Origin of the sequence: Sphingomonas natans (assembly GCF_030546695.1) — a bacterium.
Classification (GTDB): domain Bacteria; phylum Pseudomonadota; class Alphaproteobacteria; order Sphingomonadales; family Sphingomonadaceae; genus Sphingomonas_I; species Sphingomonas_I natans.
Map to the genome: position 1 here is coordinate 57,410 of NZ_JAUOTP010000004.1, position 57,671 is coordinate 115,080.

Sequence of the window (57,671 nt, forward strand, 5' to 3'; positions counted from 1 at the left end):
TCTGCCTCGTGACGTGAACGAGGCGGAGGCGGACATCGTTCAGCCCGAGCCGGTCCGCGCGCCCGTGGCCGGCCAGGGCCAGGTCATCCTCGTCATCGAGGACGATACGATCGTCCGTGGTCTGGTCGTCGATGTGCTCACCGAATTCGGCTACCGCGTCATGCAGGCGCCGAACGGCCAGAGCGGACTGGCGCTGCTGCAATCCGATCCGGCGATCGATCTGCTTCTGACAGATATCGGCCTGCCGGATCTCAACGGCCAGCAGGTCGCCGAGACCGCCCGCGCGCAAAGGCCCGACCTGAAGGTGCTGTTCATGACCGGCTATGCCGAGACGGCCGCCAATGCCGCGGGCTTTCTGCAGCCGGGAATGGCGTTGATGACGAAGCCGTTCCGGGTCGAGGACCTGACGATCCGCGTCCGATCGATGATCGACGCATAAGCGGGGCTCACGGCAGCGACCAAAAGGCCTACAATGCGCGGGCGCGCTTCGCTGCCGGCAGGCGTGGCACGCCCCGGGAGATCGTCGTGAGTGAAGGTGCAAAGCCATGGGACGGTGCGCTGGTCCGCACCTGGCTCGAGAGCCGCTTCGTCGCCGCGCGCGCGGATCAGGTGGCCGCGGAGAAATATGGCCGTCAGCGGCAGGACGATTGCGACAAGGCCGCCGCCGAGGAGATGATCTGCGCCTCCCTCAAGGGCAAGGAGGCGACGAACGACCAGACCGCCTTTGCCGAAGAGCTGAAGACGCTGCTGGCGCGCGACGTCTATGTCTGCCGCGGCATCTACGACGACGATCGCTTCGATCGGCATGTCCGGACCTACATCCGCAAGCTCGCGAAGATGACCAAGACCAACGAAGGCTTCGCGAACCTCCGCCGCTATCAATAAGCGTTGGTGATACGATGGCCCTGCCCGGCCCCGTAAAGATCGCGCCGGGCGACCGCATTTTCCCTTTTGCAATGTAGGATTCGGTGTGACACGTGGTCTGTCCGCTTGCTCTCTCAGGAGTCGGACATCATGGCCTCTCGCCCCTTCGTCAGCACTCGCTTGCCCCACCGCCCGCTGAGTGGCGCGCCCCCGCGCGAGCGCGCACGCCCGCGCAGAGGTGCGACTTTCCAGTGACGTTCCGATCGCGGAGACCCCGTGCCGGGGGGTGACGTAGTGTCAACTTTGTCAACTTCCGCGCCGTCCGCCGCTTCAGCCCAGTCCCGCCTCGCGGATCGCGGCGATCGATCGCGCAAACCGTTCCTCCGCCGCTCCGGAGATTACCGCATAAGGCAGGCCGCGCCGCTCCAGCTGCTCGCGCGAACAATCGAAGAATGTCTGGCGCCGCACGGGATCGCCGAAGAAGCGCGTGCCGTCGTCCACCCACGGCAGATCGATATCGAGCAGCAGATACAGGTCCGCCGTCTCGTCGAAGGTCGCGAACCAGGGATCGCTCCGCTCGAACAGCATCTCCGCCCAGGCGGCGGTCATCAGCGGATCGGTATCGAGGATCAGGCGGCCGTTGCACTGGCGCAAGGTCGCGCGCGTCATCGCCGCATGCGTCTGCCCGATCGAGAGCAGGTCCGCCATCGTCAGCTCCAGCCCATAGGCCTCGCAATAGGTGCGGCCATATTCGGGCAGGTAGATCGTGTCGAAATGGCGCGCGAGGCGCGGCGCCAGCGTCGATTTGCCCGTGCTCTCGGGTCCGTGCAGGCAGATCGTCTTCGCATCGAACCGGTCCGTCATGTCGTCGCCCGCTCCGCGCGCAGCCAGGCGCGCCACCCCCACAGCGACATTAGCAGGAACAGGACGTACAGCAGCGTCGTGACCTTGAGGTCGCGGCTCCAGTACAGGGGAATGGCGACGAGATCGACCGCGACCCACAAGGGCCAGGTCTCGATCAGCCTTTTGGCCTGCAGCGCCTGCGCGGTGACGCTCATCGCCGCGACCGCGCCGTCCCAATAGGGGTTCACGGCATCGGTGAAATGCCGCATCCCGCTGCTCCACGCGAGCCAGGCGAGCGCGCCGACGAGAGTCCACAGCATGCGCCCACGCCAGTCCAGCCGCTCGACGAGGATATCGCCCATCCGCCCCGCCGAGCGCCGCCACGCCCACCAGCCATAAAGCTGGACGGCGACGAAGAAGAGCTGGAGCAGCGCATCGCTATACAGCCGCTGTTCGAAGAAGACCGGCGCATAGAGGATGACCATCGCCAGCCCGAACGCATAGTTCCAGATGCTGCGACGGATGAGCAGGACGATGTTGATCACGCCCAGCGCGGCGGCGACGGCTTCCAGCGGGCTCACGGCGGCAATGCCTAGATCATCGCTCGGAATCGCGCCAGAGGCCGCCGGACCGCCCCACGCGGTCGTCTGCATCATGCCCGCAATAGGGCCTTGCCGCCGCGGAAGCGCATCGCTAAAGCGCCGCGACTTGGCTCGCCGGACCCGCCTGACCCACAGGCGATCGAGGGTATCGGACTCCGTCGGGGAGTAGCTCAGCCTGGTAGAGCACTGCCTTCGGGAGGCAGGGGCCGGAGGTTCGAATCCTCTCTCCCCGACCATTGATTGTCGCGCCGAAAGGCCTGCGGGCATCGCTTGGGCGGTTCGGCGCTGGCCATTGCCCCCTTCGATTGACAGCGCGCCGCCGCCCGCTTCAGGTGAGCGATACCGAGCGACCGGAGGATCGGGTGAAGCAATCGTACGATGTCGTGATCGTGGGTGCCGGGCATGGCGGCGCGCAGGCCGCGATCTCGCTGCGCCAGAACAAGTTTGAAGGCACGATCGCGATGATCGGCGAGGAGCCGGAGCTCCCTTATGAACGCCCGCCGCTCTCCAAGGATTATCTCGCCGGCGAGAAGAGCTTCGAGCGGATCCTGATCCGCCCTCCGGCTTTCTGGGACGAGCGCCATATCGCGATGCTGCTCGATCGCCGCGTCACCGCCGTCGATCCAGCCGCGCACAGCCTGACGACCGAAGATGGCGCGACGATCGGTTATGGCACGCTGATCTGGGCGACGGGCGGCGCGCCCCGCCGCCTTTCCTGCACGGGCCACGATTTCGCGGGCGTCCACACGGTGCGCACCCGCGCCGATGCGGACCGGATGATGGCCGAGCTGGACGGAGTGACGCGCGCGGTCGTCATCGGCGGCGGCTATATCGGGCTGGAGGCGGCGGCCGTGCTCGCCAAGTTCGGCAAGCAGGTCGTACTGCTCGAAGCGCTGGACCGCGTGCTGGCGCGCGTCGCGGGCGAAGCGCTGTCGCGCTTCTACGAAGCCCAGCATCGCGCGCATGGCGTCGAGGTCCGGCTTGGCGCGAAAGTGGACTCGATCGAGGGCGCCGACGGCAAGGTCACCGGCGTGCGCCTCCACGATGGCGAAGTGCTGGCGTGCCAGATGGTCATCGTCGGCATCGGCATCATTCCCGCGGTCGAGCCGCTGATCGCAGCGGGCGCCGAGGGCGGCAACGGTGTCGCGGTCGACGGCCAATGCCGGACGAGCCTGCCCGACATCTTCGCGATCGGCGATTGCGCGCTCCACGGCAACGGCTTCGCCGATGGTGCCACGATCCGCGTCGAATCCGTCCAGAATGCCAATGATCAGGCGACGGTCGTCGCGAAGACGATCACCGGCGGCGATGTCACTTATGATGCCGTGCCGTGGTTCTGGTCGAACCAATATGATCTGCGCCTGCAGACGGTCGGGCTTTCGATCGGATATGACGCCGTCGTCGAGCGGGGCGACCCCGCGACGCGCAGTTTCAGCATCCTCTATCTGAAGCACGGCCGCGTCATCGCGCTCGACTGCGTCAACGCGACCAAGGATTATGTGCAGGGCCGCGCGCTGGTGTCGGGCGGCGCGAGGATCGATCCGGCGCGGCTGGCGGACGCTTCGGTGTCGCTGAAGGAGCTCGCGGCCTCGTCCTGATCGCCACCCGTCATTGCGATCAAATGACCCGGCAGTGGAACGATCGGGCGCGGCATCCTTTTCTACCGTGATGCAGCATGAGACGACGACCCTCGTCGAGGGCAAGCCGGCGCCCCCCGTGGATCTGATCCGCGGCGCCAGCCTGTTCCTCGATTTCGACGGCACCCTGGTGGAGATCGCCGATCGGCCCGACGCGGTGATCGTCGATGATCGCCTGCGCGCCGTGCTGACCGCGCTCGACACGGCGCTGGAGCGCCGGCTCGCCATCGTCACCGGGCGCCCCGCCGCCGAGGTGGAACGCCTGCTCGGCCTTGCCCGGCTGTCGGTCAGCGGCAGCCACGGTGCCGAGATCGTCTGGCCCGATGGTCGGCGGCGCGAGGCCGCGCCGCCCGCCTGGCTGGCGCCCACCGTCTCGCGTCTCGAGGCGTTCAGCCGCGATCGGCCGGGTGTTTTGGTCGAGGTCAAGCCGTTCGGCGTCGCGCTCCACTATCGCCAGGCGCCCGAGGCCGAACTCGCCTGCCAGCGCTTTGCCGAAAGCCTGACCGAGACGAGCGACATCCATCTCCAGCGCGGCAAGATGGTCGTCGAGTTCCGCGTGCCCGGCGCCGACAAGGGCGACGCGATCACGGCCTTCATGGCCGACCGCCCGATGATCGGCACCCGCCCGATCGTGTTCGGCGACGATCTGACCGACGAGGCCGCGTTCGCCGCCGCCAAGGCCCTCGGCGGGATTGGCGTGCTCGTCGGCGACGATCGGCCGAGCGAGGCGCAGTATCGGCTCGCGGGCGTGCCCGAGACGATCAACTGGCTGGAAGCGGCCGCCCGGGTGGCGGCGTGACCGCGACGCTCGATCTCTGGCCGATCGGCAATTGCCAGGTCAGCGCGCTGATCGATCGCGACGCGCGCATGATCTGGGCCTGCGTGCCGCGCGTGGATGGCGATCCGCTCTTCTCCGCGCTGATCGGCGGCGAGACGCCGGACACCGGTTATTGGGCGATCGAGCTGGAGGACTGCGTCTCCGTCGAGCAGAGCTATGTCCGCAACACGCCGATCCTGATCAGCCGCCAGACCGATGCACTCGGCAATGCGATCGAGGTCATCGATTTCTGCCCGCGCTTCGAGCGGCTGGGGCGCAGCTATCGCCCGACCGCCTTCGCGCGAATCGTGCGCCCGGTCGCGGGCAGCCCGCGCATATGCATCCGGCTGCGACCGACCTGCGGGTGGGGCGGCGGCTGCGCGATCCGCACCGGCGGATCGAACCATATCCGCTTTCCGGGCGAGACCCTGACGCTGCGGCTGACGACCACCGCCCCAGTCGGTATGATCCTGGAAGAGAAGATCTTCCGGGTCGAGCGCCCGCTTTATTTCTTCCTCGGCCCGGACGAGAGCTTCTCGGGCAATGTCGAGGCGACGCTGGAGGAGATGCTTCAGAACACCACCTCCGAATGGCAGCATTGGGTGCGCGGCCTCGCCATCCCGCTGGAATGGCAGGATGTCGTCATCCGCTCGGCGATCACGCTCAAATTGTGCCAGCACGAGGAGACCGGCGCGATCGTCGCGGCGCTTACCACCTCGATCCCCGAACATGCGGGGTCGCAGCGCAACTGGGACTATCGCTACTGCTGGATCCGCGACGCTTATTATACGGTCCAGGCCCTCAACCGGCTCGGCGCGCTCGACGTGCTGGAGGGTTATCTCGAATATCTGCGCAACATCGTCGACAGCGCCAAGGGCGGGCATATCCAGCCGCTCTACGGCGTGCTCGGCGAGGCGACGCTGGAGGAGAGGTTCGCGCCAGATCTCGCCGGCTATCGCGGCATGGGGCCGGTGCGCGTCGGCAATCAGGCCTATGAGCAGATCCAGCACGACGCTTATGGGCAGATCGTTCTGTGCAGCGTGCACGCCTTCTTCGATCATCGCCTGTTCCGCCCCGCCACGATCGAGGATTTCACCGCGCTGGAGCGCGTCGGCGAGCGCGCCTGGGAGTTTCACGACCAGCCCGATGCGGGTCTCTGGGAGCTGCGCACGCGCCAGAGCGTGCATACGTACTCCTCGGCGATGTGCTGGGCGGCCTGCGACCGGCTCGCCAATGCGGCGCATGCGCTGGGCTTGGCCGATCGGCGCGATTACTGGGCCGAACGCGCCACGACGATCCGCGACGGGATCATCGACGCGGCCTGGCGGCCCGACACCGAGCGCATGTCCGCGACCTTCGCCGGCGACGATCTCGACGCGAGCCTGATCCAGCTGCTCGACCTGCGCTTTCTCGCACCGGAGGATCCGCGCTTTCTCGGGACGCTGCGCGCGGTGGAAGATGGCCTGCGGCGCGGATCGCATATGCTGCGCTACGCGACCGAGGACGATTTCGGGCTGCCCGAGACGGCCTTCAACGTCTGCACCTTCTGGCTGATCGAGGCGCTGCAGGCGACGGGGCGTTCGGACGACGCGCGTGCCTTGTTCGAGGAAATGCTGACGCGGCGAACCTCCGCCGGCCTGCTGTCCGAGGATATCGATCCCGTCACCGGCGAACTCTGGGGTAACTACCCGCAAACCTATTCGCTCGTCGGCATGATCAACTGCGCCGCGATGCTGAGCAAACCGTGGACCTCGATCCGATGAGCCGCCTGATCGTCATCTCGAACCGCGTCTCGGCGCCGACCGGATCGCATTCGGGCGCGCAGGGCGGGCTCGCCGTCGCGCTCTCGGCGGCGTTGCGCGAATATCGGGGCATCTGGTTCGGCTGGTCGGGCGAGACGACCGAGCAGTTCACCGGTCATATCAACCTCCAGCGCGCGCACGACATCACGACCGCAACGGTCGATCTCGAAGCGCAGGACGTCGAGGAATATTATGACGGCTATGCGAACCGGACGCTGTGGCCGCTCTTCCACTACCGGATCGATCTCGCCGAATATGAGCGCGGCTTCGCCGGCGGCTATCAGCGGGTCAATCAGCGTTTCGCGGATACGGTCCGTCCCCTGATCGAGCCGGACGATGTCGTGTGGGTGCAGGATTATCACCTGCTTCCGCTCGGCGACGAGCTGCGCAAGCGTGGCTGCGCGAACCGGATCGGCTTCTTCCTCCATATTCCGTGGCCGCCGCTGCGGTTGCTCTCGACGCTGCCCGAAGCCGCGCAGCTCGTCCGCACGCTGTTCGCCTATGACGTCGTCGGCCTCCACACCGAGGAGTGGCTCGAATCCTTCCGCGATTTCGTGGTCACCGAGCTGGGCGGCACGGTCGATGGCGACGTGGTCAGCCTCGACGGGCGGAGCATCCGCGCGATCGCCTGCCCGATCGGAATCGACGCGAAGGAATTCGCGGCGCTTTCGCGCAGCACGCGCGCGCGGCTCGCCTTCCGCCAGATGCGCGACAGTGCGGTCGGGCGCGACATGATCGTCGGCGTCGACCGGCTCGATTATTCCAAGGGGCTCGAAGAGCGGTTCCTCGGCTATGAACGCTTCCTCAAGGAGCATCCGGGCGAGCGCAAGGAGGTGTTCCTCCTCCAGATCGCCCCGCCTTCGCGCGGGTCGGTCGAAACCTATCAGAAGATCCGCACCGGTCTCGAGGGTCTTTCGGGACGGATCAACGGCGCCTTCGCCGATCTCGATTGGGTGCCCATCCGCTACGTCAATCAGGGCTATCCGCGCGACGTGCTGGCGGGCGTCTATCGCGCCGCGAAGATTGGGCTGGTGACGCCGTTGCGCGACGGGATGAACCTCGTCGCCAAGGAATATGTCGCCGCGCAGGATCCCGAGGATCCCGGCGTGCTCATCCTCTCCAAGTTCGCTGGCGCCGCGATCCAGCTCAAGCAGGCGGTGATCGTCAATCCCTACAGCGCCGAGGAGATGTCCGACGCGATCATCACCGCGCTGAAGATGCCGCGCGAGGAGAGGATCGAGCGCTGGCGCGCGCTGATGGACAATGTCGAGCGCGAGGATGTCATCTGGTGGCGCCAGCGCTTCACCGACGTGCTGCTCAACGTGCCTCAGGCGGCGGACGCTGCCGCCCCCGCCCCGGTCGGCTGAACCGTCACGTCGGCGCGGGTGCGGACGAACGCGCCCGGCATCTCGTCGCGCATGAAGGCGAGCATCGCCTCGCGCACGTCGCAGCGCAGATCGAACGCGACGGTGGCGTCGCGGGCGGTCATCAGCGCGCGTACCTCGATCGCGTCGGGCTTCACGTCGGTCACCTGCAGATTGAAGAAACGCTTGTCCCAGCGCGGATTGGCCTGGACGACCTCGCCGAGCTTTGCCCGCAGCCGATCCACGTCGGTAGCGGGATCGAGATACCAGACCACGCTGCCCAACAGCTGGCTCGTCTCGCGCGTCCAGTTCTGGAAGCTCTCCTCGAGGAATTTCGAGACCGGCACGACCAGCCGGCGCTCGTCCCAGATCTTCACGACGACGAAGGTCAGGCGGATATCCTCGATCCGCCCCCATTCGCCGTCGATGATGACGACGTCGTCGAGCCGGATCGGCTCGGTGAACGCCATTTGCAGCCCGGCGATGAGGTTCTTGAGCGCGGGCTGCGCGGCCGCGCCGATCGCCAGCGCAGCGAGACCGGCCGAGGCGATCAGAGTGACGCCGATCGTGCGGATGCTGGGGATGCTCATCAGCATCAGGCAGAAGGTGATCCCGACCACCACGAACATCGCCACCCGGTGAAGAATGCCCGCCCGCGTCCGGCGGCGGCGCGCGCGCAGATTGTCCTCGACGCTGATATCGGCCTGCGCCTGCACCACCCGGTTGATCGCGCCGAGCAGCCGCATCGCCAGCCAGCCAAGCAAGGCGGGCATGACGAGGCCCAGCACGCGCCGCCACGCAATCTGCGCGCCCTCGGTCATCTCCAGCGCCGGCTGGAGCGCCGACAGGGAAAAGACGACGAGCAGCCACCGGATCGGCCCGCTCAGGCATTCCAGCATCAGATCGTCGACGATCGTGCGCGTCCGCCGCGCGGCGCGCACCGCGACGAACATCGCGATCCGGTGGAAGAGGAGTGCGCCCAAGATCGTCGCGACGATGGCGACGATGTCCGCCAGCCAGAGCGGTGCGCCGGGGAGAAAACTCGTCAAGATGATGCTCCGGAGATCATGACCTTCGGGAGCAACGGCACCGAAGCCGCGCCGTTCCCTCTTTAGCGCCGCTTGCCGTTATGCCGGATGTTCGAGGGGCGCCCGCGCCGCCCCGTCGCCATCCGATCGCGCCGCACCCCGCCGCCGCGCATCGGCAGATGGTTCGCGCCTTCGGCCAGCTCAAAGCGGAGCGAACCGCCGATCGGGTCGGCTTCGACCAGCCGCAGCGCGAGCTTCATGCCGCGCACGTAGCGATCGCCGCTCTCCTCGCCTTCCAGCGCCTGTGCGGCCTCGTCATAGCGGAAACGCTCGGCGCCGAGCGTCGAAACGGGAACGAGGCCGTCGCCGCCCAGCCCTTCAACCGTCGCGAAGAAGCCGAAATTCTTGACGCCGGTGATCCGGGTGTCGACCAGTTCGCCGACCTTCGTCGCCATGAACGCGGCGACATAGCGGTCGACCGTCTCACGCTCGGCCTCCATCGCGCGGCGCTCGGCCGCCGAGATCGCCTGCCCGACGACGGACAGATCCGCCGCATCCGCCGGCGCAAGGCGCGTCTGCTCGACCGCTGGCTCAAGCTTGTACGCGCCGACGAGCGAGCGGTGGACGAGCAGATCGGAATAACGCCGGATCGGGCTAGTGAAATGCGCGTAGCTGGCAAGGCTCAGGCCGAAATGCCCCTGGTTGGCAGGCGCATAATAAGCCTGCGTCTGCGAGCGCAGGATCTGCTCCATCACCTGCGGCCGGAAATCGACGTCGCCGATCTTCTCGATGATGCGGTTGAAGGTCGCGGGGCTGATGACCTGGCCGAGTGCGAAGGACACGCCGAACGTGTCGAGATAGTCTTTGAGCGCGACGAGCTTCTCGCGGCTGGGCGCCTCGTGGACGCGGTACATGACCTGCGCCTTCTTCGCCTCCAGCGCCTTGGCGGCGGCGACGTTGGCGGCGATCATATAATCCTCGATCAGCCGGTGCGCATCGAGCCGCTCGCGTGGCGCGACGGAAAGGATCCGCCCCTTTTCGTCAAGCACGACGCGGCGCTCGGGCAGATCGAGGTCGAGCGGCTCGCGCGCGTCGCGCGCCTTGGCGAGCAGCGCCCAGGCCGCCCACAGCGGCTTGAGCGACGCTTCGAGCAGCTCGGCCGGCACGGGCCGCAGCACGACCTCGTCGCGGCCGTCGATCGCCGCCTGCGCATCCTCGTAGGCGATGTTCGCGGCGATGCGGACGACGGCGCGGGTAAAGCGCCAAGCCTTCAGCGTCCCGTCGGCCGCGATCGTCAGGTGGCAGGCCAAGGCGGCGCGATCGGCGCCCTGCTTGAGCGAGCAGATGTCGGCCGAAAGCGTCTCCGGCAGCATCGGCACGACGCGATCGGGGAAATAGACGCTGTTGCCCCGGCGGCGCGCCTCACGATCGAGATCGGAGCCGGGGCGGACGTAGAAACTGACATCGGCGATCGCGACGACTGCGACGAAGCCGCCGGCATTGGCAGGATCCTCGTCGGGCGCCGCCCACACGGCATCGTCATGGTCGCGCGCATCGGCGGGATCGATCGCGGCGATCGGGAGGTGCCGCAGATCCTCCCGCCCCTCGCCCAGCGGCTGACGCGCCATGCGCTCCGCCTCCGCGATCGTCTCTTCGGAGAAGCGATCGGGAATATCGAACTTGTGGATCGCGATCAGGCTGAAGCTGCGCGGCTCGAAGGGCTGGCCCAGGCGCTCGGTGACGCGCGCCATGACCCGCGGCGGCCGCCCGGCCTTCTCGGCCAGCACGAGATCGCCCGCGCGCGCATCGCCCGCGTCCGAGACCTGCAGTTCGCGCCGCTCGCGCTTGTCCACCGGCTTGAGCCACAGCCGATCGCCTTCCTGATGGAGCACGCCGAGGATCAGCTCCTCGCCGCGCGCCAGCTTCTTCATCGGGTGCGCGACCCAATTGGTGCCCGCCTCCTCCGTCCGTGCGAGCAGCCGGTCGCCGATCGCTAGGGCGGCGCCCTTGCGGCCCTTCTCGACGATGCGCAGCCGCGGCGGCGGCTGATCGGCATGCCAGCTCTCGGGCACGGCGTAAGCCTGTCCGCCGTCGCTGATGTCGATGACGCGCAGGACGGTGACCTTCGGCACGCCGCCCATCTTGTGGAAGGCGCGGCCGGGAGCGCTGTCGATCAGGCCCTCGTCGGCCATGTCCTTCAGCAGCGCCTTCAGCGTGATCTTCTCCTGCCCGTGCAGGCCGAAGGCGCGCGCAATCTCGCGCTTGCCCGCAGGCGTATCGCTGGAGGCGATGAAATCGAGGATCTGCTGGCGGCTGGGAAGCCCGGGCGTGGTGGGACGGCGCATCACCGAGCCATAGAGAGGATCGGCGGCGCTGTCCCTACCGATGCCGCGATCACGCCATCAGCGGAAAATCCGGCCGGCGGCGTAACTGCTCCAGTTGCTCGTTATCGACCTCGCCCAGCGTCTCGGAGACGAGCAGATAGGTTGGGCGATCGGGCAGCTCTGTGCGCGTCGCGAACAGGACGAGCTCGGCCAGCGAGCCTTGCATGTCCTCACCCTCGGTCTGCGTGAGCGTGCAGGCTTCGTCCCAGTCCGGCGTCGGTATCATGCAATATCCTCGATGACGTGCGCCGTGTGGAGCGAACGGGCCGCTCCCCCCGACTGGCCTGCTTTGACGCGAATGACAGCGTGACCAACGGCTAAGCTGTCCGGCATGCCCGCACAAGAGCGCCGCCTCCTCTCCAGCCTAAGGCTGCGGCGCGGCATTCGGTTGTGTCGCCAAATCGGATGGTACGGACTTCTGCATGTCCGCCATTTCGGCCGCCGTCTTGAAGTCGACCAGTTCCACCTGAAAGACGAGGTCGGAATTGGCGGGGATCGGTCCCGATGCCTGGGCGCCATAGCCGATCGCCGCCGGGATGCAGAGCCGCACGATCCCGGTACGACTCATCATCTGCAAGCCCTGCGAAAATCCGGGGATCACCCCGGAGACCGGAAGCGGCGATCGCATCCCCTGATCGAACACGACGCCGGTTGCCGCCAGATAGCCGATATAGTTGACGAGGACGGTGGCGTCTGCCGCCGGCTTGGCGCCGGAGGCCGGGCGCAGCATGTCGTACCCCAGACCCGAAGCCGTGCGCGCGCCGCACAGCCGCTGAGCCGGCGCGATGATCGGGTTCAGCGGCAAGGCGATGATCGCGTTGCTCGTCACGATCGGCTTCGGCGCGACGCTGCGCGGCTTGGCCGGGCGCGCCGTCGCCGCGATTGCCGCAGGCGTCGCCCACAGGAGCGGGATGATCGCGAATGCGAGGCGGCCGGGCTTGCACGAGGAGATGTTCATGTGCGCGCCATAGGCAGAGCCCGGGCGCGCGATCAAGCCGGCTGCCGGCCGCGGCGTCTGTCCGGACGTCGGATGAAGCCGCGACGCCGCCCGTTCAGCCGATGCATGGCGAGGGCAGACTCATAATATGCCAGCGATGCTGACCATTTTGTGTTGAAACTGGACGGATCGAGGCGTAGGCGCCGCGCCGATCCTGGAGAGGGTCGCTTGGCACTCCGCCGATTCGATCGAGGCGCATCCGCGTCCCGGCCGGTCTCTTTGTCGACTGCCGTCCGGACCGCTTCACGGGTCCGATGGCAAGACCCGCCCGTGGCCCGCCGATGCCCGTTCCGGCTGCCCAGCAGGACATCTCCATGCCCGCACATCCTCTCCACCCTTCGCCCGTCCACGGCACGGCCGCGCACAGGACCGGCCTGTGGGCGCGCCTCTCCGCCGCGATCTGTCTGCTGCTGGGGATCGTGACCGGCGTGCCCGGCGCGTGGCTCGCGGGGCTGGGCGGATCGCCTTATTATTTGATCCTCGGGCTCGCGCTGGCCGCCAATGCCGTCCTGCTCTGGCGGGGCGCTCGACGCGCGTACCTGCTTTATGCGGTCATCCTCCTGGCGACGATGGCCTGGGCCTTGTTCGAGGTCGGCTTCAATTTCTGGCCGCTCGCGCCGCGCGGCGACATCCTCGTCCCGTTCGGCCTGTGGCTGCTCGCGCCGTGGGTCGTGCGTTCGTTCCCCATCGCACGTCGGCCGTGGCGGATGCCGCTGGTGGGCGCCATCTTTGCCTCGCTGATCGTCGTCGGGATCGCGCTGGCGAAGACCAATGACGATATCGCCGGCTTCCTCCCGACGCGCATCGTCGGCGCGCTGCCGCAGACCGATCTCGCCGCCGTGCCCGACGACGAATGGCAGGCTTATGGCCGCACCGGCGCGGGCGATCATTTTTCGCCCCTCCACCAGATCACGCCGGCCAATGTCGGCAATTTGAAGGTCGCCTGGACGTTCCGGACCGGCGACATGAAGGGTCCGAACGACTCGCTCGAGACGACCGACGAGGTGACGCCGCTCAAGATCGGCGACACCGTCTATCTCTGCTCGCCCCACCAGAAGGTGTTCGCGCTGGACGCCGCGACCGGCAAGCAGAAGTGGGTGTTCGATCCGCAGGTGAAGGACGATCCGACCTTCCAGCACCTGACCTGCCGCGGCGTCTCCTATCATGCGACCCCGGCAGACGCGCGCACCTCCGACGGCGCGCCTGCACCGCTGGAATGCCGGCAACGCCTGTTCCTGCCGACCAACGACGGCCGGATGTTCGCGATCGACGCCACCACCGGCAAGCCGTGCGCGGGCTTCGGGCAAGGCGGGCAGGTCGATCTGAAGGACGGCATGACCGTCAAGCACAAGGGCTTCTACGAAGGCACCTCGCCGCCGGTCGTCACCCGCCAGATGGTGATCATGGCCGGCGCGGTGATCGACAATTATTCGACCAACGAGCCTTCGGGCGTCGTCCGCGGCTTCGACGTCTATACCGGCAAGCTCGTCTGGGCCTGGGATTCGGGCGCGATCGACGAGAATGCGCTGGCGTCGGCGACGCATCACTACACCGCCAATTCGCCCAACAGCTGGTCGATCTCGGCGGTCGATGAGAAGCTCGGCCTCGTCTATCTGCCGATGGGCGGACCCGCGCCGGACATCTGGGGCGGCAATCGCACGCCCGAGATGGAGCGTTACGGCAGCGCGCTCGTCGCGCTCGATGTCAACACCGGCAAGCGCGTCTGGTCTTACCAGACCGTCCACCACGATCTGTGGGACATGGATCTGCCGTCGCAGCCCAGCCTGCTCGATCTGCGCACCGCCAAGGGGATCGTCCCCGCCATCTATGTGCCGACCAAGAGCGGCAATATCTTCGTCCTTGATCGCCGCACGGGCAAGCTGATCGTCGGTGCTCCCGAGCGGCCCGTGCCGCAGGGCGCGGCGCCCGGCGATCGCCTGTCGCCGACCCAGCCCTTTTCCGAGCTTACCTTCCAGCCGAAGGAGAAGCTGACCGACGCGAACATGTGGGGCGCGACGATGTTCGATCAGCTGGCGTGCCGCATCCAGTTCAAGCGGATGCGCTACGAAGGGCCGTTCACGCCGCCCAGCACGCAGGCCACTTTGGTGTTTCCGGGTGACGTCGGCATGTTCGAATGGGGCGGCATCGCCGTTGATCCCTACCGCCAGATCGCGATCGCGAATCCGATCGTCTTCCCGTTCGTCTCCAAGCTGCTGCCGCGCGGACCGAACAACCCGGCCGCTCCGAATGCGACGCATCCTTCCGGCAGCGAGACCGGCGTACAGCCGATGTACGGGGTGCCGTTCGGCGTGCAGCTCAACCCGTTCCTGTCGCCGCTCGGCTTCCCCTGCATGGCGCCGCCTTGGGGCTACATGGCCGGGATCGATCTCAACACGCACAAGATTTTGTGGAAGCACAAGGTCGGCACGACGCGCGATGCCACGGCGGTGCCTTTGCCCTTCAAGCTCGGCATGCCGATGCTGGGAGGCACGATGGCGACGGCGGGCGGGGTCACCTTCCTGACCGCGACGATGGACAATTATATCCGCGCCTTCGACGTAACGTCGGGCAAGATGCTGTGGCAGGCGCGCCTGCCGGCGGGCGGCCAGTCCACGCCGATGAGCTATGCGCAGGGCGGCAAGCAATATGTCGTGACGGCAGCGGGGGGCCACGGCTCGTTCGGCACCAAGCTCGGCGATTATGTGATCGCCTATGCGCTCCCCTGAGGATGCTTCATCGGCGGCGTGATGCTCAAGGCAATGCGCGCCGCCGGTCGGAAGGCGATCTTCCATCCCGATCCGGGGGAGCGAAAGACGGGGCAATCCACGCGCTCACAACGTGACGTCACTGCTTCTCAACAGCGGCACGTTCCGTCTGCCGGTGTTGGCGAGCGTGTCGACCGCAGCAAACCCAGGGAAACGGAGCCCGACCGCGGTTTCGATGTCGGCGATCGCGCGCTGCTGCTGCTTGGTGCCCCGATCACCATTTTCTCGAAGAATGGCTTGCTCGCAATCTCATCGGTCTGTTCGCGAACGAACCCGGCCGCCTTCAGCGGGCCCTTGCTATCGTCACGCCAGGCGACGACCTTGAAAAAGCGTCGGGGCACGCGGATGTCGGGCATCGGCACGTCCTCGCGCGGGCCACCTTTCAGAAGGTCCCCGATCAGCGGATCATCGAACTGGAAGATCGGGCCGGTGATCACGATGCACCGCTCGCCCGCCGCGATCGTGGTGGAGAGGATATGATCTTCGAGATCACCCCACTCCTTGTCGTTGAACCCATGTTCCTGCGGGCACACGTTCGTCAGGCAGAACGTGTGCACCTGCGCGCGCGCGGCAATGGCCGGCTTGCCCCACACCGGATCGAGCTGCCGCACCATATGGCCCCGATCGAACGCGCGGGCGCGACTTTGCCCCGGTGAGAAGATCCTATCGTCGGGCTGGAACTGCTCGTCGATCCGCGGATCATAGGACCAGCCAGGACGGTCGCCATGGGCGGCAACCTTCTTCCCGTCGATATCGACCATCGTCCAGATCGGCATGCGCCTCCGCGCATTCATCTGGATCGAGAAATGCTCGTAATGGAGGATCTTGTCTCCATTCTTCGCAAGCGCAATCTCGCGGGCGACATCGGCGTTCGGGATCGGAAATTCGACCTTTAGGCCGAGAAAATCGAGGTCGTGGCCCGTCGCGCCGGAAAAGTGCGACAGGTCGCGCCGCACGAGCTCGAACGGCGCCGAGAAGGTGGCGGCCTTCGCCGGGGTCCGCGCAAGCGGCACCGCGCCGGCAAGGGGGTTACCCGCATTCGCCTGGATCTTGCCGAGCGCAGCAGTCGCCGCTGCAGCGAACGGTCCGGCGGCCGCGCCCAATTCGCGCAGCTGAACGAGTATCCGGCTGATCCGGACGCCCTCGTTCGCGACCCAGTCGATCTGATCGTCCGGATCGCCAATCAGCGCCGGGGTTCCGTCCTTCTTGAGCACCACCGGCTGGCCGGAACCGGGATCTGTTGCCGTCTTGGCGATCGCCTGGCGATGCAGCGCGACGACGAACCATTGATCGTTGAACACCGGCGCGCCTGAAGATCCCTCCTCGGTATCCGCGGTGTAATAGAGAAAGTTGTTCGCGGGATCCGGCGCGCCCGGCATGTCATATTTGTAGACGATGATCTTATTGCCCCGCAGCGTTACCTGCTTGGGCTGACCGCGCGGATGATGAATGAGCGTCGCACAGCTGTGATCCGTGATCTTTCCCGTATCCGCGAACAATGGGAGCCAGCCGAAGTCCGCAATATGGGCGCCCGTCGGACTGACGTCCGCCACCGCGACGATGGCGAAATCGAGAGCCTCATCGTTCACATAGAGCGTCTGGGGATCCAGCGCGAAGGGATGCGGCGCCCTTAAACGCCCGAAGCGGTCCTCCTCGGCATCGAACGTGGCCGCGCTGGCTGCGGCATGATCGAACGTCGGCAGGACATGATGATTGGTCATGAGCAGGCCGGGCGCGATCAGGAAGCCCGAAGCCTCGCCCGCCGTCTGCGGATCCGGCACATATATGCGGCAGACGGAGCGCGCGGCGACGAAGCCAAGATCGAGGTAACGGATCGGCAGCTTGTCGTCGTCGTCGAAGGTCCGCTCCAAGTGGAGCCGCTCGCCCGGTTTCAAAAATCGGCGGCGATCGGCGATCGCCTTGTCCTGCATGGCAGGTGCCATGGCGGACTGCAGTTCGGCATCCTTCGCCGCCGCCGCTGCGGACATCCTCAAGGCGGCTTCGAGAATCCGATCGGCATCGATCATCGCGTCACTCCTGAAACGAGAGTTCGCACTCGACCGCTATGATCCAGGAGCATCCCCGATATCAGCCGGTCGTTCACCATCACTTGATGTCTCTGAGCAACGAGCGAGTCTCGATCGTCCTTCGAGTAACCTGAGATTACGACAAGTTGGCTATCAGCATCTGGTCGACTTTGGTGAAACCAGATCGCGCCGTTGGAAAGTGTTCTCCAAGATCGCCGCTCAGTCAACAGGGCTATCGGAGCGCGAACGATGGCCGGTTCTATTCCACCGCCATTGCGGCCAGTGAGGCCGAGCCCGCTTCGTTACCAGGCACTGGCCCCGACCGCACATAGCCAAGCTGATAGCTGATCTTGGCCGCGGTCTGATGCAAAGTCGGGCCAAGAAGCGCCATGCGCTCCGCATTGAGATAGGTTCTGGCGCTTGCAATGCTGATCGCCGCGACAATCCGCCCGGATGCGTCGCGTATCGGAGACGCGACGCCATGAATGAAATCGGGAGCCGTTCCGTGGCTCAGCACGTATCCCGCCTCGGCGCTTGCGCAGATGGCGGCTTCGACGTCCTGCGTAGGATGATCGGCAAAGGCCAGCTGCAAAGCTTCCTTCAGGTTATGACCGTTCTCATCCAGCAATAGAGCGCGCCCCAAGCTCGTCTCTGCGAGCAGACGACGCGTGCCCGGACCAGCGACGACCGTCGCGGCCTCTCGCCCCTCGCATCGCAGCAAATGTACCGAATGGGCCCCGTCTCGACGACCCAGGAACGCGGTATGGCCCGTGATCGAAGCCAACTCCTGCAAATGCCGCCGCGCAATCTTCAGAAGGTCGGTTTGATGGTCAACAGCGCTGGCCCATTGCAACAATCGGGGCCCCGCGCGCAGGGTCCCGGACGCCTCCAGAGACACAAGCCTCTTCACGATCAATACCTGCGAGAAACGTCGCAGCGTGGTGCGCGACATCCCGAAGCTTTGACCGAGCTCCGACAGGGACATCGGAGTCGATACGATCTGCTCCAGCAGGTCGAGGCCTTTATCGAGCGTGCGTGGCGGTCGCGGCCGGGAGCCGGAACGTACCTTGCGATGTTCCTCGCGCCGGTCGCTTGCGGTCACCGAATGTCCCCCAGGCACATCAGTCCGACCGCCCCGCGCGCCGCCCATTGGACGAGGCGACGCGCCAGGGTTATCGGAAGATCGGACGTTAGAAGCGCGCCTTCGCGCCGACAGTGAAGACGCGTCCGACGATATCGTAATTCTGCTTGTCCGTCGGATAGGTGAAGCCGGGATTGACGGTCGCCGGCAGCAAAGGCGCCTTCACGTTGAAGAGATTATCCACCTGTACGAACAGGGACAGGCGATTATTGTCGAATCCCTGCGACACATAAAGATCGGTGTAGATTTTGTTTGGGGCCTTTACGAAGGCAGGATCGAACGCCTCAGTGGTGGTGCGGCGATAGCTGCCGGTGAATCGCTCGGTGAGCTGTATGGTCAGGCTGCCGTTGCGATAGGCCTGTTGTACGAGCCCCCGCCACTGCGGCAAGCCGGACGTCGTCGCGACTGCCGATACGCGACCAGCCCGTTCAATGAAGTTTGCCGTCGCGTTCGCCTTCGTCTGATAGGAGTCCAGATAGGAGACGAAGGCTCGGAGATCGAGGCTGCCCGCCATTCCGACCGCCTGTTCCAGCGGGATGCTGTAGTTCGCCTCGAAGTCGATGCCTTTGACGCGCAGTTGCGCCAGGTTCTGCGGGGCGACGATGATCGTGCTCGGGAAGTTGGCAGCGCTTGTGTTGCTATAGGGCAGCGGACGGATGATGAGTGAACATACGGGCGCAGTGCCGTTGCTCAGTTCGCAGTCGTTCAGTTCGGTCTGTGCGTCCTGACTGCCGATCGCATCCTTGATCGAGATCCGATAGGCATCGATCGAGAAGGTGAGGCGGGGTGCGAATACAGGCTGCAGGACAAGTCCGCCGACCAGCGTGTTCGCCCGCTCCGGCTTCAGGTTGGCGTTGCCCGATGAGAGGATCGTCGAGGTCGAGGTAACGCCGGTGTGACGATCGGAGTTGGTCGCGACCTGCGCCTGTTGCCCCGCGAACAGGTCGAACAGGCTGGGAGCGGCAATATCGCGCGATGCGGTCACGCGCAGGCGGATGCCCTGAAGGGGCTCGTAGACGCCGCCGACCTTCCAGGTCTTCACCGATCCGCTGGTCTTGTAGTCCGTATATCGGACGGCGCCGTTCAGATCGAGGCGCCGCGCAAACGGCGCATCCTTGAAGATCGGAACTGTCAGCTCCGCATAGCCTTCCTTGACGTCCTGGCTGCCGCGCGCCGAGCCGACATTGGTCGTCGCGAACGGAAGCACCCCTGCGGGTACGCCCCGAATTCCGGTATAATCGACCGCGATCGACGGATCGGCGTTCGACGTTTGACGGAGTTTCTGCCAGCGCCCCTCTCCGCCGACGGCAAAAGCGACCGGACCGGCGGGGAGATCGAACAGGTCGCCGCGCAGATTTGCGGCAACCACATCCAGTTGGTTGACGATGCGCGACTTCGATTCCTGGCGGATATACGCCAGCGCTGCAGGATCCAGATTGCCGAGGCCCATCACGTTGATGGGCACGCAGCCTTGCGCGAGAGCCGGATTGACCAGCGTGACGCGGCAAACGATCTGGCCGGCAGGCGAGCGCACGGCATCGACGGCGGCATAGAAGTTACGGTTGTTCTGCTCGACCTGCGACAAATCAAGCTGTGCGCGGCCATGCGTATAGCTCGCATCCCAACGGAAGTTCGATCCTAGCTTTCCTTCCACGCCCGCCTGGATGTTGTAGCTCTGGGTGAGCGATGTTTGCTCGTTGCCGGCGGCATCGCTGAACAGGCGGGACATGGTGAAGCTTGGCGCCGTACCGAGCGCCGTCCTGACCGAGGGCGCCAGATACGGATTGTCAGCGAAGATCGTGATGCCGTTGCTCGTTCCAGCGCGGCGTGTCGCGAAGGCCGAGATGTAGCTCGTCTTGCTGCGGCCATAGCCGCCCTGCACAAAGGCGTTGACCGCATCGCTGAAATCGAACGACAGCCGGCCGAAGGCCTGGGTAGTGTTCAGCTTGGGCACCAGCGCGGTGGGTGGGACGACAGCTCCCTGCCCACCGATCGTGACCTGAGACGTGCCGGTGGGCGTGCCGGCAACGAACGGAGCAATGGTGCCGTTGGGATTGAACTGATTTCCCGCCAGCGGACCGGACCGGATAAGCCCTCCAAACGTCACGTCGTTGAACCGCGCGCCGGTGACCTGCGTGTAGGGGTTGTTGACCGCACCGGTTCCCACGAGGAGCGCGAGCGGCGCATAGCCCGCCCGCATGTCCTGCCGCGGCAGACCCGCATTCTCATAATGCTCGACGCTGGCCTCGATGTGGCCGCGATCGCCGGCAAATCCCTGCCCGGCGGCGATACCGAGCCGATAGGATCCGGCATCGCCATAAGTCGAGACACCGCGCTGCGCGGTAGCCTGCACGCCGTTGAACCGCTTGTTGAGGATATAGTTGACGACGCCGCTGACCGCGTCCGACCCGTATGCGGCCGATGCACCGCCGGTCACGACATCGACCCGTTCGATCAGCATCTGCGGGAGAATGTTGGAATCGACTGCATTGCTGGTCGACGTCGGCGGAACACGCGTCCCGTCGAGCAGGACGAGGACCCGCTGTGGCCCCAGGCCACGCAGGTTGAGATAATTGCCCTGGAGGCCGGCCGTGGCATTGAACGTGGCGCTGCGATACTGGCTCGACGATCCGAGGAACTGCGGCAGGCGGTTCAGGGCGTCTGGAATATTGCTTGGCGCTGTCTGTGTCAGGGCCTGCGAAGTCAGCGTGGTAACGGGCGTCGGCGCTGCGGCGCCGTTGCGGATCGTGCGCGAGCCGGTGACGACGATCTCGCTGGCGATGGCTGCGCTGGGCGGAGCCGCAGCTTCGGCGGGCGCGGCGATCACCGGCTGCGCGACGGGAGCAGATTGCGCCGAAGCGGCGCCATGGAACAGGGTGGCGCCGGCAACGCCGGTGAACAGGACCGTACGAACGCGCATCAGATATCCCCTCATAGCCTTGCAGCGCTTTGACCCATATGGCAGCGCTGTCATTTGTAAGCCAAATGCTCTATGGCGTGAAAAATTGGCGCGTCAAGAGCTGAAGCGCGGATGCTGCATTGACAGCGACACGATGCGGCGCGTGGTCATTCCGCTCGGATCGTGATGCGGACAATGGCAGCCGACGGATAGGCCAGCGTCAGGAGTTGGGTCGAACGCGCATAACGCCAGTCCGCCCCCTCGACCTCAATGGCTGGTGCTGCTCCAAAATGGACATGCGGTACGTACAGTTCCGCGAAATCAGGGCCATTGCCCTCATCCAGATCGCCGATCTCCGCGGTAAAGATGAGCCGATCGATATCGAACGTCATTTCGATCAGGCGACCGGCTGTCCGTCGGACAAAAGGCCGACAGAAGCCTGCAATCGCGCGACCGCCGGAATCCGGGTCGGCAGGATCGGTCTGCTGGTCCCGCGAGAAGATCGACAGATCCTCCTGGTTCCAGCCATCGCCGATCATGAGATCGTTGCGATTGCTCGCGGTGTAATTCCACTGGGTCGAGTGCAGTTGGAGTTGGTCCATCGCCTCGTACATCAAGGAAAGCGCCGCGACATGCTCGGCCCAAAGTTCGTCGCCATGATTCCCGGCCGCCCAGGCGGCGAAAGCCGCGCCGTGATCCAGGTCGTAGGGGATCCCGAATTCGCCGATCAGCGTCGGAGCGCCGGCAGGACCGAAGCCTCGCGCATGGCCGGCGATACGCCCCAGTTGCTCGCAATAGATCTGCTTCAGCGCGTTCCGCCCATAGGAGGTTTCGCCCGTCGCGAAATCATAGGCGGCCTCAGGCTGGAATCGCTTGGTGTACAGTGTCGAATAATCATACCAATGACTGGCATTGACCGAACGCTCGGGCATTTCTGCGGGAAACCCTTCCCCCGAGACGGCCGCATAAGGCTCGATCTCGGCGAAGACCCCCCAGGCCGGCTGGTGTGCCCGGGTGATGTCCGCCACTTTATGGAACAGCGGTGAATAGGCATCCTCTTCGGCGTTGAGCTCCCTGCCTCCGCGTCTTTGGAAGAAGTCGTCAGTCACCTCGGCGACGCGATCGCCATCGAGGCGATAGGCTCCTGCGGCCTCGAAGGGACAGTCGAGGCCGTCGCGCCAGATCGATATGCGGTTGGCATTGACGATCTTGTCGGCCGGTGCGGACAGCGCGCCGGTCTGCGGGTCGCGAACGACGAGAGGCACCGCGACCGGGATGCCGCGTGCGGCCAGCAGGCAGTCCAGAGCCGACATCGCCAGTCCGAGCCTGGGTCGAAGCGCGTTTTCGAGGGTCGGCGCCACGTGCCGATAGGTCATGCGCCGCGTGATCCAACCGGTCACGGGCTCATTCAGCGTGTCGAACCCGAGAACATTTTCGATGCCGGCGACCTTACGCGCGACCTGATCCATCGCGCCGAGATAATGCGACTGGAGAAAGTCCTGAACATTGACGCCATCGATCGTATAATCGGGTGTGAACAGGCGGCCCGTCCAAAAGAACGTCCACATGATGTTCGTCGGTGGCAGCCGGTGATTGCCGCCCCAACTCATCTGTGGGTAAGCGTCCTGCCAACCGCCGCGCTCATAATCATAAAGGTTCTGCATGACGTGCGACGCGTCCGCAGCGTGAAACTTGGTGAAGTCCAGGCCCACCGCCTCGAACGTCCACCCCGGCGCCCCGCTGCCGCCGGTCATCCGGCTCCAGACATCCTGGTGGAAGTCGATCATGACGTACAGGCCGTATTTCGCCGCCCGGCGGCAGATCTCGGCGAGGAAATCGAGATAGGCCTCGTCGTAGAGACCCGGTCCGGCATGCTCGACAGCCTCCCATGTCGTGACCAACCGGACCACATTGAAACCCCAATGGCTCAGCCGGCCGAGATGCTCGTCCGCTTCTTCGATCGGGAAGGGTCTGCCGATGAATGATACCTCACGATGATCGGCAAAATCGGTCGGGATGTTGGTTCCGCCGTCTGGATAAGGCAGCTTGCAGTCGCCGCCCAGATTCACCCCTCGCAGGATGACAGAACGGCCGGCGGTATCCCGAAACGTGTCCCCGACGATCGTCAGGCGGTCATGAGCCATGTGTGTCTCTCTTCTCGATCGGGCCGCAATGCCAGACCGCACCCGACGGGCAAGGCGCGAACGCAGCCGGACCCGATCGGGCAAGCCAAAAAGCCGTCCTGCACAGCCCGGAGGGCGACGACGTGTTAAGGCGTCCGCACAGCGACGACACCAAAGGTCGCGACCGAGAGGAGTTCGTCGCCGATATGAAGCCTCACATCCCTTTGTATCGGAAGATCGGCTATGCCTTCGGGGATTATGGGTGCAATCTGTATTGGCAGAGCATCTCGTTTTTTCTGCTTTTCTTCTACACCGATATTGTTGGAATCCCGATCGGGATTGCAGGCCTCATCTATATGGTTGCGTCGATCTTCGACGGCTGCATCGATCCGATCGCGGGCGCTCTGCTCGACCGCGGCCGTACGCGGTTCGGCCGGTACCGCCATTGGCTTCTGATCGGTGCTGTCCCGCTCGCGGCGTCCTTCGCGCTGCTTTACTGGAAACCCGTAAGCCAGGGTTATACGATGCTGACGATTTTGCTTGTCGCGCATCTGCTGTTTCGCGTCTGCTATACGGTCGTTGCCGTCCCGCTGGCTTCGCTGTCCGCGCGCATGACAGACAGTTCCACCGAGCGCACCACATTGGCATCACTGCGCATGCTGTTCGGCGCGGGCGCGACGGCGACCGTAGGTTTCGTCACGCAACCGTTGGGCGCCGCGATTGGCCATGGCGATCAGGCCCGGGGTATCTTTCTCGTAGCCCTGATCCTCGGGCTGGTTGCGACACTGGCGCTGGTGATTGCCTTCCTCTCAACGCGTGAGCCGCCGGTTAACGATCACGCGCTCGCCCGCATTCCGCTTCGTTCCTATGTGGACTCGGTGCGGCTCAACCCTGCATTCATCGCGCTTGCATTCGGATTGTTGTTCGCGACGCTATCGACAACCTCGCTCAACAAATCCTTGCTCTATTACTTCAAATATGTGGTTCACGATGAAGGCAGCGCCCGATATGCCTTGTCGTCGGGGGCACTCATCTCGCTCATACTCGCTCCCGGTTGGGCCATCCTGGGCCGTCGCGCCGGCAAACGCGTGATGTGGCTTACAGCGGTGACCTGCGGGCTAGCCGGACTGATCTGTTTCCTGATCATTCGGCCGACAGGCCCTCTAACAGCCACCGCGTTCTTCATGTGGATGCAGATCGTCACCGTCGGTATCCAGGTCAGCTATTGGGGAACGCTGCCGGATACGGTCGAGTATGGCGAATGGCGCTCGGGCGTGCGCCACGAATCGTTTTTGTTCGGGTTATTCATGTTCGTGCAGAAAGCCGGCTTTGGGCTTGCCGTGGCGATATACGGGGCTTGCCTGTCTGCGATCGGCTTTCATGCGAATGCCATGATGGCGTCGGGCACGCTGTGGGCGATCGGACTGGTCATGGCGGGCCTGTCGGCTTTCGGACTGATCGGGAGCGGGGTCGCGGCCTATCTCTCGCCGCTTCGGCTCGGTGTTCACGAACGCGTCGTTGGAAATCTCGCCGAGGCAGCGCGCACAGACGGGGCCGTTGCCTGAACGACCGGGCCGGCCGATATCGATCAACTTACCTGCGCTGTGCTCGCCCGGATCTGCAACGTGAAGGGAATCTCCTCGAGCAGTTCGGGCTCGCTCCGACGCACGAGCAACTCGACCGCCAGCGCGCCGATGTCGAGCAGCGGCTGATGGATCGTCGTGAGAGACGGCCATATGAGCCTGCTCATCGGCGTGTCATCGAACCCGGCGATGGAGAGCCCGCGCGGCACATCGATGCCAAGGTCGCGTGCAGCGATCATCACGCCGAGCGCCATCTCGTCATTGGCCGCGAAAACGGCCGTGGGCGGTGAAGCGAGAGACAACATAGCCCGCCCCGCCTCTATGCCCGACTGCACGTCGAAATAGCCTTGGGTTACATAATGCGGGCGCAGCTCGATGTCGGCGGCGGTCAGCGCATCGAGAAACCCGTCGAATCGCAGCGCCGCGCCCCGATGCTGGGGATGTCCACGGACCATTCCAATCCGCCGATGACCGAGGCTGATGAGATGCTCGGTAATCGCAGTCGCGGCGGCACGATCGCGCATGAAGATCTGCAGCCCGTGCTCATGCTCCATCGACCCGACCTGCACGACACGCACGCCCCGACGACCGATCAGGTCAACAACCTCGCGATCGTCGGAAAGCGGCGGCGTGAGGATGATGCCGTCCGGCGCCAGGACCGAGATGATCCTTTCCACCATTCCCGGCAATTCGCCCGAATGCGCATCGAGCGATTCCACCACCAGATGATATCCCAGTTCGCGGCAGCGGCGGATCGCCCCCGACTGGATCCCGCCGATATAAGCGGAGTCGCTAGCCTGATATAAATGCGCGACCAGGAAGGACTTGTTTCCGGCGAGCCGTCGCGCAGCCTGGCTGGGCTGATATCCCAGCTTACGCGCGGCGGATTCGACGCGCTCGCGAGTGGTGGGCCGGACGTGAGGTTCGTTGTTCAGGACACGCGAAACCGTCTTGATAGATACCCCTGCCAGCTCCGCCAAATCGTAGATTGTTGGCAAATGGAGCCTCCCGCCGGGTCGAATCAAGCGGACCTTGCTAGAGTACCTCGACCGCCACTGTCACCGGTCCTAGCAGACCGGACGGCACAAGGGCAGCGTCGGGGGCGTAGGGCATACGCCGTTCGCGCTGCGCCTCCTCCGGAGTTGTGCCCTCGCGCGGTCGACCGTCAGCGGCGGTGAACGTGATCTTCTTCGTCACCCCGGGCTGGACGTCACCGATCAGCCGATTCACCCACAGGTTGACGCTTCGAATTTCGAGATCGTTGGCGCCCGGCTTGGCATAGTCCGTGATGTCGATTCGGTATGGCGGCTTCCAGGCCGTCCCTGCCAATTTGCCGTTGACCCAGACCTCCGCGAGGTTGCCGACTTTGCCGAGATCGAGCCAGACCTTCTTGCCGTGGCGAAGGTCGGCGGACGAAAGCGAAACCTGCTTCGTGTACGTCGCGGTGCCGGAAAAATAGCGGATGCCCGGATCTTCATTGTCCCGGAAATCGGCAAGCTCCTTGAACGTCGCCGTCGGCGGAGCACCGCGGTCCGTCTGGAAGGCAACCTGCCAGGGGCCCCTAAGCGTCACCGGCGTCTGCCACCGCGACATAGGCTCGACATGGGCTGCTTCGGTCGCTGCCTTGCGAAACACGACGAAGACCGAGCCGAACGGATCGAGCGGAACATCGACTTCGGTTCGGTTTCCCGAGATACGATAGGAAGTCTGGCGGCTTGTGCCGGTTGCCGGGTCCCACAATTCCGGCATTTTGCCCGTGACGCGGAAGCTGCCCTTGACGGTTTCGGCGCGCTCCACCCGGTTCGCCAGATAATAAGCGCCACCGTCGTCCAGCCGCCGATGAATGAACATCACGTTGCTGTCGGGCTGCGGCTTGTCATAGCTGAAGTCCGGCTGGAGACCGATTGCCGGCAGCGCCGCCGCCGCGTCAGCCGCTGCGAACACGCGCCCCTTGCCGATCCTCGCGCTATCTTCGCCCGGCCATAACGCGTCGATCACGGCCTTCACCTTCGCCGGATCGTCGGACAAGCTTGGCGATCCTTGTGGACGCGCGCCGATCAGGATAGCGCCCTCCTCCACGAACTTCCTCATCTGCTCGAGCACGGGCAGCGTGATGCGGCTGGCCCCCGTACCGAGCAGCAGCGCACCATAACGCATGCCGGTATCGGTCACGAGTGCGCCATCCTCGACCTTCAGGCGATTGAGCAAGACGTCGCCGTTGACATAGTCGTAGCGATAGCCGTCCGGCACTGCGGGATAGCGGGTGCGGTAGAAGGTGATGACCGGATCGGCCTCGCCATAGAAGACCGCAATGTCGTTGGCGGCCCGCCCCTGCTGAAGCAAGAAAGAGGCGCGGGACAGATAATCGACCCAGGGTTTCGCCTGCTCCGCCCAGGTCTCGTTGCGCGTAAAATATTGGCCGACGCCCAGTGTCATGCCAGGGCCCTTGTCGAGGGGCTGGTGCGCCGACGTGTGGATCACGAAACGATTGACGCCGGCCAGAAGGATAGCATCCGCGGTCGTCTTGAGGTCCCAGGGCGCCGAGCCGAAGCGCGGACCGCCGGTCAGGGATTCGGCCGCAGTGATATTCTGGCCGTAGATGTGTGCGACCGAGGCAGATTCCTGGATATCGTTATAATAAACCGGCTCGATCTCGCCCGGGCGCTCGACCTGCCACATGGCCGCCATCGGAATGTCGGCCGACTGCTTCATCTCCATGCCGTCGCCCATCGTCGCGAACAGCGCCTCGTGCGCCTCGCCGTAGCGGATCATCCCGATGTTGTGGAGCATGTTCGTCAGCAGCTCATAATGGTTCTTCTTGAGCAGCTGCTGGAGGGTTCGCCGCCAATCGAACAAGAAGGCATCGCTCTGTTCGGGGCCTCCGATCTCGAAACCGGCGAGCGCCGGCAGCCATGGTGTAGGATCATAGCCGCGCAGTTGCTTGAATTCGTCCAGGATCCGGGGCGTCCAATTCTCGTTGGCAGCCTCCCAGCTGTCGAACATCATCGCCCGCACCCCGCGCTTGCCCATCAGGCCGCCGCTCGCGTCGCGATACATGCCGAGATAATGATCCATATAGCGTCTCACCGCCGCCGGATCGAGCTTGTCGACCTCCAGCCCGGTCGCCTCGGGCGAGGCCGGACGGTTCATCGCCCCCGTCAACGAATAGCCGATCCGCAGCACCACCCAATTGCCATGCGGGGCAATCCAGTCGAGCGTGCCGTCCGCCTTCATCCGATCGGTAATGTCGAGCACCTCGCTTGCCATCGGTGCCGGGGCCTTGGTGCCGGAAGGTAGCCCGTAATAATTGCCATTGGTGATGAAAGCGGCCTTCTCCTCAAAGGAGTGAACGGTCGGTTCGCCGCGCAGGATCAGCTCGTTGACGTCGACCGTGTCGGCCGGCGGTGGAGATAACCGCGCGAAGCGCGGTATGCGCGCCGGCGGTGGCAGCGGCGCCTGACGCACGCTGACAAACCGAAAATAGCGCGCTTTCGCATTGTCGATCGAGATCGTGCGCTGCGGCAGCCCTGCTTGCAGGCGCGCGCCCGTGTCCCGCCATGTGATGGCGTCATCGCTCGCCTCCAGCCGGAAGAGCGTTGGCGCAAAGCCCGGCTGCCGCGGATCGAGCGCGTCATAGTAACGAGACGAGAGCGGGGTCGCGAGCGTCAGGCCGCGGATCGTAACCGATCGACCATAATCGAACTGGATCCACGAGACGGCGCCCGTTTCGCGACCGGCCGGCAGCGCGATCGCCGCCTTCATGATATCGCCGTCGGACAAGGCCGCAGCGTCGAGGCTGCCGCCGCTCGACGTGATCCTGGGCGTCGGCAGAGCGGAATCATCGGGCGCCCGCAACGCGATCACCTTCTGGTCCGCATAATATTCCGGCGGGTTCTGGCCCGGCGCGCGGCCGCCCAGCGTCCAGCCGGCCGTGCTCGTCTGAAAAATACCGGTCGTGGTCGGTGGCTTGGGCAGTACGGCCCGGACGTGCCTGCCGCCTATGATCCGGGTCTCGGACCAGGACATCTTCTTCATCGCGTCCGGACCCGTCACCCACGGGCCGCCTGTCTCGCTCCAGCCTGGTGACGCCGCAATCCCGAGTTCGAGATCCAGCGTGTCTGCCAGCGCCGCCGCCCCCTTGAAGGCTGCCTTCCAGCCGTCGGTCATGTACGGAAGTCGTTCGGCGACGACCTGCGGCGTCGCTTGCCCGGCGTCGAAGCTCTGCAGCCCCGCAATGCCGACGCGCTTCATCCACTCCATATCCTTGCGGATGCCGTCCGGCGTGATGTTGCCGTTCATCCAGTGCCACCAGACCCGCGGACGCGCCGCAAGCCCTGGATCGACGAACCCCGCGCGCAGCAAATCCGCCTGCGACGCCGAGACGTTCGGCATCTGAGCCGCAAGCGACGCCGGGGCGACGCAGCCTGCGACCGAAGCAAGGAGATAAGCGAGCTGTTTGATCATGGTCTGACCTTCACGAGAGGCGGCCTTGGTCGGGATGGTCGCAAGAAGGATCGCCGGCTTGCCGAATATCTTCGATCCGCAAGGCGTTGGCGAAATGCTAGCCTTCGTTTCGAAACGTCGAAGGTGACGAGCCGTAATGTTTGGCAAATGCGCGCGCGAATGCCGCACTGCTGTGATATCCAGACTCGAACGCGATGCGTGACACAGGTTGCCGCGTTGCGCGCAGCGACGTCGCTGCGACTTGTAGGCGTCTGCTGCTGATCATTTCGTGGACGCTGCATCCATAGAGCTCCCGAAATCCGCGGATGAGCTTTGCGCGACCTATCCCCGCGGCGCGCGCGATCTGACAGATGGTGAGTTTTTCGGCGTAGCGCGTGACGATCAGGCGCCGGGCACGGTTGAGGTGCTCCCGGTCAGTGGCGGGGAGGCGAACATCGCCGCTGACCGAGAGAAGCTCGTTGCGAAGAAACGCGTCAATCGTTTCGCTGGTCAGTTCGTACAATTTGATCGTTCGAAAGACGATATCCGACATGTTGCCGCCAGCCGGACGGGCGAGCAGGCGGCACAGATCCTCCAGCCGAGACGTCAGAAGATACGTGCCCGGCCCGATCGCGACGTTGCACGCGTTCCTTTCCGTCTCCGCCCAGCCAGCGACCGCTGACGACGGGATACCACAAGCCAACAAGTGATGGGGTGCGACGCGAACGGCGTCTTCAAACGTAGCAGCCGCGATGATTTCGACGCGCGGCGCGGTGCCGGGCTCACTATGAAACACGAACGTCAGCCAGGGCCCCGACGCCCCGCCATCATTCTCCGTGCCAGGCAGAACCGCAAGGCGACGCGGCCCTGCCGGTGCAAATATCTCGGCGTGAGCCGGTTCGACGCCTCGGTCTCTCGTTGGGTTCCTTTCAGCCAGGGCACGGCTCGTCAAGGACAGGAACGCGGCGTCCTTCGGCTGCGATGGACGACTCTCCCGCGACGGCGCGTGCGCAAGATCGCTTCTTCCGCGCACATATTGTGCAGCGACTCCCATCAGCAATCCTTCCTTTTCTCGCGGGTAGCTGATCCGCTCAAGGCATCTGATCCGCAATTGACAGCCCTGTCAATATTAGCGCGATCGATGAGGCAGGGTCTTCCCAAGCGGGCCGCAGGACCCGCAAGCGTAGCTGGGAAAGAGGTCCGACATGCGGTGCTCGATCGAGTGTGCGTGACACTGGGTTCAGCAGCCGGCGATCCGGCTCTCGCACAAGGGGTTGGCGCCTCCCCCATGAAGGCTGCCCTTGAACCGGGTGCTGTGACGCACGCCTGTCCGCTGTCAGTGCGGCCCAGCCTTCGCGCGCCGGCGATAGGCATGCAGAACCGGCTCGGTATAGCCGTTCGGCTGGGCCACCCCGTCGAAAACGAGTGCGCGTGCGGCCTGGAACGCCAGGCTCCGGTCCTTCGCATTGGCCATCGGCCGATACATCGGATCCCCGACGTTTTGGGCATCGACCTTGGCGGCCATGCGCCGCAGCGCTGCCTCCGCGTCCTCTTGCGTCGCAACGCCATGCAGCAGCCAATTGGCCATATGCTGCGAGGAAATGCGCAACGTCGCCCGATCCTCCATCAGACCGACATCGTGAATATCGGGGACTTTCGAGCAGCCTACGCCCTGGTCGATCCAGCGGACGACATAGCCAAGAATACCCTGCGCATTGTTCTCGAGTTCGTCACGGACCTCGGCCTCCGACCAGTTGATTCCGCCGGCGAGCGGAATGGTCAGGAGATTCTCCAGACTATCGATCGGTTCGGCAAGGCGTTGCTCGCGGCAAGAAAAGACGTCGACGGCATGATAGTGCGTCGCGTGCAGCGTCGCCGCAGTCGGCGACGGCACCCAGGCCGTGTTGGCACCCGTCCTGGGATGTCCGATCTTCTGCTCGAGCATGTCGGCCATGCGATCCGGCGCGGCCCACATGCCCTTGCCGATCTGCGCCTTGCCTGACAGCCCGCATGCGAGCCCGATCTGGACGTTGCGATTTTCATAAGCGCGGATCCAGTCGGCCGACTTCATGTCACCCTTGCGCATCATCGCACCGGCCCGCATCGACGTGTGCATCTCGTCCCCGGTCCGGTCCAGGAAGCCGGTATTGATGAAGACGATCCGGTTCCTGACCGCCTCGATACAGGCTGCGAGATTGGCGGAAGTGCGACGCTCCTCGTCCATCACCCCCACCTTTACGGTGTAACGTTCCAGCCCCAGCAGATCCTCCACGGCGTCAAACAAGCGGTTCGTGAAAGCCACTTCTTCGGGGCCATGCATCTTCGGTTTGACAATATAGACGGACCCGGCGCGGCTATTCTTGTACGGACCGTCGCTTGCGAGATCGTGCATTGCGATGAGAGTCGTCAGGATAGCATCGAGAATGCCTTCCGGAGCCTCGGATCCATCCGCGAGCAGGACTGCCGGCGTCGTCATCAGATGGCCGACATTGCGGACGAAGAGCAGGCTGCGGCCCGGCAACACGAAGGGCGTCCCGTTCGGCGCAACATAGGTACGATCGACCTCGAGGCGGCGCGTGACGGGATGCCCGCCTTTCGCGAATGTCGCCTCGAGATCGCCCTTCATCAAGCCGAGCCAGTTGGCATAAGCCGCGACCTTATCGTCGCCGTCCACCGCGGCCACCGAGTCTTCCAGATCCACGATCGTCGATAGCGCTGACTCCAGGACCAGATCCGCGATCCCGGCCGGGTCTTCGCGTCCGATCGGATGCGTCGGATCGATCACCAGCTCGATATGCAGCCCATGGTTCTTGAAGAGCAGGTTGGCGCCCGCCCGACCGACCAGTTGCGAAGGATCGGCGAGCACGGGCTCACCACCGCTGAAATCGGCCCAACTCCCGTCGGCCAGCGGGACAGCGCCGTCCAGGAACGCCTTGGCCCAAGCGATCACCTGCGCGCCACGGTCGCGATCATAGCTACCGGGCTTCGGCGTACCCGGCAGCGCGTCGGTGCCGTAGAGCGCGTCGTAAAGGCTGCCCCATCGCGCATTCGCAGCATTCAGCGTGAAGCGAGCATTGAGGACGGGAACGACCAGCTGCGGCCCTGCCAGCAAGCCGACCTCGGCGTCCACATTGTCCGTCGCGATCGCGAAGGGAGCGGGCTCTTCGACCAGATAGCCTATCTCACGCAGAAAGCCCGTATAGTCGGCGCTCTCGAACCGACGCCCCGCCCGCTCGTCATGCCAAGCGTCGATCTTGCTCTGCATATCGTCGCGGATTTTGAGAAGGCGCGCGTTCTCGGGCGCGAACGCCGTAAAGATCGTGGCCATTCCCTGCCAGAAAGCCTCCGGCGCGATGCCTGTGCCGGGCAATGCCCGATCCTCGATGAACCGGACGAGGCTGCCCGCAACTATCAGTCCTGCTCTCTCGATCATCGCGCGATCCTCAACCCTGTGCCTTGAGACGTGCGGCCGTAATGCCGGCAAGTGCCGCTGCCTCGTCATTGTCGGAGGTGTCTCCGGTCACGCCGACCGCGCCGATCGTGATGCCCGCCGCGTCGACCACGATAACGCCTCCCGCCGCCGGCACGATGCCTTTGGGTGCCAGTGCAGCGAGCGCGGCGACGAACGTGGGCCGATCGGCCGCCATCACGCCGATCGCCCGGCTGCTGACCCCCAGCGCCAGCGCGCTCGCCGCCTTGCCGGTTGCGATCTCCGGCCTGAGCGTGGAGGCGCCGTCGGCGCGCTGCAGAGCGATCGCATGGCCGCCCGCATCCAGTACCACCACCGTCAGCGGCTTGAAGTTCGCGGTCCGTCCGTGATCGAGCGCGGCCGTGATGATGATGTTGGCCTGGTCGAGTGAAATCATCAGTGCCTCCGATTGAAAGTGACGAGCGCCTCGGGCGCTGGGCCGCCTGTCGCCCAGTCGAGAAGCTCGACGATGTGAACGATGGGCGTGGTCGTGAAACGGGCGATCTGGGTCGCGCAGCCGACATTTCCGGTTGCGATCAGGTCGGCTCCTAGACGCGCGAGATTGTCCGCTTTGCGCCTGCCGAGCTGCCCCGCAATCTGTGGCTGGAGAATGTTATAGGTGCCCGCCGAGCCGCAACAGATATGCGCTTCGATCGGCGTGCGCACCGTATAGCCCATCTGCGCGAGCAGTCGCCGGGGGGCTTCGGTCACTTTCTGCCCGTGCTGCAGAGAGCAGGCGGCCTGATAGGCGACGACGAGGCCGCGCCCGTCACCAGGCGGAAGGTCTAGCGTGACGAGAAATTCGCATATGTCCCGCGCCAATGCCGAAATCCGTTCTGCTTTCGCCGCATAGGCGGGATCGTCGCGAAGCAGGAAACCATAGTCCTTGATCGCCGTGCCGCACCCGGAAGCGGTGACGAGGATGGCATCGATCTCGCCATGCTCGATGTCTGCAATCCAGGCATCGATGTTGCGCCGTGCGGCTTCGAGGCCGTCGCTTTCCCGGCCCATATGATGGGTGAGAGCGCCGCAGCACCCTTCGCCCGCCGCGAAGGACACGGTCATGCCACAGCGATTCAGCAGGCGAATGGCCGCCGCGCGATATTGCGGCTTGAGGACCGGCTCGGCGCAGCCCTGTAGGAGCAGGACGCGCCGCCGCCCGGCGATCGACTGCCGCGCCGCGACGGCTGGGGACAGATGGGCAGGTGCGAGCTCGATCATCCCGCCGAGCCGCGCCGGCAGCCAGTGCGCGAAGGGCTTTGCGAAGCGCGCCAGCGCAAGCGCCAGTCGGAAGCGACGCGGAAAGGGCAGCGTCCAGGCCAGCAGCAACCGGATCAGCCGATCGCCGAGCGGTCGGCGATAGCGCTGTTCGATATACGTGCGGGCATGATCCACCAGATGCATATAGTTTACGCCCGAGGGGCAGGTCGTCATGCAGGACAGGCATGACAGGCACCGATCGACGTGCTTGACGATCTCAGCCGTCGGCGCCCGCTCCCCCTCCAGCATGTCCTTCATCAGATAGATCCGCCCCCGCGGACTATCGAGCTCGTCGCCCAGCAGTAAATAGGTGGGGCACGTCGCCGTACAGAAGCCGCAATGGACGCACTTGCGGATCACTGCCTCGGACGCAGCCATCGCCGGGTCCGCGAGTTGCGCCGCGGAAAATTCAGTGCGCATCGAACCGCCCCGTCTCGAAGATACCGGCCGGATCGAAAGCACGACGAACGCGCTCCTCGAGCCTAGCGAGCATGGCCGGCTGCGGGTGAAACGTCGGCGCGCCACCGCCCCGGATCAGCATCGCCTTGCCATCCAGAAGTTCGGCAGCCCCGCGCACCGGTTCGGCATCGCCGCCGCCGAGCCAGACCAGCCCTCCGCCCCAGTCCGCCAGCCACGGCCGATCGAGCCGCTCCACGAACGCAGCAAAGCTCTTTGGGGGAAGGCTGACCCGCCACAGCACCGCCTGTTCACGCAATGGCGCGAGTGTTCGCATCGTCTCCCAGACGTCGCCGTCAATCTCGTCGGTAGCGCCAAAATCGGCCAATGCCGCCCTTAGCGTTTCCGTCCGCGCATCGATCGAAGGACGCGCACCCTGCAGGCGGAAGACGGTGCGCGACGGCGCTCCGGCCTGCATCGGGATGAAGGCGGCACCGGAGACGTCGGCGGTGGAGCCCTGCACGCGCGCCATCGCCCGATAGGCGCGGCCCGGATCCAGACCGACAACCGCGAAGCTCGAAGTTTCGCGCGGTACCGGCAGCACCTTCACGGTCAATTCGGTGAGCGCCGCGAGCCGCCCCCAGCTTCCTGCGATTATCTTCGGCAGATCATAGCCCGTGACATTCTTCACCACCTCGGCGCCGCCTACGAAAGCCTCGCCCCGCCCCGAAATCGCGCGAAATCCGAGCAGATGGTCGCGCGCGCCACCGCGGAAAGGCCGGGCCGATCCGGCAACGCCCGCCGCAATCACGCCGCCGATTGTCGCGTGCCCCGATTGCGCACCGAAGATCGGACCATGGTCGAAAGGCTCGAAGCCCAGCATCTGCCGATCGGCCGCAACCAGCGCCTCGACCTCTGCCAGCGGCGTCGCAGGCCGCACCGTGAGCACCAATTCGGCAGGGTCATAATCGACGATCCCCGCAAAGGCGGACATGTCCACGATATCGGCGATGCCGGCCCTCCACCCGATTTGCGCTTTGCTCCCGCCGGCACGCAATTCCAGCTTGCGGCCGGCTGCGGCGGCATCAGAGATCAGCGCACCGAGCGCCTGCTCATCATTTGGTCGATGGACGCACATCAGAAGCGCGGCAGATCGGGATGCGGGACCTGACCGCGATGCACGTGGACGCGGCCGAGCTCCGCGCATCGATGAAGCGTCGGGAATACCTTGCCCGGATTGAGCAGCAGATCCGGATCGAACGCGCATTTCACGCGCTGCTGCTGTGCGAGATCGTTTTCGGAGAACATCTCCGGCATCAGATCCCTTTTCTCGACCCCGACGCCATGCTCGCCCGTGAGGACGCCTCCGACCTCCACGCACAGCCGAAGGATCGCACTGCCAAAGGCCTCCGCGCGCTCCAATTGCCCAGGGATGTTCGCATCGTAGAGGATCAGCGGGTGCAGATTGCCGTCGCCGGCGTGGAACACATTGGCGACCTTCAATCCGAAGTCGTCGCTCATCCGGTCCATGCGCTGGAGAACCTCCGGCAGGCGGCGCCTCGGGATCGTGCCGTCCATGCAATAATAATCCGGGGCAAGTTGACCCGTCGCTGGAAAGGCGGCCTTGCGGCCCGCCCAGAACGCGACCCTTTCCTGCTCATCGCGCGACGCGCGCAGCGTCGTTGCACCGTTCCGCCGCGCGATCGCCGCAACCTCGTCCGCGAGATACGTGCACTCCGCCTCGGGGCCATCGAGTTCGACGATCAGCAGCGCATCGACGTCGAGAGGGTAGCCGACGCGCACGAACGCCTCGGCGCAATGGATCGCAGGGCGGTCCATCATCTCCATGCCCGCCGGTATGATCCCGGCGGCGATGATCTCGGCAACGGCTTGGCCTGCGCCCTGCACGGTGGCGAAGCCCATCAGAAGCGCCTTCGCGGTTTCGGGGGTCGCCAGGAGACGGACCGTCACCTCGGTGACCACGCCGAGCAACCCTTCCGATCCAACGATGAGCCCCAGCAAATCGAGGCCGCCCGGGTCGAGCGCGCGTCCCCCGATCCGCACGATCTCGCCATCGATCGTGACGAGTTCAACCGCCAGGACATTGTTGGTCGTCAGGCCATATTTCAGGCAGTGTACGCCGCCCGAATTCTCCGCAACGTTGCCGCCGATGGAACAGGCGATCTGGCTCGACGGATCCGGCGCATAATAGAAGCCACGATCTTCGACAGCACGTGTGATCGCGAGATTTGTGACGCCCGGCTGCACGATGGCGACCCGATCGTCATAGTCGATCTCCAATATGCGATTGAGCTTCGACAGGCCGAGCAAGACGCCGTCCTCCAACGGCAGCGCCCCGCCGGACAGCGATGTGCCCGACCCGCGTGGAACGACCCGCACGCCCGCATCGCGACACCAGACCAGGATAGCAGCGACCTGCTCCTTGGTATCAGGCAACACGACGACGAGCGGAATCTGCCGATAGGCGGTCAGCGCGTCCGATTCATAGGCACGCCGCCCGTCGAGATCGTCGATCACGCCTTCGCCGGGGACGATCGCGCGCAACGCGGCCACGATCTCTGCGCGTCGCGCAAGGATGTCGGGCTTCGGCTCGGGCATTTTCAGTGTCATGGCGCGTCCGTCAGTCTAGCGCCGGGCCGACTGCGTCACTAGGGGACAAACTCAGCAATCACTTTCCTTTGTCAGGAACGAATGGGCATGGATCGGGACTATGCGCTGTACGCCCGCATCGTCGCGGCAGGCAGCCTGTCCGGGGCGGGCAGGGCATTGGGCGTTTCTCCCTCGTGGGTCTCCAAGCGTTTGTCGGACCTCGAGCAGAGGCTGGGCTCGCAACTGATAACGCGTTCGACCAGGCGGCTCGCGCTGACCGCAGCCGGCGTCCGCTTCCATGCCGATGTGCTCGCGATCCTGGCGGCAGCGGCGGCCGCAGAGGCCCGGGTGAAGCAGATGGACAATGTTCCGTCAGGCCCGTTGCGCATCACGGCACCGACATCGTTCGGCCGGCTGCACATCGCGCCCTACCTCAAACCTTTCCTGGATCTTTATCCGGCGATCCAGCTCTCGATGGATTTGTCGGATCGCTTCGTGGACCTTGCCGGCGAGGGGATCGACATCGCCGTCCGCATCACGGCCGCCGTCGATCCGCGTTTGGCTGTCGATCGATTGGGAGACAGTCCGCGCGTCCTGTGCGCCGCACCGGCCTATCTCGTCGATCATGGGGCGCCGCCGTCGCTGGATAGCCTTGGCAGCCATCGGCTCCTGGCCGCGAACGGACAATTGCCCTGGCGACTGAGCGGACCCGATGGCGAAGCCGTCGTCACCGCGCCGAGCGCGGTCGAGACCAACTCCAGCGAAGTCGTGCGCGAACTCGCGCTGGCCGGCGTGGGGATAGCGCTGCGCTCGTTGTGGGACGTGCAGGCCGATCTCGCCAGCAACCGCCTGATCCGGGTCCTGCCGGATTACGAAGGCAGCAGCGAGGTCGGCATCTATGCGGTACATCTGCGCACCACGCGCCCGAGACCGGCGCTGTTGGCCTTCCGCGACTTCCTCACGGATGTCGTCGCCAGGTCGATCCGCCGGAACATCGTCGAATGAGGTACGCAGCATCGTTTGTCTACGAGGCGGGACGGTAGACGATCGGGTCACCGCTCCCGCGACGCGGGACACAGGGTCTCAAGGCTGGATTGATGCGGCCTCCATCGTTGTCCTTTCCTCGAGCGTCGCATCGCCTGACGAGGCGCCGACGGCGACACGATAGTCCCCTGCAGGCACGGACCAGCGATGCGCAGCCGTATCGAAATTCGCGAGGAGGCGGTTGTCGACCGTCATCGTGACGCGCTTCTTTTCGCCGGGCGCGAGCGAAACCTTCTGGAAGCCGATCAATCTCTTGAGCTTCCTGCCGCCCGCTTGCGTGAGATAGGCTTGCGGCACGTCCATGCCGGCGCGGTCGCCCACATTGGCCACGTCGAAGCTCACGGACATGGTTCGACCGCCTTGTATGCTCAGGCTGGAATACGTGAATTGCGTATAGGAAAGGCCGAAACCGAACGGAAAGAGCGGATCGTGGCCGGTTTTTGCAATGTAGCGATAGCCGACATCCGCACCTTCGTCATGATCGGCATCGACATGCGCACCCGGTGCGGCCGACATGCCTGCAATGTCCATCCGCGGAAGCTGCTGCGCGGATCTTGGAAAAGTCATCGGCAGCCGCCCGGAAGGCACCACGCGTCCGAACAGGACATCGGCAACCGCATCGCCTCCGCCCGCGCCGCCATACCATGCCTCGAGCACGCCCGCCGTTTGGTTGAGCCATGGCATCACGACCGGACCGCCTGTCTCCAGCACGACGATCGTCTTGGGGTTTACCGCTGCGACAGCCGAGATCAGCGCATCCTGACCGTTCGGCAAGGTAAGGTCAGGCGCGTCGGCGCCTTCGGCCATCCACTTCGACGCGAAGACGATGACGATATCCGCTTTCTTCGCGCGGGCGGTCGCAGCTCCGATATATTGTCCGTCATCGAACGAGACTGTCGCTCCACCTGCCCGCGCGCGGATCGAGTCATAAGGGCTTGGCCCCTGCAATACCATTCGGCGCCACGCGGCCATCTCCGTGACGCCGCCTGTCCCGAGCTCGATGATCTGTTTGGCAGTCACGTCGGGCGGAAAGACCTGCGACGACCCCCCTCCTGACATCATGCCGCGATCCGCATATTGCCCGATCACAAGGATCGTCTTTGCAGATGCGGCCAGCGGCAGCGCACCCTCGCGGTTGCGCAGCAGGACGATACCCTGCCGTTCCACTTCCTCCGCGACCTTACGGTTGCCAGCATAGTCGATCGGCCGTCGCTGCGCCGGCAGCGGATCGTCCATGAGCCCGGTGGCGATCATCGAGTGCAATATGCGCCCGGTCATGTCCCGCAGTCGGGCGGCGGGAACGGTGCCGGCCTGAACCGCCGCTTTGAGCGGCGCGCCGAACCACACCTGTTTGTCGATCTGCTCGCCCGACTGCTGATCGAGCCCTTTGATGGCGAAATCGGTAGCATACACAGCGCCCCAATCCGACATCACCCAGCCCGGATACGACCAGTCCTCCTTGAGGACGCGATTCAGCAGGAAATCATTGCCGCAGGCCTGGGCCCCGCCCACCAGATTATATGCGCACATCACGGAGCCCGGCTGCCCCCGCTCGATGCCGATCTCGAAGGCCAGAAGATCACTTTCCCGGAATGCCCCCTCCTCAATCCGCTCATTCACGACATGCCGCAGCGTTTCCTGATCGTTGAGCGCGAAATGCTTGATCGTCGAGATGATGTGGTTGCTTTGGACACCGCGAATGGATGCACCTGCCAGCGTGCCGGCCAGCAGGGGATCCTCGCCGAGATATTCGAAATTGCGGCCAGAGCGCGGATCGCGCGTCAGGTTGACGCCACCCGCAAGAAGCACGTTGAACCCTTTTGCGCGCGCTTCGGCGCCGATCATCTTGCCGCCGGCATAAGCAAGATCCGGGTTGAACGTCGCCGCCAGCGCGAGGCCCGATGGCAATGCCGTTGCCCCGTCAGCGCCGCGAAAGCGCATGGGGTTCGTCACGCCGAGGCTCGCATCCGTCTCGTAAAGCGCGGGGATGCCCAGACGCGCGACCCCTGGCACGAACCCCGCCGCCAGTGGGATGCCGGGGGGCACGGTCCGGCCCTTGATCGGAACTGCCGCTATGCCGTGGACCAGGGAGATGCGCTCGTCGAGCGTCAGCCGCGCATTGAGCAGGTCCGCCCGCTGCTTGCTCGAAAGCGATTTGTTCATCCACGGTCGCGCAGGCGGCGCGGCAGCGGTCGCCACGCCCGTCAGCGCCGTCATCGCCAGCATTATCGTTGCTCGCACCCGCGCGGTCTTGGCCATCATCGTCCCCCTATCCTTCGATTCGTTGTCGCTCAGCGAGGCGCCGTGATCCGAGTTTTGCCGCTCCCGAGCGGCCAATCGCGGCCGCCGAACACGAACGTTCCCGACACGCCGTCCGGAAGCTCGATTTCGGCTTCCAAGCCGGCCGCTCCTTGTCGATATCGCGTGCGGATCAGCCCCGCAGGATGCGCCATCGCTGCATCGACCATTTCGAGCGCGCCGAGTTGGGGCGCGATCCGCACCTTTGAAAAGCCGCTGGCGGCCGGCTGAATGCCGGCAACATAGCTGAGCAGCCCGCTCGTCGGATGTGCGCTCCACGCGTGGCTGTCCGAACGGCTCGGGTCCGGGTTTTCGGGCCAAGTCGTGAAATGCTGCTTGAGAAGGTCACGCCACGCATCCAGCAGTCCGAGATATCGATCGCCGAGGCCGGCATGATCGAGCGCCCGGGCGAGGTAGAACGAGAAGTAGAAGGTGGTCCCGGTCATGCCTGCTGGCGCGTCGATCCCGTGACCCGGAACGATGATCCTTCGCAATAGCCCGGCCTGCTCTGCCTTCGGCGCGACATCGTAAAGCACTGCCAGCGCGTTTGCGTGTTGACTGCAACTCGTCTTGGCGGGCGTATCGGCGTAGAGACCGCGCCCCGCGTCCCAGCACTGGGCCTGAATCCCGCGCGCGGCGATCGCCGCCTGTTCCGCATCTTGACGCCCCCGTGCCGGATCGCCGATCGCGATTTCCAGATCAGCGGCCTCCTTCAGCGCTCCGAGGCGAAGCAGCGAGATCACGCAGCTGTCGGGCGCCTTGCCCGTGCGATCGCGTCCGCCATCGAGGCCATCGCGCCAATCGACGAACAGCCACCCCGGACTGGCCCGCACGATGCCGTCGTTGCGGACGAAAGGTGCGAACCAGTCGAGCACCGCGCGCATACCGGGAAGCGTTCGCTTCAGTACCGTCGGATCTGGTTGGCGCATCCAGTAATCGTGCAGCATCCCGATCCACAGCAGGGCGAACGGGGGAATCGGATTGCTGCCCGAGATCGGCCATGACGATTGTGGCAGGCCATCCACCACGCGCGAATGATCGAACGCGTCGAGAGCCTGGATCGCAAGCTTCGGATCCCCGCCGATATCGTAGGACAGTAACGCCTGGATGCGCGTGTCGCCGATATACTGAAGCTGCTCCCAATAGGCCGAATCCTGATAGGTTTCGTGCGCATCGAACAGACCGGTCATCCAGCCTATCCGCCAGATCTCGTTGAGTTGCGGATCGCTGCTGACGAAGTGGCCGCGCTGCTCGAACGGATATCCCGTTTCCCGAGTTTCGAAGCGGTCCAGCGTGATCGGCTGATCGCCGGTCTTCACGCGGATCTCGACATAGCGCCATGCCCGCCACCAGAAGGGTGCGAACCGTCGACCCGGTCGTCCGTCAGCCGTCAATGTATCGGTCAGGCCAAGCGCAAGCCCGTCATCGATCCGGGCGCGATCGGCGAGCCGGAGCGGGCCGCCGCGATCGCCGCGTTTGACGGGATCGTACAACGCCTCGGCATAGGTGAGCGTGATCCTGGCCCCCCGCCCTCCGCTGACGATCAGCGTGGGATAGGCGGCAAGGACGCGCTGCGCGTCGATCAGCAGCCTCGCCTCGCTATGCGCGGGCACGACGGCCGCGCCATCGGGAAAGGCGCTCGCGGAGATGCCGTCCACGCGCACGACCCGGCCGCTGGGCACCGTCGCGTAACGCATCTGCGGGAGCGCGTCCGGCACCAGCACACGCTTCTTCTCGCTCTGCGTGATCGCCGGCGCCGGCTCCTGCCAATCCGTCGCCGCGTCGGCGCCAGTCGTCCAGCCATCGATCTGCGCACCGGCGTCGATCTGCTCGGGCGCGCCGGCCGCATAATAAGTGGGGCCAACCTCGCCGATCAGCTGGCGCATGCCCGACCCGGCGTCCCTCGATCGATCGAGGCGGACGCGCCACAGGGGTCCCGTATCGATCGCAGCGTCGGCATCATGCTCCGCTTTGACCATGAAGCCCGTATGACCCGTCGAAATCTGCGCTACCGGTGCGACCTTGCCGTCGCTCCACACCTGCGCCGTGATCAGGTTCGGCCCGGCCTTCAGATAAGGCGCGAGATCCAGTGCTTCGTAGCGCCAATGCGCCAGATCGCCGCGGGCCGGACCTGCCGCGACGCGCAGACCGTTCACGTAGAGGATGAAGCGATTGTCCGCGCTGACGCGGATCGGCATTGTCGCCGGCTTGGCCGACAGGATCAGTCGACGCCGGAACTGAAGTGCGACCGGCTTCCCGCGGAAGTCCGCGACGAAGGCGGCCGGATGCGTGATCCACGGCGCGGCCACATCCAGTCGCGCCCTTGCAACTTCGTCCGCCGCGGCACGCGCGGCTGCGACGGCAGCGGGTGTGGGCGGAAGCGCGGCAAGCTCGCTGCCGATCCGCGTCAGGGCATCGCCTGGCAGATTATCGGGCGCGAAGCTGCGTATATCCGTCAGCGTCATCGCGCGGGCTTGCGGACCACCCGTGTTCAGCACCTTTGGCGCATAGCGACCGATGATGTCCCTCGCTCGCGCATCCTCCAGCAGAGTGCTCAGAGGCATCGCGCTCACGCTCGGACGCTCGGGCGTGATCACGTGGTCTGCGTCCACCGCCTGCGAGAGCGCGCCGGAGGCGACGCCGGTTATCGCGAGACAGATGGAGAGAGCGACATATTTCATCGGGCGGATCCGTCTGTGCTTGTTGCGATAGTGCCGCTGAGGAGTGCGCCGGGATCGCAATCAGTAAGCATGAGCCGCCTCCTCGTCGGGAGTGGGCCGGCGCGCATACCAGCCGAAAGCGGCGATGCCGGCATAGCAGAGCGCCGGCACGATCAGCGCCGCGATCAGGCTCCAGTTGAGGGTGGTCAGCCCCCCAAACAGAAAGAACAACGCGAAGACAAATGAAACAAGTCCGCGCCCGCGAATGCGCATGTTCTTTCCGTCCGATATGTCGCTCACCCCGGCAACAGACATCCAACCATCCCAATACTGACGGGCTCATCGCGACGCCCGCCGCACCCGAAGCCTCTGATCCTACGCTTTGCCAGATCGTATCAGCGGATCGAGCCGGCGTTCTTTTCCGTCTCCCAGAACAACCGTTCGGTCTTTTCGGGATCTGCGATGAGCGTACATTGCACGTCGATCAGCATCGTCTCGCGCCGGTCGATCGTGTACGGCTTCCACTCGGGCTGGCCGGCAATTGAGGGGCGACCGGTGCGCGCGAAAGCGGCCCACATCGCGCTCATGTTCGCGGCGGTCTGTCGCTTGCCGGGCGTGAGGTCGCTGAGCGGGTTTGGCGGCGCGCTTGTGCCGGGCGGCGGCACGACGTTATCGAATTTGGTGCCGATGTCGGAGGCATGCGGCGACCCTATTGGATAATCGGTCTGGGGCACCTTCGTCGGCGATTGATAGTCGAGAATATACGAATAGACCGGCGCCGCGCCCTCCTGCGCCTTCTGCTCCGCAACCCGCACGGCATAAGCGCGCCACGGTGTCGCCGTTGTAATGGCGATATAGAGCTGCGAGGGCGACGCGTTGGGCCGGGATCCCCTGAATGTGCGGATCCAGTCGTCGGTTCGATCACCGAGCATGAGCGCCAGGCGCTGCCGCAAATCTTCGTCCGACATCGAGAATGTCGATTTGTCCCCGAGATTGAAGAAAACGGCCTCGTCCTTGCAGCCGCCGACGATCAGCGGCTTTTGCGCGGAAAGGGCCGGCGCATGATCCTTGAAAGGAGATTCTGGGAGGATCGCGCCGTCGATGATCGGCCAGAACATGCGATCCCGATTATTGCGTTGCGCGCCACCCGTCCGTTCGCCCGGCACGGCCGCATCGGCTTCGCCCGTCTGGAAACGAAGCAATTGCTCGGCCGGGAGCTCGAGAAGTTTTCGCGGGTCGGTCAGACCGAGCGCACGCATCGCCTCCCGCGCGATTTCGGTCGCTTCCTCCGGCGCACGATCACCCGGACCCACAGGACTCTCGATGGAGGCCTTGTGGAACAGGGGTGCGGCGGCGGGCATGGCATAAAGCGCGGCCGTCTTGCCGCCCCCCCCGCTCTCTCCGAATATCATGACGTTGTGAGGATCGCCGCCAAAGGCCGCAATATTCTCGTTCACCCACGTCAACGCAGCCACGAGATCGAGCAGGCCCTGATTGCCCTGATATTCAGGGCCCAGCAATTGCCCGAGGTAGAGATACCCCATGACGCCAAGACGATGGTTCGATTCCACGACGACCACGTCATAAAGCCTGGCCAGATTGGCACCGTTTTGACTTGGCCTGTTGCCCGATCCGACGGTGAATCCGCCGCCATGGCTGTAGAACATGACCGGGCGCCTGGCACCGTCGGCCGCCGGGGTCCAGATGTTCAGAAAGAGACAATCCTCGGCAGCCGCGGGCTCGCCGGGAAACCCGCCGGCTTGGATTGCGGGGGCTCCATATTGCGTCGCATCCCGGACCCCTGTCCACGCAGGCGGCGGCGGCGGCGCCCGAAAGCGCCGATCCGGTCCGGATACGCTGCCGCCATAGGGCACGCCCCGGAAGGCCTGTGCGCCGCGCTCGATCATTCCGCGCAAACGCCCCTGAGCGGTCATCACGACGGGATTGGCATCCTTCGCGAAGGCCTTCGACGCCAGCGCCCCCCAGCCGAGCGCGGCGGCGCCGCCAAGTATGGTTCTGCGAGACCAGTCCATCCATCCTCCTCTCAACGCGCATCGCGCGCGCGAAATCCCCGCTGACGGTTCATCCATCGGCAATCCGGTCTGCCGAGAACTAACGCTCGCAGCCACCGATAGCGCTGTCATTTTTCGCGGTGTTATTGCTCTGTTTTGCCGAACCTTAGAATATCACACGGCCAAATGGCAAGTCGGACAAGCGGCCATGATGACGCCAAGCGATCGGCGAAATTTCGGTAGGATTGCGCACGTCGTCATGAGTCTCACTCGCGCCGAGCGGAGGGGGGGAGCTCACTTGGCAGATCAAGCGTCGCCAGCTTGCGCAGATCGTCCATCAGCGCATCCAGTCGCGCCGGGCCGAGTGTCTCGAACAGCGTCCGTTCATGGCCGTCGTCGGCGATCTTCAGTTCTGCGAGCAATGCCTGGCCCGGCGCGGTGAGATTGAGCACATTGACCCGCCGATCGTTCGGACGCTTCCTGCGGACGACCAGTCCGCGGCTCGCCAAATCCTCGACGAACCCAACGAGATTGGGCGCCCTGATACGCAGCTCCTGCGCCAGAGAGTCGAGCGTCGACCCGGGGTAAAGGTCGATGAGAGACATGAGCGCATATTGCTGGGGCTTGATCGAAAACGGTTCGAACGTCGCGATGAGGTTCTGCCACACGGCACTCTGCGCAACACGCAACATGAACCCGAATTGATGCGTGACATTGCGAGCGGTAGCCCTTTCGGCATCGTCCAAGCGGCGGGCTCCTCATCGGCTCTCGCACATGATCCAGCAGGACACGTTGCGGCGCAAGGGGCGGCGTCGATGCAGCCCCCGCCACCCGAAACGTCGGGCGACGGAAGCTGCGATCAGCGAGATCAGAATGTCATGCTGGCACGCAAGCCATATTCGCGCGGCGCTCCATATAGCTCGTTATTCCCAACTTGACCGGAGACATATTTCTTGTTGGTCAGATTGTTTGCGAAACCCTCGACCTGCCAATTGCCGTTTCGGTAGGTCAACAGCGCCGATACAAGGCCGCGAGATCTTAACAGATCGAACGTCTGCGAATAGAACAGGCCGGCATATTGCTTGCTGACGAAGGCATAGTTCAGCCTGGGCGTGAGCGACCCGCTGCCGCCCAGTCCGATGCTGTATTGCGCGCCTGCATTATACGTCCACCGAGGCGAAAGCAGATTCGATCGTCCACCAGCCGTGCTCGTGAAGGGGACGTAATTGAAGCAGGTGGGTGGGTTTGACGGCGTTCCCGCAGCGCATTGCGGCCCCAGATTGCCCGCAGGAAGCAAACGTGGATTGACCGAACTGAATCCCGGCAACTTGCTGTCCACATAAGATGCGGCAGCATCCGCGGAAAATCCGCCAAACTTCGCCTGGATCTGCGCCTCGATGCCTTTGATCGTCGCATTGGTCAGGTTGGTGACGCCATTCTGGCCGCTGGTGACGTCGATGACGCCGAACTGAAAGCCGTGATAATCGTTATAGAAGGCGTCGATCTGGGTCCGGATGTGGCTGTCTGCTAACGTGGACTTCCACCCCAATTCGTAATTCCAGACCGTTTCCGGTTTGAACTTGGAAGCTGCCGAATTGTACCCCCCGGGCTTATATCCACGGGCTGCGAACGCATAGAGAAGATTGTCCGGGTCGATCTTGTAATTGAGCGCAAACTTGCCCGTGACGCGTCCGTCGCGATTGCCCGCGGCCAGATCGGCAACTTGAAGGCCGCCCGGCGGAAAACCGGGAACGCCTACTCCGATCCGGACCGCCCCGCTCCCGCTTGCCTTGAAGTGCGAATAGCGCAGGCCGAATTGCGCCTCCAATTTGTCGGTCAACTGATAGTTTGTCTGCGCGAACAACCCGGTCGTGTACTTATACTGCTGCTGCATCACGTTCAGCCCTGGCCCGGCCGGATCGGTCTGGGAAAGCCGCACATTGATGCGGTTTCTTTGATAATAACCGCCGAGGATCCAGTCGAACGGTCCATCGGTCGGCGATATCAGATTGATCTCCCCGCTCAGTTGCCGCTCGCGGACATATTGATCGGTTGCGATCGACGCCAACTCGGTCGCATCATTATCGTACAGAAGGTTGACATGTTTGTCCTGATAGCCGGCTATCGCACGCAGGGTCACATCGTTGGCGAATGAGTATTTGAATTCGCCGCTATGGATGCGGGCATATTCGTGCCCGCGCGATCGCGCATTATAATCGACTGTCCGAATGTCGTTGGTACGCCCTGGCGCGTATAGGGTTCCCAGGATCGGCCTGTAAGCAAAGCCGCCTGTATCATGCTCGAGGATCTCGGTCTTCAACAGGGCCTGAAAGTCACCGGGTTTCCACAGAAGCAGGACGCGCCCGGCTTTCTCGTCGAGCCGTCCCGGATGCGTATCGCCCGGGCCGATGTCGTTATAATAGCTATCATGACGGCGATACTGGCCCGCAACGCGAATGCCGAGCGTCGTCGTGATCGGGAGGTTGAGCGCGCCTTGGACGCCGGCGGCATCATAATTGCCGTATTGCGCATCGATATAGCCGCCGGCTCTGTCGAGCTTAGGAAGCTCCGAATTGATGAAGATCGCGCCGCCGGTCGAATTGGACCCGACCAGCGTCCCCTGCGGGCCGCGCAGGACCTCGACGCTCGCTATATCGTAAAACGCGCCGGTGGCCACGATCGGCGGCTGGAAGATGCCGTCCGCATAGGTCGCGACGCCATTGGCGACCGACGGAGAGCCAGACGCGAGACCGATGCCCCTGATATTGGCAGACTGGACCAGTCCCCCATCGGTCACGCTCAGCGACGGGGCCGCGAATTGCAGATCGGAAAGTCGCGTGACCGCCTTTTCCGTGAGTCCGCGCGCGGACAATGCCGTTGCCGCGATCGCCAGGTTTTGCAGGTTTTCGGTCCGGCGCTGCGCGGTGACTATGATTTCCGCCAGTCCGTCCGATGATGGGACCGCGGCGCTCGATGAAGCGGACGCAGACGAGCTCTGCGGCGCACCCGGCGCCGCGGGCGGGCCAACTTGGGCGAGCACCGGATTTGGTATCAGGCACAGCGGCGCACAGGACATCCACAGATGGGCAACTTTCATACATCCTCCCTCGGTCAAGCCGATGTTGACGGCGAGAATGCTCTGATCGGCATGCTAGCGCTGTCAGAATCACTTATATGGCATATCGATTATGTGGCATAATGATTTTTGAGAGATAGCCGGGGCAACCGGTGTTGAGGAGAGATGGCATGGGCACGAACCGCACTTGGATCGCACGCCGGATAGGCTCGATCAGCTTGATCCTGGCCATTGCAGGCCTTGCAGCGCAGCGCGGGACAGCCGCCCCGGTCGCGGGATCGCTGTCACCCGACAGATGCCGCGCCGGTCTGCCGGTCCGATTGAGCGGAAACGGGGCCAGAATAGAGCGAGCCACGCGCCTCGCCGCGGGACGGGTCGGCGATGCTGACTTGCCGGCACATTGCGAGATCTTCGGGATCCTCGGCGAACATCATGGTGTTGACGGCCAGGATTATGCGATCCGGTTCCATCTGCGTTTGCCCGACGATTGGAACGGCCGGTTCCTGTTCCAGGGGGGCGGAGGCACCAATGGCGAGATCGGGAACGCAACCGGCCCAGTCTCGCGCGGAACCCCCTCCGCTCTGCAGCGGGGCTACGCGGTCGTGAGTCAGGATTCGGGTCACGACAATCGCCGCAACGGCAATCCGCTGCGCGGTGGCGCGACGGCATTCGGGTTCGATCCGCAGGCACGCGCGGATTATGGCCACGCCTCGCTGGCGCCCGTTGCCCGCGCCGCGCGGGCGATCATCTTGGCTTATTATCGAACTGCCCCCGCTTTCTCGTATTTCGTCGGCTGCTCCAAGGGCGGCGAGGAGGGGATGGTCCTCGCCCAGAAACATCCCACGCTTTTCGATGGCATCGTCGCCGCCGCCCCCGGCTTCGCGCTGCCCCGCGCAGCGGTCGCCCAGGTCTGGGACGTGCAGGCGATGGCCAAGGCGACCGGCTCTGACGTACCGACCCTGGCAGCGCTGGCGAAGGTCTTCAGCGATGCCGATCTCGCCCTCGCCGGGAAGGCCGTACTGGCCGCCTGCGACGCTGACGACGGTCTGATCGACGGCATCGTTGCCGCGATCGGAAGTTGCACCGACGATAGGGTGCGCGGCGTTCTGGATCGGACCGTTTGCATCGGCGACAAGACGCAAGCCTGTTTGTCCTCAACGCAGCTCGCCGTACTCGCGCGCGTCATGGGCGGCGCCCGCAAGCCGGATGGCACGCTCGTTTATGCGCGCTGGCCGTGGGACCCGGGCATTGCATCACCCGGCTGGCGCCTGTGGAAACTGGGTAGCGCGGACGGCAAGATTCCCGCGCTGAATGTCGTGTTGGGCGGCGCGTCCCTGCCGTCGGTGTTCAGCGTCCCCCCTACCCCCGTTCCGGCGGATCCATCGGCGTTGCTGGCGTGGGAGATGCGATACGACTTCGCAACGGACGTGGATCGGATCTATGCGACGGGTGGCGCCTTCGCCCGATCGGGCTGGCAGGATGTTTCGGCGCGCTCGCCCGATCTCGCCGCCTTCCGGGCGCACGGTGGCAAAATGGTCGTTCCACATGGAGTGGCGGATCCTGTCTTCTCGATCGACGATACGATCGATTGGTATCGGCAGGTCGATGCCCGCTCCGGTGGCGACGCCGCCGGCTTCGTCCGGCTGTTTCCCGTGCCCGGGATGAACCACTGCGGCGGTGGCCCGGCAACGGACGAATATGATGCGCTCGCGGCGCTCGTCGATTGGGTGGAACGGAAGCACGCGCCCGATGCCATCATCGCAACCGCCGGACCCAACACGCCTTGGCCCGGCCGAACCCGGCCACTCTGCCCGTTCCCGAAGACAGCTCGCTATGTCGGCGGCGACAAGGAGAAGGCCAGCGCTTTTATCTGCAGCTGAGCGAGATCGGGCGCGTCAGCGGGATAGTTCGCCGATCAGCCCCAGGCTGGCGTTCACGATACCATCCTCCGCGCAACCGGGCTTCAGGCGGGACGAGATGACCTGGAAAGTCAGCCTCGGGCTCGCTTCGTTTGAGTAGATATAGCCGGAATTGGCGGCCCCGTTGGCGAGCGTCGTCATCATCAGCTTCCTGACGGGCGCCTCGCGCTTCAGGCGGGCGGCGATGTCACTGTAGACCTCGCCGTTTACGGTCGCGATATAGATGTCGCCGATCCGCAGCATCCCGACCTTGAGGTTGACCGGCGCGCCGTCGGCGTAAGGCGGCAGCACGCCCTCCCGAACCGCATTGTCGCGATCGAGACGATCGCGGCCGGGGCACTGGAAGGCCCTTTGCGCCCCCCTGATCTCGGCCGTGTCGGCCAGGGCACGCTGATCGATCATCGCCTGAATGGCGCTTTCGCCGATAATGGTGCCCATCGCCTCGACCAGCTGCACGGTGTTCTCGATCGCGGCGTCGTAGGCGACCTGCTCCGCGGGAGCGATCGGAATCGCCATCTGCGCGTCGTCCCGGGCGACCGGATTGCGCTCGTTCAGATTGCGCTGCCACGGTGGGGGCGCGGTGATCGCCTGATCCTTCGCTGCCGGCGAGTGGGTCCGGACCGAGATCAGTTGACGCTCCGGTCGCTGGAGACGGGGATTCTGATCGCCGGATGCGCCCTGCGCGAAGATGGCCACGGTCCGCGGTCCGTAATGCTGCTCGACATAGCGGGACGCCGCCCCGGCGAAATCGCCACTGATGACGCCCGAATGATAGAAGTTCACCGGATGCATCGCATAATTCATGTACACCGCGATTGGATTGCCGCGTGCGTCGAGCAGATCGACGACGGCGAGCGTCTTGTCCGACTTGCCGTCGACATTTGGTCCCTGGAGCCATCGGCCATCGACGAAATAATCGCGATTGACGTTGAGATGGACGTCGGCCGTCGCATAGCCGATCCGCGCCGGGCGCATCGCGGCCTTGGCCGATTCCACGGCCGTCACGATCGCATTTTCTATGGTCTTGGCTGTCGGCTCGCCTGCGCCGCCGAGGCCGCCGGTCGATCCGCTATGGGTGTGCGTCGCCGAGATAACGAAATTCTCGGCCGGGCATTTGGCGATCTTGGAAGCGCGCTCGGTGGCCGGTTTGACGAGTGCATCGCGCAGACCGCCTTGATCGACACCCACGATGACCGCGCATCGCCCATGATCGCTGATGACGACGGCACGCGCATAGAGGCGGTCGACGATACGGTCGCCCGCAGAAAGCGCCCGCGCCGGGGGAGTGATCTCGACCTTGCCCGCTCCGGCTATCAGTCCTTCTGCCTGCGCCTTCGTGGAGCTGCATATCGCGACGATAGCGAACGATGCGAGCAGGATCGTCGATGCTTTCACTGATCTCTTCCCGATGGCGCCGGATTCCCGATCCTTCGCAACAGGCTGCAGCATGATGACAGCCCTGTCAAAAGCAACTTTGGACCAGCGCTTAGGCGTGATCGTGCTTGGCTTACAAGGACCTACCGACATCGCATGAGGCGCATGAAAAGCAGAAATGGTGGGCCCGGAGGGACTCGAACCCCCAACCTAGCCGTTATGAGCGGCCAGCTCTAACCGTTGAGCTACAGGCCCGTTGCGCGGGGCGATAGCGGAGCGTCGGCGATGCTGGCAAGCGTGGTCAAAGGCTGCGCATCCGCCGCAGCCCGGTCTCGGCGCGCAGCGGCAGCGAGAGCACGATCCGGTCGTCGTGGATCGCCAGCCGGCCGCCGGCCTCCTGCGCGAGCCGATCGACGAGGCGCAGCGCGAAGCCCAGGCCGAGTTCGGGCGCGTCGGCATCGCCGAGCGCGGCCGGCGGATCGAGCAAGGCTTGCGCCGGCCAGCCGGTGAGCCGGCCCGGGCGCGTAACGCTAAGCGCGAGCATCCGCCCGTCGGCGCGATCGCGCCCAAGCCGGGCGACGATCTGCTCCCGCCGGCGGCCGAGCGCGACGACCGCGCCGATCAGCCGCGCCACCATCCGCTCTACCGCCTGCGGATCGGCATCGACCGGGGGCAGGCCATCGGCGACGCGGAAACTGACCTTGAGCCCGCGTGCCTCGGCAAGCGGCTGGAGCGCGCCATCGATGCGAACCAGCAAGGCGGCGATATCGAGCCCGCCATCGCCGGCGGCGGCCACGGCCAGTTCCAGCGCGTCGATCGCCGCGACCAAGGCGGCGCCGCGCGACGCGACCTCGCTCGCGGCGGCGCGGATCTCGCCGGGCGGCAGCGCGTCCGCCACGACGGCCTCGACCATCGCCTCCAGCGGATCGCGCAGTCGATCGATCGCCCCGTCGAGCCGCGTCGTCTCCGCTGCGGAGGCGGTCGGCGCGGACGGCGCCTGGAGCACCGCGGTCTCGTCGGCGCGAGGCGCGCGCGCGACGCCGCGATAGCCCGCCGTCCGCCCGATAATGTCGTCGATCGGCTCGGCCGAGATCCGCCATTCGCCCGCATGCGGACCGTCCTCGACGAGGAGTCGCGCGTCGCTGAAGCCGGTGCCCGTGCGCCAGGCGCCCGCCGCCTGCCCGTCCACGCCCTGCGGCGGCTCGGCGCAATGAGCGAAGAGCGTGCCGTCCTGCGCCCGCAGCGCACCGCTTGCGTCGATCGTGAAGGCGAAGCCCGTTTCGAGCACGGGCTCCTCCTCGCGGCGCGCCTGATAGGCGTCGATCCGGGCGAGCAGATCGCTGATCTGGCTGGCCGCGATCGGCGGCGCCGGTTCGTGCTCGGCGGGGAACAGGTCGTATGGCTCGTCGAGCATCGCGGGAGTCATGCGCCTGAGCGGCGACGGCGTGCGCAGCAAAACTCCATAGGCTGCGGCATCACGCTCGAGATGATCGAGGAAAGGTGCGGAGGCGCGCGACAGATCGAGCCCCTCGATCATGCGGCGGCGATCGGACAAAGGCACGGCCTGCTCGGTCTCGCCGAAACGGGCGACGGCGTCCGCCGACAGCGCCTCATCCAGATCGGCGCCAACCGCGAGCAGATCGGCAAGTTGACGCCAGATGCGGACGCGATCGTCCTGATCCCGCGCCTCCCACGCCAATATCGTCGCGAGCCTGTCGTCGAAGCGCACCTGTTTCCCCCCAAAAAGCGCGCAGCTGTCCCACGCGATCATATCGCGGCTGGCGCGTTTCGAGAAGCAAAGTCTTGCTTGGAAAATTACGCGGCGGCGCAATATGATTGCTGCCAAGACCCATCCGCCGCAAGGAACATCCGTGCCGACGCAGACGCCCCTCGATCCGATCGATCGCACGATCCTCGCGACACTTCAGGACGAGGGCCGAATCACCAATGTCGAGCTGGCCGGCCGGGTCGGTCTGACCGCCCCGCCGTGCCTGCGCCGCGTGCGCACGCTGGAGGAGAGCGGCATCATCCGCGGCTATCATGCCGAGCTCGATCCCGCCGCCTTGGGCTTCGGCATTACCGTCTTCGCGATGGTGAGCCTCAAGAGCCAGGCCGAGGCGGATCTGCTCGCGTTCGAGGAACATGTCACCGCGCTGCCCGAGGTGCGTGAATGCCATATGCTCAACGGCGAGATCGATTTCGTGCTGAAGATCGTCGCGCACGATCTGCAGGCGTTCCAACTGTTCCTGACATCGAAGCTGACGCCCGCACCGAACGTGGGCAGCGTGAAGACCTCGCTGACGATCCGCACCGCCAAGCAGGTGCCAGGCGTCCCCGTCGATCTGGGCTAAGAGCGCCCGCGGCGCGCCGCCAGCCGATCCGGCCTCCGCTCAGGCGGCGCTGGCCGCCATCCGGGCGGCGAGTTTCTCTTCCTCGGTCCAGACCCGGCGCTCCTTCGGCGCCTTGGGCGGCTTGACCTGCTTGACCGGCCCGCCGCCCAGCACGGGTGCGCGCTTGGTCGAATGGCGCGCTATCTCGCAATGCCATTCGTGATCGTCCTGCACGGTCAACTGGCGGCCGATCTCGCGCTCGACATCGTGCAGCCAGGCGCGCTGCTCGGCGTCGCACAGCGTGATCGCATAGCCGCTGCGCCCCGCGCGACCGGTGCGGCCGATGCGGTGGACATAGCTTTCGGGCAGGCTCGGCAGATCATGGTTGAAGACATGCGTCACCGTATCGACGTCGATCCCGCGCGCGGCGATATCGGTCGCCACGAGGACCTGCACGTCGCCCGCGCGGAAGGCGTCGAGCGCGCGCTCGCGCTGCCCCTGCGACTTGTTGCCGTGCAGCGCCTCGGCGGTGATGCCGCTCTCGCTGATGAACGCGCAGACCTCGTTGGCGATATTCTTCTGCAGCGTGAAGACGACTGCCTGCCCCATGTCGGGCGTGCGCAGCAGCGCTAGCAGCGCCTCCTTCTTGTGCGCCGCATCGAGGAACATCACCGACTGTTCGATCCGATCGACGGTGGTCGACGGCGGGGCGATCTCGACGCTGGCGGGATCGGTGAGCAGGCTCTCGGCCAGCGCGACGATCGACTTCGGCATCGTCGCCGAGAACAGCAAGGTCTGCCTGTCCTTGGGCAAAGTCGCAACAAGCCGCTCGATCGGCTTGGCGAAGCCCATGTCGAGCATCTGATCGGCCTCGTCCAGCACCAGCGCCTCGAGCTGCGACAGGTCGCACAGTCGCTGCTCGATCAGGTCGAGCAGCCGCCCTGGCGCGGCGACGACGATGTCGACGCCGGCTTTCAGCGCCGCGACCTGATGGAACTGGCTGACGCCGCCGAAGATCGTCGTGACGCTGAGTGACAGGTGGCGGCCGAAGCTCTCGAAGCCGGCGGCGATCTGCGACACGAGTTCGCGCGTCGGCGCGAGCACGAGGATGCGGGTGCCGCCCTTGGGCGCAGGGCGGGGATCCGCGGCGAGGCGGTGCAGCAGCGGCAGCGCGAAGGCGGCAGTCTTGCCGGTGCCGGTCTGCGCCATGCCGAGCATGTCGCGGCCTTGCAGCAGCATCGGGATCGACTGGGCCTGGATCGGCGTCGGATGGGCATAGCCCTGCTCGGCGAGCGCCTGCAGCAGAGACGGTGCCAGAGCGAGATCGGCGAAAGTCATGGTCATCGTCACGCGGCGCCTCCAGCGCTGAGCAAGCTGCGCCGGGATCGGGCTTAGCGTTTCGGAAGCGCGGGCTGTTAGGTGCGATGCTGCACTGCGTCAACGCGCAATGCGGGCACAATGAATCGCGGCGCGCTCCGCACAGAGAAACGCCGTCCCGGATCTCCCGGGACGGCGTTTCCGTGTCAGCAATATCGCAGACGATCAGGCCGTCGGCGGGTGATCGACATAGACGGTCCACAGATCGGCAAGCGGCTTGCGCGGGCCGGTGACCTGCGCGAACGCGGCCTTGGCGCCGGCCGCGTCGCCCGACTTGGCGAGCGCCATGCCGAGGCGGACATTGACGACATTGGCATCGACGCCGCCCTTCTGCAGCGCGAGCTTGTATAGTTCGACTGCCTTCGTCCACTCGCCATAGCCCAGGAACGCATCGGCGGTGTTGAGCGCGACCTTGCCGGTCGCCGCGGCATTGGCCGACTTGCCGGCACTCGCCAGCGATGCCTTATCGGCAGGGACCTTGGCGGAGACGATGCCCTTGATCTCGCTCGCATTCTTGCCCGCGGGATTGACCTGGCCCGATGAAGTGCCGGCGTTCAGCACCATCTGCGCCTCGCCCGGATAGCGCAGGTAGGTCGCGAGGACATAGTCCATGTAATCGCGCTCGCCCTTCATCCCGCCGGTGGCGTAGAGCAGGCGATACAGATCGATCTCGGTATCCGGATCGAGCTTCGACGAATCGCGATAGATGACCAGCGAATCGCGCCAGTTGCTCTTGGTCGGATAGGCCGAGACCCACTTGCGCGCGAGATCGGCGGTGATCGCGTTGATCGCGGCCTTGTCGGGGCCCGCCTTCGCGCCATAGCCGATCGCGATGCCGCGCTGATACCAGGCCTCGGGCACCGGCTGGCCGGCAGCCTGCTGCTTGTCGATCGTCGCTGTCAGCGACTGAAGCGCGACGAGATCCTTGCCCAACTCATGCTGCGAGGAGACGAGCACGGGGATAAGATCGGCATCGGCGCTGCCCGCGGCCTGCGCGGCGAGCAGAGCGGTCTCGGCGGTGCGGAAGTCCTTCGCCTGATAGGCCATCTTGGCCTTGACCATCTGCAGCTGGCTGACGGTCTCCGGCGGGGCCTTGCCGCTGTCGATCATCATGTTGACCGCCTTGGGAAACAGATCGGGCTGCTGGCCCTTCTGCGCGACCTGCAGATACAGCTGGCCGACGATATATTTGTCATCGGCGGTCTTGATCTCGGGCTCGGCGGTTTCGATCGCGGTCTTGGCGCCGGCGAAATCATTCTTGGCGAGCGCGGCCTGCGCGGCGACGGCACCGGCGCGGACCTTCGGAGACAGCTCCATCGCGGCGGGCTTGGCTTCCTTCTCCTTGGCGAAGGCAGGCGCGGTCGCGACGACCCCGCCGAGCGCCAGCGCGAGACAGAGCGCGGTGGTGGAAAGCATCTTCATCTGGCTTCATCTCCTCTGGGCTCGCCTGGTCGAGCCGGCGCGGTGGCGTGCCTAACTCCGGCAGGCGACGCCGACAAGCGCTCAAGCTGCCTGTTCGGCGGTGAACGCCTCTTGAACCCGCATCGGGCGCGTTGGTTTCCCTGTCCTTCCCCTCCCTGCACGCAGGGAGGGGACCGAGGGGTGGGTGCGCCGAGCATATGTGACACCTGCCGCGAGGGACCCACCCCCGGGCCCTCCCTCCGTGCGGGGAGGGGAGCCATGCCTCGCGCGCGCCCACGCGCCTACGCGGGGTGGTGTAAACGCCCACGTGTCGCTAAACGGTCATGCCGGGCCCTGCGCACCGGGCCCCTTCCCCGCAGCGACAACGAGACACATCCTTGGCCACCATCCCGCCGCCGCCCGAGGGCAGCGACATCTCGCCCATCAACATCGTCGACGAGATGAAGTCGAGCTATCTCGATTACGCGATGTCGGTCATCGTCGCGCGCGCGCTGCCCGACGTGCGCGACGGCCTGAAGCCCGTCCACCGCCGCATCCTCTATGCGAGCCAGGAGGGCGGCTTCGTTCCCGGCCGGCCCTATCGCAAGTCCGCCAAGATCGTCGGCGACGTGATGGGCAATTACCATCCGCACGGCGACAGCTCGATCTACATGGCGCTCGCGCGCATGGCCCAGGATTGGGCGATGCGCGTGATGCTGATCGATGGTCAGGGCAATTTCGGATCGATGGATCCCGATATGCCGGCCTCGATGCGCTACACCGAGGCGCGCCTGTCCAAGGCGGCGATGGCTTTGCTCGAGGATATCGAGAAGGACACCGTCGATTTCGGCCCGAACTATGACGGCTCGCGCGAGGAGCCTCTGGTCCTGCCCGCACGCTTCCCCAACCTGCTCGTCAACGGTGCGGGCGGCATCGCCGTCGGCATGGCGACCAACATCCCGCCGCACAATCTGGGCGAGGTCGTCGCGGCCTGCAAAGCCTATATCGAGCGGATGCTGTCCGGCGCCGAGCCGATCACGATCGAAGAGCTGATGGAGATCGTCCCCGGCCCCGATTTCCCGACCGGCGGCATGATCCTCGGCCGTGGTGGGTGCCGCAACGCTTA

The 57,671-nt window shown here is 65.1% G+C and carries 40 protein-coding genes, 2 tRNA genes and 1 pseudogene (2 of these 43 running past the window's edge); 13 read left to right on the top strand and 30 right to left on the bottom strand.

The window, feature by feature from the left end:
* Window positions 1–439, top strand: partial view of a PAS domain-containing protein gene (locus Q4F19_RS09930; RefSeq protein WP_303542100.1) — the 3' end only. It extends 2,489 nt beyond the left edge of the window; only the last 439 of its 2,928 coding nucleotides appear in the window; its start codon lies off the left edge, out of view; its stop codon occupies window positions 437–439.
* Between the two features lie 86 nt (window positions 440–525).
* Window positions 526–885 (top strand): hypothetical protein, encoded by a 360-nt coding sequence (locus Q4F19_RS09935; protein WP_303542111.1) that lies wholly within the window; start codon window positions 526–528, stop codon window positions 883–885.
* 309 nt (window positions 886–1,194) lie between these two features.
* Here Q4F19_RS09935 and Q4F19_RS09940 read toward each other — a convergent pair whose 3' ends face one another.
* Both Q4F19_RS09940 and pnuC read right to left on the bottom strand, forming a co-directional pair.
* On the bottom strand, window positions 1,195–1,728 hold the full coding sequence (locus Q4F19_RS09940; protein ID WP_303542113.1) for an AAA family ATPase: 534 nt from the start codon (window positions 1,726–1,728) through the stop codon (window positions 1,195–1,197).
* Window positions 1,725–2,360 (bottom strand): nicotinamide riboside transporter PnuC, encoded by a 636-nt coding sequence (pnuC, locus tag Q4F19_RS09945; RefSeq protein ID WP_303542115.1) that lies wholly within the window; start codon window positions 2,358–2,360, stop codon window positions 1,725–1,727. Before pnuC ends, Q4F19_RS09940 begins: the two co-directional genes overlap by 4 nt.
* 108 nt (window positions 2,361–2,468) lie before the next feature.
* On the opposite strand from pnuC, the gene Q4F19_RS09950 reads away from it, so the two are divergent.
* The 5 genes from Q4F19_RS09950 (at window position 2,469) to Q4F19_RS09970 (ending at window position 7,932) form a co-directional block, all read left to right on the top strand.
* Window positions 2,469–2,545 (top strand) — tRNA-Pro (locus Q4F19_RS09950).
* Window positions 2,546–2,671: 126 nt separating this feature from the next.
* Complete coding sequence (locus tag Q4F19_RS09955) at window positions 2,672–3,907, top strand: NAD(P)/FAD-dependent oxidoreductase (protein WP_303542117.1); 1,236 nt, start codon at window positions 2,672–2,674, stop codon at window positions 3,905–3,907.
* Window positions 3,908–3,977: 70 nt separating this feature from the next.
* Entirely contained in the window at window positions 3,978–4,745 is a 768-nt protein-coding gene (gene otsB / locus Q4F19_RS09960) for a trehalose-phosphatase (protein ID WP_303542119.1), read from the top strand.
* A complete protein-coding gene (locus Q4F19_RS09965; RefSeq protein WP_303542121.1) occupies window positions 4,742–6,526 on the top strand; it encodes a glycoside hydrolase family 15 protein in 1,785 nt (594 codons plus the stop codon). Before otsB ends, Q4F19_RS09965 begins: the two co-directional genes overlap by 4 nt.
* Window positions 6,523–7,932, top strand: a complete 1,410-nt coding sequence (locus tag Q4F19_RS09970) for an alpha,alpha-trehalose-phosphate synthase (UDP-forming) (RefSeq protein ID WP_303542782.1) — start codon at window positions 6,523–6,525, stop codon at window positions 7,930–7,932. Before Q4F19_RS09965 ends, Q4F19_RS09970 begins: the two co-directional genes overlap by 4 nt.
* On the opposite strand, the gene Q4F19_RS09975 is transcribed toward Q4F19_RS09970, so the two are convergent.
* The 4 genes from Q4F19_RS09975 to Q4F19_RS09990 all read right to left on the bottom strand — a co-directional run bounded on the left by Q4F19_RS09975 (window position 7,893) and on the right by Q4F19_RS09990 (window position 12,299).
* Window positions 7,893–8,978 carry a mechanosensitive ion channel family protein gene (locus Q4F19_RS09975; protein ID WP_303542123.1) on the bottom strand — a complete coding sequence of 362 codons (1,086 nt, stop codon included), beginning with the start codon at window positions 8,976–8,978 and terminating at the stop codon, window positions 7,893–7,895. The two genes, Q4F19_RS09970 and Q4F19_RS09975, sit on opposite strands and share 40 nt — an antisense overlap.
* A gap of 62 nt (window positions 8,979–9,040) precedes the next feature.
* Window positions 9,041–11,302, bottom strand: a complete 2,262-nt coding sequence (locus Q4F19_RS09980) for a ribonuclease R family protein (RefSeq protein WP_303542125.1) — start codon at window positions 11,300–11,302, stop codon at window positions 9,041–9,043.
* 49 nt (window positions 11,303–11,351) lie between these two features.
* Window positions 11,352–11,567: a hypothetical protein gene (locus tag Q4F19_RS09985; protein WP_303542127.1), complete on the bottom strand. Its 216-nt coding sequence runs from the start codon at window positions 11,565–11,567 to the stop codon at window positions 11,352–11,354.
* 138 nt (window positions 11,568–11,705) lie between these two features.
* Window positions 11,706–12,299 carry an FKBP-type peptidyl-prolyl cis-trans isomerase gene (locus Q4F19_RS09990; RefSeq protein WP_303542129.1) on the bottom strand — a complete coding sequence of 198 codons (594 nt, stop codon included), beginning with the start codon at window positions 12,297–12,299 and terminating at the stop codon, window positions 11,706–11,708.
* Between the two features lie 353 nt (window positions 12,300–12,652).
* Here Q4F19_RS09990 and Q4F19_RS09995 point away from each other — a divergent pair, with 353 nt between their 5' ends.
* Window positions 12,653–15,064 carry a glucose/quinate/shikimate family membrane-bound PQQ-dependent dehydrogenase gene (locus Q4F19_RS09995; protein WP_303542131.1) on the top strand — a complete coding sequence of 804 codons (2,412 nt, stop codon included), beginning with the start codon at window positions 12,653–12,655 and terminating at the stop codon, window positions 15,062–15,064.
* A gap of 128 nt (window positions 15,065–15,192) precedes the next feature.
* Here the strand turns inward: Q4F19_RS09995 and Q4F19_RS10000 are convergent, their stop codons facing one another.
* From Q4F19_RS10000 to Q4F19_RS10015, 4 genes are all read right to left on the bottom strand, one after another.
* Window positions 15,193–17,130 (bottom strand): DNA/RNA non-specific endonuclease, encoded by a 1,938-nt coding sequence (locus Q4F19_RS10000; RefSeq protein ID WP_303542133.1) that lies wholly within the window; start codon window positions 17,128–17,130, stop codon window positions 15,193–15,195.
* Window positions 17,131–17,389: 259 nt separating this feature from the next.
* The gene (locus tag Q4F19_RS10005) at window positions 17,390–18,232 is read right to left on the bottom strand and encodes an IclR family transcriptional regulator (protein WP_303542135.1); all 843 of its coding nucleotides are present in this window, start codon (window positions 18,230–18,232) and stop codon (window positions 17,390–17,392) included.
* A gap of 88 nt (window positions 18,233–18,320) precedes the next feature.
* Window positions 18,321–21,191, bottom strand: a complete 2,871-nt coding sequence (locus tag Q4F19_RS10010) for a TonB-dependent receptor domain-containing protein (protein ID WP_303542137.1) — start codon at window positions 21,189–21,191, stop codon at window positions 18,321–18,323.
* 146 nt (window positions 21,192–21,337) lie between these two features.
* Complete coding sequence (locus Q4F19_RS10015) at window positions 21,338–23,314, bottom strand: glycoside hydrolase family 5 protein (RefSeq protein ID WP_303542140.1); 1,977 nt, start codon at window positions 23,312–23,314, stop codon at window positions 21,338–21,340.
* A gap of 2 nt (window positions 23,315–23,316) precedes the next feature.
* Here Q4F19_RS10015 and Q4F19_RS10020 point away from each other — a divergent pair, with 2 nt between their 5' ends.
* On the top strand, window positions 23,317–24,858 hold the full coding sequence (locus Q4F19_RS10020; protein ID WP_303542142.1) for an MFS transporter: 1,542 nt from the start codon (window positions 23,317–23,319) through the stop codon (window positions 24,856–24,858).
* A 23-nt stretch (window positions 24,859–24,881) separates the two neighbouring features.
* Here Q4F19_RS10020 and Q4F19_RS10025 read toward each other — a convergent pair whose 3' ends face one another.
* The 8 genes from Q4F19_RS10025 to Q4F19_RS10060 form a co-directional block, all read right to left on the bottom strand.
* The gene (locus Q4F19_RS10025) at window positions 24,882–25,856 is read right to left on the bottom strand and encodes a LacI family DNA-binding transcriptional regulator (RefSeq protein WP_303542144.1); all 975 of its coding nucleotides are present in this window, start codon (window positions 25,854–25,856) and stop codon (window positions 24,882–24,884) included.
* A gap of 55 nt (window positions 25,857–25,911) precedes the next feature.
* Window positions 25,912–29,340 (bottom strand): glycosyl hydrolase, encoded by a 3,429-nt coding sequence (locus tag Q4F19_RS10030; RefSeq protein WP_303542146.1) that lies wholly within the window; start codon window positions 29,338–29,340, stop codon window positions 25,912–25,914.
* A 97-nt stretch (window positions 29,341–29,437) separates the two neighbouring features.
* Window positions 29,438–30,115 carry a helix-turn-helix transcriptional regulator gene (locus tag Q4F19_RS10035; protein WP_303542148.1) on the bottom strand — a complete coding sequence of 226 codons (678 nt, stop codon included), beginning with the start codon at window positions 30,113–30,115 and terminating at the stop codon, window positions 29,438–29,440.
* A gap of 540 nt (window positions 30,116–30,655) precedes the next feature.
* Window positions 30,656–32,752, bottom strand: a complete 2,097-nt coding sequence (locus tag Q4F19_RS10040; RefSeq protein ID WP_303542149.1) for a malate synthase G — start codon at window positions 32,750–32,752, stop codon at window positions 30,656–30,658.
* 10 nt (window positions 32,753–32,762) lie between these two features.
* Window positions 32,763–33,185 carry a GlcG/HbpS family heme-binding protein gene (locus Q4F19_RS10045; RefSeq protein ID WP_303542150.1) on the bottom strand — a complete coding sequence of 141 codons (423 nt, stop codon included), beginning with the start codon at window positions 33,183–33,185 and terminating at the stop codon, window positions 32,763–32,765.
* Window positions 33,185–34,468: a glycolate oxidase subunit GlcF gene (gene glcF, locus Q4F19_RS10050; RefSeq protein ID WP_303542151.1), complete on the bottom strand. Its 1,284-nt coding sequence runs from the start codon at window positions 34,466–34,468 to the stop codon at window positions 33,185–33,187. The genes Q4F19_RS10045 and glcF overlap by 1 nt, the downstream gene beginning before the upstream one ends.
* A complete protein-coding gene (locus Q4F19_RS10055) occupies window positions 34,458–35,582 on the bottom strand; it encodes an FAD-binding protein (RefSeq protein ID WP_303542153.1) in 1,125 nt (374 codons plus the stop codon). Before Q4F19_RS10055 ends, glcF begins: the two co-directional genes overlap by 11 nt.
* The gene (locus tag Q4F19_RS10060) at window positions 35,582–37,075 is read right to left on the bottom strand and encodes an FAD-linked oxidase C-terminal domain-containing protein (RefSeq protein ID WP_303542155.1); all 1,494 of its coding nucleotides are present in this window, start codon (window positions 37,073–37,075) and stop codon (window positions 35,582–35,584) included. Before Q4F19_RS10060 ends, Q4F19_RS10055 begins: the two co-directional genes overlap by 1 nt.
* An 87-nt stretch (window positions 37,076–37,162) precedes the next feature.
* On the opposite strand from Q4F19_RS10060, the gene Q4F19_RS10065 reads away from it, so the two are divergent.
* Complete coding sequence (locus Q4F19_RS10065; protein WP_303542157.1) at window positions 37,163–38,059, top strand: LysR family transcriptional regulator; 897 nt, start codon at window positions 37,163–37,165, stop codon at window positions 38,057–38,059.
* A gap of 78 nt (window positions 38,060–38,137) precedes the next feature.
* Here the strand turns inward: Q4F19_RS10065 and Q4F19_RS10070 are convergent, their stop codons facing one another.
* From Q4F19_RS10070 to Q4F19_RS21480, 7 genes and pseudogenes are all read right to left on the bottom strand, one after another.
* A complete protein-coding gene (locus Q4F19_RS10070; RefSeq protein WP_303542158.1) occupies window positions 38,138–40,360 on the bottom strand; it encodes a beta-glucosidase in 2,223 nt (740 codons plus the stop codon).
* 29 nt (window positions 40,361–40,389) lie between these two features.
* Window positions 40,390–43,077 (bottom strand): family 78 glycoside hydrolase catalytic domain, encoded by a 2,688-nt coding sequence (locus tag Q4F19_RS10075; protein WP_303542159.1) that lies wholly within the window; start codon window positions 43,075–43,077, stop codon window positions 40,390–40,392.
* A gap of 60 nt (window positions 43,078–43,137) precedes the next feature.
* Window positions 43,138–43,329: a hypothetical protein gene (locus Q4F19_RS10080; protein WP_303542160.1), complete on the bottom strand. Its 192-nt coding sequence runs from the start codon at window positions 43,327–43,329 to the stop codon at window positions 43,138–43,140.
* 122 nt (window positions 43,330–43,451) lie between these two features.
* The gene (locus Q4F19_RS10085; RefSeq protein WP_303542783.1) at window positions 43,452–45,146 is read right to left on the bottom strand and encodes a carboxylesterase/lipase family protein; all 1,695 of its coding nucleotides are present in this window, start codon (window positions 45,144–45,146) and stop codon (window positions 43,452–43,454) included.
* A 188-nt stretch (window positions 45,147–45,334) separates the two neighbouring features.
* The gene (locus tag Q4F19_RS10090) at window positions 45,335–45,814 is read right to left on the bottom strand and encodes a MarR family winged helix-turn-helix transcriptional regulator (protein WP_303542162.1); all 480 of its coding nucleotides are present in this window, start codon (window positions 45,812–45,814) and stop codon (window positions 45,335–45,337) included.
* Between the two features lie 122 nt (window positions 45,815–45,936).
* Window positions 45,937–47,388 carry a TonB-dependent receptor gene (locus tag Q4F19_RS10095; RefSeq protein WP_303542164.1) on the bottom strand — a complete coding sequence of 484 codons (1,452 nt, stop codon included), beginning with the start codon at window positions 47,386–47,388 and terminating at the stop codon, window positions 45,937–45,939.
* 324 nt (window positions 47,389–47,712) lie between these two features.
* A pseudogene (locus tag Q4F19_RS21480) lies at window positions 47,713–48,165 on the bottom strand (hypothetical protein); the annotation flags it as partial.
* Window positions 48,166–48,533: 368 nt separating this feature from the next.
* Between Q4F19_RS21480 and Q4F19_RS10105 the strand changes: the two are divergent.
* Window positions 48,534–50,024: a tannase/feruloyl esterase family alpha/beta hydrolase gene (locus tag Q4F19_RS10105; RefSeq protein ID WP_303542167.1), complete on the top strand. Its 1,491-nt coding sequence runs from the start codon at window positions 48,534–48,536 to the stop codon at window positions 50,022–50,024.
* 15 nt (window positions 50,025–50,039) lie between these two features.
* Here the strand turns inward: Q4F19_RS10105 and Q4F19_RS10110 are convergent, their stop codons facing one another.
* The 3 genes from Q4F19_RS10110 to Q4F19_RS10120 all read right to left on the bottom strand — a co-directional run bounded on the left by Q4F19_RS10110 (window position 50,040) and on the right by Q4F19_RS10120 (window position 53,166).
* Window positions 50,040–51,458, bottom strand: coding sequence for a neutral/alkaline non-lysosomal ceramidase N-terminal domain-containing protein (locus tag Q4F19_RS10110; RefSeq protein ID WP_303542168.1), 1,419 nt, complete (start codon window positions 51,456–51,458; stop codon window positions 50,040–50,042).
* Between the two features lie 158 nt (window positions 51,459–51,616).
* Window positions 51,617–51,692 (bottom strand) — tRNA-Ile (locus Q4F19_RS10115).
* A gap of 46 nt (window positions 51,693–51,738) precedes the next feature.
* Complete coding sequence (locus Q4F19_RS10120; protein WP_303542170.1) at window positions 51,739–53,166, bottom strand: hypothetical protein; 1,428 nt, start codon at window positions 53,164–53,166, stop codon at window positions 51,739–51,741.
* Between the two features lie 142 nt (window positions 53,167–53,308).
* On the opposite strand from Q4F19_RS10120, the gene Q4F19_RS10125 reads away from it, so the two are divergent.
* Window positions 53,309–53,788 carry an Lrp/AsnC family transcriptional regulator gene (locus tag Q4F19_RS10125; RefSeq protein ID WP_431312391.1) on the top strand — a complete coding sequence of 160 codons (480 nt, stop codon included), beginning with the start codon at window positions 53,309–53,311 and terminating at the stop codon, window positions 53,786–53,788.
* A gap of 39 nt (window positions 53,789–53,827) precedes the next feature.
* On the opposite strand, the gene Q4F19_RS10130 is transcribed toward Q4F19_RS10125, so the two are convergent.
* Window positions 53,828–55,111: a DEAD/DEAH box helicase gene (locus Q4F19_RS10130; protein WP_303542176.1), complete on the bottom strand. Its 1,284-nt coding sequence runs from the start codon at window positions 55,109–55,111 to the stop codon at window positions 53,828–53,830.
* A 198-nt stretch (window positions 55,112–55,309) separates the two neighbouring features.
* Window positions 55,310–56,566, bottom strand: a complete 1,257-nt coding sequence (locus Q4F19_RS10135; RefSeq protein ID WP_303542178.1) for a hypothetical protein — start codon at window positions 56,564–56,566, stop codon at window positions 55,310–55,312.
* 377 nt (window positions 56,567–56,943) lie between these two features.
* Here Q4F19_RS10135 and gyrA point away from each other — a divergent pair, with 377 nt between their 5' ends.
* A protein-coding gene (gene gyrA / locus Q4F19_RS10140) for a DNA gyrase subunit A (RefSeq protein ID WP_303542179.1) crosses the window boundary here: on the top strand, window positions 56,944–57,671 show its beginning. Its footprint extends 2,059 nt past the window's final position; only the first 728 of its 2,787 coding nucleotides appear in the window; its start codon is at window positions 56,944–56,946; the stop codon falls past the right edge of the window.

What these genes read in the sequence shown, in the direction of transcription:
- Q4F19_RS10060 (WP_303542155.1), bottom strand. Translation starts at nt 37,075, where the DNA reads ATGACACTGAAAATGCCCGAGCCGAAGCCCGACATCCTTGCGCGACGC.
- Q4F19_RS09985 (WP_303542127.1), bottom strand. Translation starts at nt 11,567, where the DNA reads ATGATACCGACGCCGGACTGGGACGAAGCCTGCACGCTCACGCAGACC.
- Q4F19_RS10030 (WP_303542146.1), bottom strand. Translation starts at nt 29,340, where the DNA reads ATGATCAAACAGCTCGCTTATCTCCTTGCTTCGGTCGCAGGCTGCGTC.
- Q4F19_RS10135 (WP_303542178.1), bottom strand. Translation starts at nt 56,566, where the DNA reads ATGAAGATGCTTTCCACCACCGCGCTCTGTCTCGCGCTGGCGCTCGGC.
- otsB (WP_303542119.1), top strand. Translation starts at nt 3,978, where the DNA reads ATGCAGCATGAGACGACGACCCTCGTCGAGGGCAAGCCGGCGCCCCCC.
- Q4F19_RS10040 (WP_303542149.1), bottom strand. Translation starts at nt 32,752, where the DNA reads ATGATCGAGAGAGCAGGACTGATAGTTGCGGGCAGCCTCGTCCGGTTC.
- Q4F19_RS10010 (WP_303542137.1), bottom strand. Translation starts at nt 21,191, where the DNA reads ATGCGCGTTCGTACGGTCCTGTTCACCGGCGTTGCCGGCGCCACCCTG.
- Q4F19_RS10080 (WP_303542160.1), bottom strand. Translation starts at nt 43,329, where the DNA reads ATGCGCATTCGCGGGCGCGGACTTGTTTCATTTGTCTTCGCGTTGTTC.
- glcF (WP_303542151.1), bottom strand. Translation starts at nt 34,468, where the DNA reads ATGCGCACTGAATTTTCCGCGGCGCAACTCGCGGACCCGGCGATGGCT.
- Q4F19_RS10015 (WP_303542140.1), bottom strand. Translation starts at nt 23,314, where the DNA reads ATGGCTCATGACCGCCTGACGATCGTCGGGGACACGTTTCGGGATACC.
- Q4F19_RS09970 (WP_303542782.1), top strand. Translation starts at nt 6,523, where the DNA reads ATGAGCCGCCTGATCGTCATCTCGAACCGCGTCTCGGCGCCGACCGGA.
- Q4F19_RS10045 (WP_303542150.1), bottom strand. Translation starts at nt 33,185, where the DNA reads ATGATTTCACTCGACCAGGCCAACATCATCATCACGGCCGCGCTCGAT.
- Q4F19_RS09940 (WP_303542113.1), bottom strand. Translation starts at nt 1,728, where the DNA reads ATGACGGACCGGTTCGATGCGAAGACGATCTGCCTGCACGGACCCGAG.
- Q4F19_RS09980 (WP_303542125.1), bottom strand. Translation starts at nt 11,302, where the DNA reads ATGCGCCGTCCCACCACGCCCGGGCTTCCCAGCCGCCAGCAGATCCTC.
- Q4F19_RS09990 (WP_303542129.1), bottom strand. Translation starts at nt 12,299, where the DNA reads ATGAACATCTCCTCGTGCAAGCCCGGCCGCCTCGCATTCGCGATCATC.
- Q4F19_RS10065 (WP_303542157.1), top strand. Translation starts at nt 37,163, where the DNA reads ATGGATCGGGACTATGCGCTGTACGCCCGCATCGTCGCGGCAGGCAGC.
- Q4F19_RS10130 (WP_303542176.1), bottom strand. Translation starts at nt 55,111, where the DNA reads ATGACCATGACTTTCGCCGATCTCGCTCTGGCACCGTCTCTGCTGCAG.
- Q4F19_RS09995 (WP_303542131.1), top strand. Translation starts at nt 12,653, where the DNA reads ATGCCCGCACATCCTCTCCACCCTTCGCCCGTCCACGGCACGGCCGCG.
- pnuC (WP_303542115.1), bottom strand. Translation starts at nt 2,360, where the DNA reads ATGCAGACGACCGCGTGGGGCGGTCCGGCGGCCTCTGGCGCGATTCCG.
- Q4F19_RS10070 (WP_303542158.1), bottom strand. Translation starts at nt 40,360, where the DNA reads ATGATGGCCAAGACCGCGCGGGTGCGAGCAACGATAATGCTGGCGATG.
- Q4F19_RS10075 (WP_303542159.1), bottom strand. Translation starts at nt 43,077, where the DNA reads ATGAAATATGTCGCTCTCTCCATCTGTCTCGCGATAACCGGCGTCGCC.
- Q4F19_RS10055 (WP_303542153.1), bottom strand. Translation starts at nt 35,582, where the DNA reads ATGTGCGTCCATCGACCAAATGATGAGCAGGCGCTCGGTGCGCTGATC.
- Q4F19_RS10085 (WP_303542783.1), bottom strand. Translation starts at nt 45,146, where the DNA reads ATGGATGAACCGTCAGCGGGGATTTCGCGCGCGCGATGCGCGTTGAGA.
- Q4F19_RS10000 (WP_303542133.1), bottom strand. Translation starts at nt 17,130, where the DNA reads ATGATCGATGCCGATCGGATTCTCGAAGCCGCCTTGAGGATGTCCGCA.